The sequence below is a fragment of the Lachnospiraceae bacterium GAM79 genome (genome assembly GCA_020735665.1).
Classification (GTDB): Bacteria; Bacillota; Clostridia; order Lachnospirales; family Lachnospiraceae; genus Coprococcus.
Genome location: CP085928.1, coordinates 1,457,843 through 1,515,513 on the forward strand (window position 1 = coordinate 1,457,843; position 57,671 = coordinate 1,515,513).

Below are 57,671 nucleotides of genomic sequence, written 5' to 3' on the forward strand. Positions count from 1 at the left end.
GGATACCACCATCAGATAGGTGACGAAGAAGCCGTTTCCACCTACCATCTTTCCAAACTTTCCGGACAGGTTCGTGAACACCGAACCAAGAATGACAACGGCAAGAAGCTGAAGGAGCAGGCGGTTATTGCTTTTTATCTCCCCTGTAAGTGTCTGCTGTATTGTTCCCAGACTGTAGTCAAGAAGCCCCTGAAGGTCTCCGTTTCGGATATAGGATACGACCTCCCGAAAAGAGAGTCCTGCCTGTTCTTCTGTCAACATGTCCATTTCGTCAAAAGCGTTTTCATCAAGTCCCAGATCCGTCTCATCAACATCCGATATATCTGTATCCACATCTGCCATTTTCATATCCGATCTTCGATATCCAGCAAACTCTCCCGGTTCGGTATTTATAAGTTCTGGGACAAACCCGGGTGGTCTTCCATTACCCGATTCCTGCATAGCAAACGTTTTCTGCTTCTTCCCGGCAAATAACACCACTGCGATTAAGATCAGTCCTGCCACAATGCCTGCTATAATCATTTTCGCTTTTTGTCCTCTCATAGTTCTACCCCATCAGACGAACAACCATATCGATCACATGGAACAGAATCGGCAAACTCATCACCACCATTGTCACCCGTCCGGCAAGCTCAATATGCGAAGCGATCGCTCCATAGCCTGCGTCCTTACAGATATTTGTCGCAAATTCACAGATATAGGAAATGCCAAGCATCTTAAGCAGGATTGATATATACTCCATATTGATATTGATGTACCCGGTGATGCGGTCGATGGAATCCAGTACATTTCCAAGTCTTCCTATGATAAAGCTGACAATAAATAAACACGCTCCAATACTTAAGAGCGTGCTGTATTCTGCATTCATTTTCTTTAGTTTTATCGCTACTAAAACGACCAGAACCGATGCCATACATACCGTAACAAGACTCATGCCTTTTCTCCCCTATCCACCGATATTTACAAGCTTCATAATGTCATTAAAGAATTCTACGATATATGGAATGATCCACGAAAGTACAAGGATAAGTCCCGCCAGATTCAGCAGGAATGCCAGCTCGTCCTTCCCCGAATGCTTTAATATCTGATTCAACAGTGCTACAAGGATTCCTACCGCACCTATCTTCAATAATAACTGTATCGTCATAAGCTCCTGCCACCCTTACCCTATCAGTATTATCAAAAAGATCCCTCCGAGTAATCCAAGTGACCTGGATACTTTATTTATCCTGTGTGCTCTGTCCTTTTGTTCTTCATACTCTGTCTGCATGTTCTGCTCCCACAGCTTCAGATTCCTGATCTGCATATCGATATCCATATAACACAGCCATTTTCCAAGCTCTTTTACCGCACCGATCTGTGCATCCGTCAGATAGCTGTATTCCATCAGACTTCCGATACTGCCTGTCCAGATCTGCTCAAAAGAAGAAGCATATTCTTCCGTCCGAAACTGCAGAGCCAGCCCGGCAAGCCAGTCTCCGATCCTTCCCCCTGCTTTATCCGATCCTTCCCGAATGATCTCGGTGATCTCCGATGCACTGTATGCCAGATGCCCATTTGCCATCCGGACAAATATCAGAAGCTCGTAGATATCTTCCACGCGCCGGTTCTGATAAACTCCTATCGTCTTTCCTATCCCATAGGAAGCTGTGACCACCAGAAGCATTCCAAGAATCTTTATATATAACATATGTACGCCTCCCTGCACTTATGACAGTTCTGCTACAGCCGCTTCATTTTCATATGCCGATGTCAGGCGTTCATCCTCTGCCATAAAGAGAACACTTCCCCGATCGTCAAATATCGTCCGGATCTCTCCTGTCCGTTTGCGATTGCTCAGCACGATATATCGTTCAAATACCCTCTCATCGACCAGCTTCCGTAGTCCCGGACGATTCCTGATATCATCAATGGAATTGCCATGTACGGTTGCGATCAGCTTACAGCCGCAGTTGATCACGCTGTAGATCGCATCGATATCATCCCGGCTGCCAATCTCATCCACCGCTATGATCTGCGGTGACATCGAACGGATCAGCATCAGCATTCCATATGATTTTGGACAACAGTCAAGAATATCCGTCCGTATGCCGATATCATTTTGTGGTACGCCTTTATAACAGGCTCCGATCTCAGATCGTTCATCTACGACACCGATAGTATTTCCTTTGAATCCTGGAAATCCATCCGACAACATCCGGATCATATCTCTAAGAAGTGTGGTTTTGCCACATCGCGGTGGGGAAATGATCAGTGTATGAAATGTCTCATTTCCATTTATTATGTACGGAAGAACCTTCTTACAGCATCCCTTAACCTGATGTGACAAACGGATATTGATAAATGATATATGTCTGACACTCTTGATCATTCCAGATTCCAGAATGACTTTTCCTGCAAGCCCTACACGATGTCCCCCTTGAATCGTTATAAATCCCTGCCGGATCTCATCCTCATATGCATAGAGTGAATAGTTACTGATATATTCCAGCGTTTCCCTTATATCGGCAGGTGCTACCATATATGCTTTCTTACATTCTGTGGTTCGCTTTCCCTTCTCCGTCACAAAATATTCCCGATTATCATAGATCACGATCAAGGGTTCATTCATCCTAAGCCTTATCTCCTGAAGCTTGTTATAATCATATATCTCACTCGAAAATATTCTCCTTAACGCTACGGATAATATCTTCAATATTTCATTCTCTCTGCTTTTTTCCAAACCGATTCACCTCATGCATATGTCATCTGTAACCATTTTCACCTGTCAGTTCCATCATCTGCCAATACTCGAAAAGCATCTGCTTTTCTGATATGATCTGATACCTAAAGTAGGATGTTACACACTTCTGATAGTTATAATGTATGCATGACAAATGAAATTTAGAACAAAAAAATACCACATTCCTTTCTGAATTTTTCAGAGTGAAATGTGGTATCAAAACCCGATGCGCAGATCTTTGACATGAAGCCCTCACAATGGATCGGCACCATGATCGTACATCCCTCGCAGCCCTGTGCAAAGCTTCGATCTGCTCGCTTCAGGCACCCTTTTTGTAATTTTCTTCTACTTCTTTTCCTGTCGTGCCAAGGTCGTTGACCCTGCCGGGTCTGCTCTCACGCACACCGGAATATTGAACGTTTGCCATGTTTGCTACCTCTCTTTAATTATTGGACATTTGTAACTATATCTATATCACAATGATTAATCACCTTTGACATTACCAACCAGGGGACGCTTCCGCTCGTTGAGTCCTGCAGCGGTACTAAGATGCTGCTTGCGCACCACCTAAGAACCGGCGGACTCAAATGCCCCTGTTTTGGTAAGTCAAGATGCTTAATCATTATCTGCTCCATGGATTTCGCAAATGTCTATCATATATTAAATAACGTATTGATCTACCATCAGGTTGTTTTGCCAATCGACGAGATCGGCTAATGTGATGCCCTCTAATACATCCTGTATTGCCTGATCGAGTTTCTCCCAGATCAGTACGCTGACACACATACTTCTGTTTTCGCAGTAGGCTGCGTTAGCGCCTACACAGTCAGCAGGTGCCAGACTTCCTTCTACCGTTTCTAATATCTGCCTCACCGTATAATTCTCCGGTGAAGCATATAACATGTATCCTCCACGCGCTCCACGGACACTTTTTACCAGTGATGCCTTATTTAATATTGCAACGATCTGCTCCAGATATTTGTCTGAAATATGCTGTCTTCTTGCAATATCCTTTATCTTAACCGGCTCACCATTATAATAGGTGGCCAGATCCAGCATCAGTTTTATCGCATATCTTCCTTTTGTTGATATCTTCATCTTGACCTCCCTGTCGTTGTTATCTGATTAAAATGATTCCATGCTTCTATACATCATCTGAATCTCATCTATTTTTTCTGCAAACATGATAAATTGTCGTTTGTATTGTAGTATACTATTTCTATAGGATTTATCAAGTACAAAATTATTTTTTATGGCGATCTATCCGGTTGTAATAAAATATTATCTTCTTTAATGCATCTTCCACTGAACAATCCACGTCAAATGCTGCATTTTCTCATTGTTATAAAGAAAAGGCAGCTGTCTTATGCAGGTAGACAACTGCCTTGCTCACTTATCGTAATCTCAATCTATCGTCTATCATGCATATGAAAAATAAACCGTATTCATCCATACAGTCTGACAACAGCAACAACACATTCCCATATCATATTTTCTGTTTATCCTACTGTTTTCATATGTCATGATCGAACCTCCTGTGTTTTAATCTCTACTTATCTCATAGGTTTAATATGTTTTAACTTTATGGGCTGATTATATATTACCAATATCTTCCTATCAATATATTTTCTCAATAATTTTTAAACTCAGCCAATTATTTTAAATAAAAAAGACTTTGTCGAAACAACTCATATCCTGAAAACTATTCTTCAGAAATTATCTTGTTCCCGGCAAAGCCTTTTCCTTTTTACTATTTAATTCATGCGTTCTTTGTTATTGATCGCTTCTTTCGAATTTTCTGCCGGTTTACTGGAAGAATCCGGCATCAGCGGACTTATTATAGATTCCATAACATCCAAGCGTAGTTGCATCAGTAGAACGAGTCTGCCACCAGGACAAGAATCCGTCAGGCAATTCTGAGACAGGTGCATCCGGAGTATAGAAATAAATCTCTGTTCCGCTGTCCATGCCGGATGGCTCTCCTTCTTTATAACGGATACCATCTTCTATTCGTTCTGCTTCTTTATCAATAACAACGCTGTCAAGCGTCATGGAATATGTATAATCATTTACTTTTTTGATATTTGCAAACTGTCCGCTGAAATTACAGAAATACACCGTTCCATTTGGATAATCATTCTCATCTCTTTCTCCCATTTCCGAATCGGAAAATGCTCCCGTAAATGATCCATCCTCAGATAACGTGAGCGTTGTACTCCACCCACCGGCTCCACTGCTAAATACCATATCCATCGGATAAGTACCCGGCAGAGATGACACATCTTCCGACTGTGCTTCCGTTGTAGAAGCTTCAGCCTCTGTTGTACCGGTATCTTCTTCAGAAGAAGCCGCCTCTGTTGTCTGTGTCTCAGTCTCGGCTTCTGTCTTCTCTGTCGTTACTTCGGTTGATACCTCCGTTGTTCCTTTCGTCTTTTCTGTCGACTTTGATCTTTCACCATTACATCCAGCCAGCAAACCGGCTGCAAGCGTTGCTGCAAGTACTGCTGTCACGATTTTTCCTGATTGCGTTATATTCTTTCTCATGTTTAAAATCCTCCTGCATTCATTTATAAATACATTTCCGGAATTCTTATTGCGACTCTCATCACAATGCCTTTCCTCGGCTGTTTTCGAATACAAAAAGTATATGCTTGTCATCCCGTTTTGTCAGCTTAATTATTCGTTATAGATGTTGCATTTCGTTTACGATTATTACGGTTCTTTAACCAATCTTTGAACTCCGGCAGGGTCTTTCTTCCGGCTTCCGTAACCGGCTTCACCCATTTGCCTGATCTGGTATAAACAAGCTCGATTGCCAGACGCACCAGCTCATCCGTATATACAAATGAGAATACCGCAAGGAAAGGCAGATGTAAGACCATGCCTGCGATCCATGTCGCCGGAACGCTGACCAGGAATAAACCGCCAATCTCCACATAGGTTCCGACTCTCGTCTCACCTGCTGCCCGATATCCCTCATTCATAATATAGTTACAGGTTCGAACGGCACCGAAAAACAGGTAAATATATAACATATACATGCCATACCGAAGTGCCTGATCACCCAGTCCAAATAAGCCAAACAGCGGTTCATGCAATAACGCACAGATCAGCACAATCCCGAAAGTAACTGCCGGACAGAATAATGCCGACCGCTTCATAAACCGGTATGCTCCCTTATGGTCACCGGCGCCGACAGACTGTCCGATCACAACACTGGTGGCATTTGACAAACCACCGAAGAATGCATAGACAAAGCCCTCGCAGACACGGAACGCCGCCATAGCCGCAATCGCGGATTCATTCTGATGTCCGATCACAATATTGATCAGCATTTGTCCTACTCCATAAAACAGTTCATTGCAAAGGATCGGAAATGCATTTGACAGATATACTTTGATAAATCCGCCATGGAATAAGAACATCTGACTCAGACGAATCCGCACCTTGCATTCTGAACGCATCAGATAGATAAACAGCAGTAATAAATTGATGATTGCAGATGCAAGTGTTCCGACTGCTGCACCGGCTGCACCCATTTTCGGTGCGCCGAATTTACCGTATATCAATACAAAGTTCAAACAGAAATTCACTACCAATCCTACGATGGAACAGATAAGCGGCGCTTTCACCCGCTCTGTTGACCGTAGCAGGAAGCTGATAAGTACAGCAAATACCTGAAGCGGATATGCCCATCCGACGATCCGCATATACGGCTTTCCGATCTGGATAAATACTTCTTTATCTGTATATACCCCCAATAAGAATTCCGGTCTGATAATACACAGAGATGCAAATGCAAATCCCACGATTGCCATACAGATGAAAGTGATACCGAATGTACGGTTAATTCCCTTTTCATCATCCGCTCCCCAGTACTGGGAAAAGAACAGGATCGACGCACTGGCGAAGCCCCAGTAGCAGCTAAAGAACAGTGAGCTGATCTGCGAACAGATACCAACTGCTGCCACACACGACTCTCCCAGTCTTCCGATCATGATCGTATCTACCATACTGGCTGTTGTAGTTAATAAATTCTGTAATGCGATAGGAAATGCAATCGTTAGCATCACATACAGAAAGGATTTTTTGTTTTTCATATTTCATTTATCACGTTTATGAAACCTTGATCGTTACCTTTTTCGTTTTGCTCCTATATACAGAGGTGCCCTTTGCTTTAACCGTAACGGTATAGGTTCCTCGTGGTGTTCCCTTCTTTACTGTTACGCGTCCCTTTTTTGTAACAGTAATATATTTTTTTGCTTTTTTAGCAACGGAATACGTTACCTTTCCCTTAGCTTTCTTAACACCAACTGTAAAGGTATGCTTACTTCCCAGTTTTCCGGTTGCTTTTTTCACCTTATATTTTTTAGAGGTGACATTTAATTTCATTGTGTTTGATTTCTTGATCACAAGTTTTGCGACATTGGATCTGGCCGTGTTGCTGTTTTTCGTTGCCTTTGCAACTGCCACTACATAATAAGTTCCAACTTTATATGGATATGATGCCAGTTTCTTTTTACACTTAGCATCTGAATAATACCGATATGCGATTGCTCCTGCTTTTCCTTTTACAACAGCAGCATCTATCTTCTTTTTCTTTCCCGTATAGGTGACAGTTTTATTTTTCAGTTTCAGGACAGGTGTGGTTTTCGCAGACTGATCCGATTTTTTATTTTCTTTTACAGTTAAAGTAATCGACGCCTGATAATATCCTGTCTTACCTGTAATCTTTACCTTACCACTTCCTACAAATGAAATTTTTCCATTTGAGTCTATGGTGGCAACACTCTTTTTGTCCGATGTCCATGTTATATTGCTGCTTGTAAATGGACAATAGATCTCAAATCCCGGGTTTATCAGCATCATTTTCGCATTCATGTGCTTCCCAACTACATAGGAATCTGCGTCTGTCTGTATTTTAAATTTATATAAATAAGTCTCAGCATCTCCCCACATTATGCCTGCAGTGGTAACCGCCTCTGTAAATTCGCCTTTGGGGATATTGACACTCTGTATTACCATCCGGTCTTCCTGTTTAACTGCTTCCTGTGTCACCTTTGATCCAAAGCATTGTACCCATGTATAAGTTCCATTAATATAAAAACATCCAACACCTATGGAAGTATAATCTTCATCTAAAATATTTTCTCTATGACCTGTTGAATTCATCCAACTATCCATTACAGATTCAGACGTTGTCTGATTGATTGCTATATTTTCTGCTATCATATTCTTATCTGCCGAAAAACAGGATGCTCCATCCGGTCTGGTATGAGAGAATAATACAGCCTGATCGCCCGCTCTAACCATAGCAGTTTCCAAAAGACCCGTATCCATAGTCAATGCAGGTAATCCATTTTTTGCTCTTTCTTCATTCACCTTCGTCAATACTTCAAATGCTTTTGTATAGTCACGTTTTCCGGTAATCCGTATGGTCTCCACATATCGAAGTCCATTTGCGCCGAATTTGACCAGATCCTTATTCTCGCAATTTATGATAACAGTTGAAGAAAATGCATTCTCATCAACAAATTGCGTTGAAGCCGGAAGTGTTATCGACTGAAGAGACGGGCAATTTGCAAATGCTTGACGATATATAATCTTTACGTTTGGAAGGTATACATCCGTCAGTGAATAGCACTGTGCAAAATCAGCATAAGCTATTGATTCCAGTCCTAATCCACGGAATGTCTTAAGGTTACTGCAGCTGTTAAATACCGACCCTCCCCATTCCTTCATCGTCGCAGGAAGCGTTATTTCAGTCAATCCCGAACATCCTAAAAATGTCCGCATTCCAAGTGTTGTTAATCCGCCAAAATCAATAGAGCTTATATTTTCACACTCTTCAAACATAGAATAAGAACTCTCTTTTAATCCACTGCCAAATTTTACGGCTGTGAGCATATTACATTGCTCAAATGCAAAATAACCGACTTCGCTGATCTTATCTGAAATCGTCAATATTCCCGATAACTGAGAACGATAGAATGCTCCTTCCCCCAGCGTAGTTACATTTGCAAAGTCTACTGAATTTAAACCTCTTACATTATAAAATGCATATGCTCCAATCTCCTTTACATTTGCCGGTATCGCAAAGGTTCCGACTCTGCTTTGGAACGGATACATAACAAGCACTGTTCCATCCTTTGAATATACAATACCATTCTGTGCAATATAGGATGGATTTCCCACTGCAACTGTATAACTCTCTATCGTGGTATTTCCGAAAAACACTAATGGTGAAATAGATGTGATACCTGCAGGTATTTCATATGTTACAGCACTTGTTCCCTGGAACGCATAAGATTCCAGGCTTGTGGCACCCGGCGTTACAATCTTTGTTACAGCCGAACAATCACAATATGCACCACTGCCAACTGTATTCACACCAGATGGCAATACAATCTCTGTCAGTCCATAGCACTCATAAAAGGCGGCATCTCCGATCTTTGTCAATGTATCCGGATAACTTACCGATGTAATCGATGACATCTGTAAAAAATTCCGGTTTCCTATACCTGTAATACCTCTCTGGATTATAACTTTCTCAACATTGAATGTAATCCATGGTGCTTTATTTGATGAATCAGCATCCGGCATATCGCCACTTCCTGATATCGTAAGCGTGGTACCGGAAAGGCTCCATGATATATTCCCCCATGTTCCGCTCTGTGTTGTACTGTCAGTGCTATACATAGCTATATCATAATCAGAATACAACTCCGGTCCCGAACTATTTTCTTCTATTTTTACATATCCTGCTGCCGGCTCCTGATCCGCCTCTGTCTCAGCTATAATATTCGATGTCTGTTGCTCTGCATGAACAAGCTTAACCGGAGTCCAAAGCATTCCGCATATGGCTCCGATTCCTAATGCTATTGTAAATTTAAATCTGTAATTTCTCATTTTTCTCCTCCCATATTCATATATTATTCATAACTATACTGTATCTTTAAAATGTCGTTTTGTCTATAGAAATAATCCCATTTTTCTCCATTTATCCATATGCTCTGTTTTTTCATATGATCACTGGCGTAAAAATTCTCGTTCTACCCGTGTTATTTTTAAAAACAATTTATATAGCATTCTGTTCGTGTTTTTTGTTTTTACTATTGTCTTATTTAAAATAGAATGATAATGTAATATACAGAAAGCACGGTATATCTTTCATTAATCCGATTATATCGGGTCATTTTCTTTTGTTACTATAAATAACATTTTGTCAAGGAGTACATTATGAAGAAATTATCTACTGCGCAGCTTGCAGATACTATTATAAGACTACGCAAACAACAGCATATGACTCAGGCACAGCTTGCTGCCGAAACCGGAATCAACCGTTCCTTAGTTTCACGTATGGAGAAGCAGGATTTTATGCCATCGATCGGACAATTAGAAGCTCTGGGCGATGTGTTGCACTTCGATATCACAGAATTATTCATCAGCGACCTACCTGTGAAATATCCTTCTCCATCACCATTAAAGATCGCAATCGCCGGAACCGGCTATGTCGGATTGTCCATTGCCACGCTGCTTGCACAGCACAATCATGTGACCGCTGTTGACATTATCCCTGAAAAAGTAGACATGATAAACAGACACCAATCCCCGATCCAGGACGAATATATCGAAAAATATCTGGCTGAAAAAGACTTGGATCTGACTGCCACAACCGATGGAGCTATGGCGTATAAAGATGCAGACTTCGTTGTAATCGCAGCTCCGACCAACTATGACAGCACAAGAAATTATTTTGATACATCTGCTGTAGAATCAGTGATCGAGCTCGTTCTGGACGTCAATCCCGATGCCATCATGGTTATCAAATCCACGATCCCGGTAGGCTACACAGAATCTGTCCGAAAAAAATACCACACCAGAAATATCCTGTTCAGCCCGGAATTTCTCAGGGAATCAAAGGCTTTATATGACAATCTGTACCCAAGCCGTATCATTGTATCTACGGATAAGAATGACATCCGTCTGATCGAGGCTGCCCATACATTTGCCGCCCTCTTACAGGAAGGCGCCATAAAAGAAAATATCGAAACGCTATTCATGGGATTTACCGAAGCAGAAGCCGTAAAATTATTTGCAAACACCTATCTGGCTCTCCGCGTATCCTACTTCAACGAACTTGATACCTATGCAGAGACCAAAGGACTGAACACCAGAGACATCATAAATGGTGTCTGTCTCGATCCCCGAATCGGCAGTCATTACAACAATCCATCCTTTGGCTACGGTGGTTACTGTCTGCCAAAAGATACAAAACAGCTTCTTGCAAATTACAATGATGTTCCACAGAATATGATGAGTGCGATCGTAGAAAGCAACCGCACCAGAAAAGATTTTATTGCAGACCGCGTTCTGAATCTTGCCGGATATTATGACTATAACTATAATGGAAATTATTCCGCAAACCGCGAAAAAGAATGTATTATCGGCGTATACCGACTGACAATGAAAAGCAACTCTGATAATTTCCGTCAGAGCAGCATACAGGGTGTCATGAAACGAATCAAAGCCAAAGGAGCAACCGTCATCGTCTACGAACCGACACTGGAGAACGGAACAACCTTTTTCGGAAGCAAGGTAGTAAATGACTTAAATGCTTTTAAATCCATGTCGCAGGCGATCATCGCCAATCGGTATAATTCTGATCTTGACGATGTCCGGGCAAAGGTCTACACCAGAGATTTATTCGAACGGGATTGATGGAGGTGAAGTGCACTTAATATGTCCACATAGACATCTCCTGCTCCGGTGATCACCACCAGCTGTGTATCGCACATATCTAAAAACATATCCAGCGAATCACACATGCGAAGCATCGTCCACACCTGTTGCAGACTGCGAAACATTGAATCGAAAAATACATCTCTGGTTGTATATTTCTCTCCGGCAAACAGTCTGGCAGTCACCATCTGGATATTGGCTACCCGCTTGTTCAACTTATTCAGTACTTTTTCACGAGACGGATCAATTGCATGATATGTAACACGTAATGTACTTTCTAAAAATGTCTCAGTCATCATGCGATCCGTCAGGAAATCGTACTCCGGCATACAGATGCTCATCGCAATTATCTTTTTCTTTCCCGGTGTATAATCCTGTAAATAGTTTCTCTCTTTATCATATAAAACAAGAGCACCTTTCTCTTTTAAACGAAGTTTATGCCATAAGATCTGTTCCTGTGCATACAACATACCTTCCCCAAGCGTCTTAAGAACATCGACATCGTCAGCCTGTTCATAGCTGCCGGGAAGCGGACATTTCTTTATCTCGACAAACATCACCCGCTCGCTTCCCTCTAAGATCATATCGCAATTACGTTCCGGCAGATCTCCATCCGGCAAATATTGTCCTGTGATATATGGGAAATGCTTCTCCCGGAACATCTGATACACCATTTCCTCCAGCCGTTCGCCCTGATATTTGCTGAATACTGTTCCATATCTTGCAAATATGATCTGAAACATCGCCTCATAAAATGCATATCCCTCCATCCTACCATCCAGACAGAAATATGTGTCCGCATCCAGTCTGACAAGCGGCTTGCGCCAGCTATTTGTCGCATCGAGATAATAAGAAAAATCAACATTTATGGAATCTGCATCATACGCAATATCCTGTAAGATCTGATCTAATTTGTATGAACTGATACCTAACCGATCGGCAAATTCCTCTCTTTTAAATATCCTCGGTCCCCTTGCCTCCTGCATCACATACACGGCAAGTTCCTGATAATTATGAAACGAATATGCTCTCATCTTTTCTTTTCCGGTGCCATAATACGGTTCCAGCATATTCTGTAAAAGGAGCTTTACATACTCCGGATGATATTGCCTTGGAATACACATTTTCTCAAAACAAAGATTCTTTGCCAGCTTATATGGGAAATCCTCTATCTCTGTAAAGACATCCTCCCAAGTGCGATATCCCTGTATCTGTAGCACTTCCAGATAATCCTGTGCAAGCCGGATCAATTCCTGATATCTGCGTTCTTTATATGAATCCGTAAAAATCGATTCTGTTTTAAGGTATTTCAAAGATAACTGCAACAGATACTGATATGGAATTCTTACTTTTATATTTCTTCTTTCCCCAAGTGAGATCTTATTCCGATAGATCAGATACCTGCCCAGTTTCTCGTTATACTTTCCGGATATCTCCCATGCAAACATCTGTCTGATCACATACATTCCACCAAGTTCTTTTACCCGGCTCTCTAAATCATCAATCAAACGCTGTTCAGAATCTGCATCAAATTCAGGTTCACCAATCACAATCTGAAAGGAATATCCTGCCTTTATCAGATTCTTCGTTGATTCAATCAATACTTTTGTATCCTCAGACAGCACCGGCGCATATAGTTTATTTGCTTTCTTTGATGCCCGATAAAGTTGTCCGGCTGCTTCCATAATCTGTGGCAGATTGCTTACTTCGTAATAAGTACCATTTGAAAGATATGCCATCGTATGTCCAAGTATTTCTTCCTCAAGTTGAAAACTCCTGCCATTAATTGCTTCTTCAAGCTGCAAATGTACAATGAGTCGACGGAAATAAGTGCTTTGAAACCATGTTCCTTCGTACGTTTTTTCTCTGGCTTCATCCCGCTTATCTTCTTCATTTCCTTTCCCATTGTCAATGAAAACTGCCAGGCTTTTCAGCTCCGCCTCACATTCCTTTACTGACCGGTCGTTGTCCAGCCATGTATGTGTGCGGAATTTGTCTGCTAATTCTAATGTGGCATGATATATGTTGTTGAATGTTTTAGGGTTTGGTTGCATGGGTATCCTTTGTTTTTCTATTTTTTATAAATCTTCTGCCTTATATAAGATATAACCTTCATAATAATAACAATGGTCTATAATTCTATTATTCAACTATTTTTACACAATCGAGGTTGAGGATAATTAATCATTCTACCATTTCCTGCACGATCTAAAATATCAATATTAAATGTTTGCACATATTTTCTACCAGACGCATCTTCGAACTTAATTGAAATTGACATTCTAAAAAAATTTTTTTCACTTTTATCATAGGCCATCAGTATAACAAATTTTTCTCCTACCATAGCAATCGGATCGCGAACAGCATCATAACGATGTATTGCAAATTCCGTCATATTTAATCTTTTCGCAGTACAATTCAAATCAGGAATTATATTATATGCTGATCCTCTTCCTTTATTTATAAATGTCATCTGTAAAACAGTCTGTTCTATATTAGACTCAGTACTAATTTTTGAATTACGAAATACGAAATATGGTTCTTCGTTAATACGAATTTTTTCTTCTGTATCATATTTATCTTCATTTCTCTGCTCTTGTAATCTAGATATTTCTTTTTCATACTGTTTCTGCTGTTCATAATATCTATAATCAGATACTTTTCTATCCTTTTTAGCCCTAATTACCGAGACCAGAAATGTAAAAATACTAAACACAAAAGCTCCCGTCGCTACCATTGCACTATATAATGATGCATAGTCCTTATTTTCTTTTATCCATTCTAGCATTAATGAATTGTCCTTTCTAACTTAATATATTAACTTTTTTATTAATCCTACATTTTATCTATTATTAAACAAACGCTTCATCCATGAACTCTTTGTTATCTTACTTTTATACATAGCATTTTCTTCTTCATTTGCCTTTGAATTTCCGTATTGATTATCAAATATACACATTGCTTTTTTAGGAACGCCTTAATATATTAAATCAAGAATACTATATATACTTATATAAATTAGTTATACTAATATAATAAAGAATTTAGGGTATTTATAAATTTATTCAAATCTTCATAATCAAATATATCGTCACATAGATACAAAATAAAGTGATCTTCATCAATTCCCACTTTGTAAAGATTGGCCGTCAATACTTTATATAAATTTTTCCCATCATTGTCACCTTTAATTTTCGTTCTTGGATCATTTTTATAATCAAGTAGAATACTCTGTAGTGATCTCTGGGTAAAATATTTGTCACCAATTAATTTTATGAAAATCGGGTCAGGTATATCAACAAGTTTTGTTTTTAAATATTTCTCTATACTTGGAATTGGTAAAAAGCACTTATGAAGATTTTTATACTCCTTTTTCTTGGATATTTCTTTTTTAACATCCCCATCATAAATGCTAATAATCCTTTTTCCAACACCAAGCGTGTTGTAAGTAATCATGTCATGATGAAGTTGTAGCATTTGATTACATCCACCTGCAGGTAATACACAAATAAGCTTACTATTTCCAAATCTATTATTTCTTATAACTTTTTCCACTAATGCTTTAGCCAACATATCTTCTACTAATAGCAAAAAATCAAAACCATTAGGGACATACAAATTTCTTATGGCATAATTAGGGTAACATGGGTTTGTACAAACAACATTTCCTCCATTATTTTCAAGTAAAAATATATTTTTGCTTGGAATACGATGTAATAATTCAGCTGAATGTGTTGAAAAATAAACAATTAATTCAGTGGATGATTTTTTTACAAGTCCATCAAGAATTTCAACAAGACGATCTATTGCACTCGGATGCAATGCAAGCTCAACTTCATCAATTAAAAAAAGCAGTTTGTCAGTTCCTGTATTCCTTACAACAAGATTATTTATAAAATCAATTAATGAAATCAACATACTTTCACCACTGCTCATTCTATACTGACTAATGTATTTATCTCCAATTTTCCTAAAATATGGCATTCCCCTAAAATTGTACTTTCTCGCCAATGAACGATTTTTCACCTTTAACAACGAATTGTAATACGATTTATCGTTATGTAAAATATATCCTAATGTCTCCTTTACAAAATCATCTGCTTCTATTAATTCATCTTCAAAATTATCAACTTTCATAAAATCATCAACTAATCCATAATCATAAAATCTAGTACCAAAAAATATGCTTCCCTCGTAAAAGCCCTGTATTTTGATATTTGTTCCTAATACTGGATGTCCCCTATATAATTCAGTTACATCTGTAACTAAACGATTATCTTTAAATCTCCAATTATCAGCAAGTTCATCCATCTCTAAACAAATTAAACTTTCTTGTGATAAATCATTCTCTGACAATAATTTATTTGATGATTTTTTTATCATCAACGACAAAGCTAGCATAATAGTGCTTTTCCCGCATCCATTTTCGCCTACTAATGCATACATTCCTTTTTGAGATGGAAGAAATAAATCTGCATACTGAATGTTTTTAATATTTTTTATTTCTAAATGAATACTCATATAAAACTCTCTATTCTTTTTAGTGCAAGTTTAACAAAAAGCCTTGATTTTACGGCATTTGCTAAATCGTTAATAGGTTACATATATTTACAAAACAGAGTTTTCTGGATATGAAGCGACTTCTAAGAGTCCATTTCTGATGATTTTAGGTACAATAAATAAAACGTCGTTTGTTTTTCCCTATGAAGGCTTTCTTGTTCTCCCAAATTCCTCCACAGTAACTAACCTCTCATATCTACCAGGATCACCTGCCTCTGCCGGGTCCTACATTCCTTCGTTCTGCTTATCCATAGTTGGGTGCTGCTTATGCTCCTACAGCAGGGTCTTTGCCCTATAAAAAATGTCAACGCAGCTACTAGCTCTACTTTGTTTTATATACTTTTACATTCCTGTTTCACAGCACCATTGACGGCGGACGCTTTCCTGTTTACAGTACTTCTTTCTTATGCGGCTATAACTCCTCTTTCATGATGAATATCTGACATCATTTTAAACCGGTCATAGTCCACACCTTTTGTTAATACCGCATAGAATATGCGAATTAACTTACAACTGACAGCAATCATTGCCTGTCTTCGTTTTAATGGATTTTTTACACGAGTCACATAATAATCATAGATTGTTCGAAACTCTTTGTTCCTTGCCAACAATGGTATCATTACCTGATACAAGATCTTTCTGAGTTTTCTTCTTCCTCGCTTGCTGATTCTCGATCTTCCCTTATGCTTTCCGGAACTGTTTTCTACTAATTCCAAACCGGCATACTTTTGGATCTGTTTCGGCGACTTAAAACGTCTTATATCACCTACTTCAGCAATAAATCCTGCTATTGTAACACTTCCTACTCCTTTAATGGCGAGTAACTTCTCCACATGCTGTACTTTCCGAATAGTCTCTTCCAGTACCTTATTCACAGCTTCCAGTTGTGAAGTCCATAATTGATGTTCCTCAAGCAGCATACATAACTCACTTCTTGTTCCAATTCCTCCATACAGACCAACACTATTGTGTGCAGCTTCTACCAGGTTCTTTGCCCTATCTTCTGTAACGCCTCTGCCACGCATCTTCTTATCGTGCCAGATCTTTCGGATTCCTTCTACTCCAAGTGCAATTACATCCTTCGGCAATGGTGCTTTTTCAAGCACCGCCAAACCACTTGCGGCATCAAATCTTGTATATAATCCCAGATACTCCGGGAAGTGTATTGCAAGCCATCTCTGGATTCTGTTTGCAGATATGTTATGCTGCTTCATAATAATCCTGTCACGGCTGTATACCAAATCTCTTATCTCGGCATAAATGTCCTCTGGCATGTATGGAATCGAATATCTTCCATCCACTACCAGCTTTGCGATTGTTTTTGGATCCTTTAAATCTATTTTCTTTGGACTATTATCATCAAGTTCCTTGATCTTCTTAACAGAGAATGGATTGACCATTACCAATGTTTTCTGATGATCCTGTACATACTTTGCAAACGCAAACCAGTAATGACCAGTCGGCTCACAGCCAATCAGAACTGCAGTCTTTTTATTCTCATTTTCAGCTTTTCTGTCCAAAGCTGAAAGGAATTAAATCCTTCGATATCATTCTGAAATGAAAAAACTCGTTTTGTAAGCTCGCGCCCTCTGTTATCAAAAGCTCTTGCATAATGCGTCTGGCTTCCAATATCAACTCCAACAACCAATGTTGTATCTGTTGCTTGCTCAATTTTTTCATTCTGTGTATAATTCATGTTGAACCTCCGGTGTTTTGATTGTTTTGTTTACATCCGCCAAGATGCAACTCAATCATACCTTGAGGTTCTTTTTTATTCAATTGGCGCTTTTAATGAATTACAGGAATGCTCCATAATGTACATTTCCTTTATATAAATTCGATATATCAAAAATGTATAATATTGATTTCTACAACACCTTGATATTATTGTTAATTGAAATTAATTCTGCCACCTCATCAAGCTCAATAAATGTTATTTTTTTCCCAGAAAGTCTTGCCAAATGTCTTAATGTCCCTTTTAATGAAGCATCTATATATTGTGGAATTATTACAGCAATCATTTGGCAACGTGTATCTATCATTCCTTGTTCAACAAACTGGCGGATAATTTCTTGTCCTTCTCTAGAAGTTGATAATAATGGTTTCATAATTTTCCTATCATCAGAAGTCTTTTGTGAACGGTTTTCACTGTTCTTTTTTATAATACCTTTTAATTCATATGATTTATTTCCTACCTTAACTTCTCCTGACATATCTCCACATTCCATTCCCTTGTGCGGTTGAAGTTTAAATTTAGGCAAAACTGAATAAAATATTTTAGGCAAACACATCATCTTTTCATTTTGCATACATCCTCCTTCAATTTTCTTATAAGAACATCCTCCAGATTCACATTTTTCCTTCATATTAACCGCATATGATTTTAAACGCGTTGTAATTTCTATTGGATTATGTTTGCAACGGTGTACAAAGGGAACATAATAAAAAACTTAATAATGGACTGCCAATCTTACACAAAGTACCGCCCAAACGAGACTACGGGCGGTATTTTTGTATCATGGCGGAGAAAGGAGGAACTTCCCACGGGGGCTTGACTGAAAAGTTGAGCCTCTTTTTTCATGCCAAAAAACAGGAGGTAAATGCTTATGGCAGATGATAAAACCACAAAAACGCCGGAACAGCCGGTAACGGATAGCGGGCCGGGCAAGGAAACGCCTCCCGCTCCCCCAAAAGAGCCGGAGAAGGTTTCCGTTTCTCCGGAGCCGGAAAAAAAGACGGAACCGGAGGTAAAGAACCCGCAGGTTTCCGTCTATAACTTCGCTGAAATTATGAAGGAAAAGAAGGTCGAGGAACGGGCGGCAGCTCCCAGCGGGGAAAAGCCTGCCCCGGCAAAAACGGAAAAACCGGAAAAGCAGCCGGAGGCTCCGAAAAAAGCGGAGGAAAAACCCAAAGAGCCGGAACAGCCGAAGCGCCGGGGCCGTCCCCCGAAAACAGATAAGGACAAGGCCGCAGCCCCGAAGTCCAAAGCCCCCGCACAGAAACCGGAAAAGGCGGTCAAAAAGGAACCGGAGAAAAAAACGGCTCCAACGATACAGGCCGCTCCCGCTCCGAAAGGACCCGAAAAGCCAAAGGATGCTCCACGCCGGGGCAAGGAGCAGATCATCTATATCAAGCTGAACGAACTCCACGCCTTCAAGAACCATCCCTTTGAAGTCCGGGATGATGAAGAAATGCGGGCTATGGTGTCCAGCGTCAAGGACAAGGGCGTGACCCAGCCCGCTATCGTCCGTCCCCGTGAGGATGGCGGCTATGAGATCGTGTCCGGCCACCGCCGCCAGAAAGCCAGTGAGCTTGCCGGATATGCGGATATGCCCTGTATCGTCCGAAATCTGACAGATGATGAAGCCATCACACAGATGGTGGAGGACAATCTGAACCAGCGTGAAGAAATCCTCCCCAGTGAGCGGGCCAAAGCCTTAAAAATGCAGCTTGAAGCCATCAAGCACCAGGGCTCCCGCACTTCGGGCCAGATTGACCCGAAGGACGCAGGTAAACGCTCCAACGAGATCGTGGCCGAGCGCAATAAGATGGCGGTCAAGCAGGTGCAGCGGTATATCCGTCTCAATGAGCTGGTTCCAGACCTGATGAAGCTGATGGATGAAAAAAAGCTGGGTTTTACTACGGCGGTGGAGCTTTCCTATATCGGCAAGAAGAACCAGAACTATATCGCCGTCGCCATTGACAGCCAGCAGTCCTCGCCTTCACAGGCGCAGGCAAAGCGTATGCGTGAGTTGGACGAAAAGAAGCTGCTCAACGGGGATGTGATCGACGGCATTATGATGGAGGACAAAAAGGAGGTAGACAAAGTGATTTTGACAGGTGCGGAACTGAGCAAGTATTTCGGCAAGGAAACTACGCCGAGGGAAATGAAGGACCAGATCATCAAGCTGCTGGACGACTGGAAGGGTCAGCAGAAGGAACACGAAAAGCCGGAGAAGAAAACCGAACAGGAAAAGTAAGCTAAAACTTCGGGTCAGCATGGCCCGAGGATTGCGGGGCTCTGCCCCGCGCCCCGAAGCTCTGGAGATATAAATTATTCCCCGTCGCCAGTTATTCCGTAGCATAGCCGGGAAAATCAGTCAAGGGCAGCGCCGCCGCAGGCGGTGCCAGAGGCACCCTTGACGGATTTCTCCCGGTTATGCTTTTTCCCGGTCAAGCGACGGGGATATAAATTCTCCAGAGCCGTTCCCCTTCCCGGGGGAAGGGGCGGAGGGGTTGGGCGAACTCTTGCTTTTCCCTAAACCAAAACAGAAATGGAGGCTCAACCAATGAAACGACCTTTAGCGTACCTGACCGCCGCATGGAGCGGCGAGCCGGATGTTGATATGGAGCTGGCGGCCCACTACTGCCGTCTTGCTTATGAGGCGGGCTTTTCCCCGATCTGCCCGCTCTTGTATCTGCCGCTGTTTTTGAATGACAGCGTTCCCGAGGAACACAAGGCCGGGATTGATATGCGCCGGGATATGCTGCGGCGCTCCCACACCCTGATCGTCTGCGGCAGCGCTGTGGATGAGGATGTAAAAAACGATATTGCGGTTGCCGGGCGGCTGGGCATTGCGGCGACCACACTGGAAGGGGTGCTTGCCGTGAAGGGACACGGCACCCCGGGCCATGCCGGACATTAAGCTGGGAAGCCTTTTCGACGGGATCGGCGTGTTCCCTCTGGCTGCTTCCCGGTGCGGTATCCGTCCGGTATGGGCCAGCGAGATTGAAAAAGCGCCCATCTCCATAACCAAAAGGCACTTTCCCGACATGGTGCATTTGGGGGATATTACGAAGGTGGACGGCGGGAAAATCCCACCTGTCCATATAATTACCTTCGGTTCCCCCTGTCAGAACCTTTCTCTGATTGGCAACCGCTCCGGCCTTGCCGGGGCAAAATCAAGCCTGTTCTATCAGGCGTTTCGTATCATACAGGAAATGAGGGATGCTACTGATAACCTATATCCAGCTATCGCTGTTTGGGAAAACGTCATGGGAGCGTTTTCTACAAATGACCGGATGGACTTTAGAGCCGTCCTATCCGCCTTCTCGGACACCGAAGTTCCAATGCCTCCTTCGGGAAGATGGGGAAACGCCGGAATGGTGCGAGGGGGAACGCCTGATGTGTGCTGGCGGCTCATGGACGCCCAGTATTGGGCAGGCTCCCGAAGGCTGGCACGAAGGCAGCGGATTTTCGTCGTGGCGGATTTTGGAGGCAGACGTGCCGCAGACATACTATTTAAGCCCCGTCCAATGCTCCCACTTCCTCCGCCTTGCGGAGAGGGCGGGCGGGCCGCCGCCGAAGGAGATAGAACAGCTTCTTTTGAAACAGGGTGGCAGATACCAGTCATCCACCCCTTTCAGTGCTTCCGTATGCGGGGAGCGGCAAAAAGGCAGGAAGAAACGGCCTTCCGAAACAGCTTCGGATTACCAACTGACCCTTTTCCCACTCTTTTAGCCAGTGATGTAACGCCCTTTGCCTTCTGGTATGAGGGCGACCCGGAGGGCGGCTGTATCCGTTTTCTGACGGAAACGGAAAGCGAACGGCTGATGGGGCTGCCGGAGGGCTGGACAAAGTACGGGGCGGACGGCGTGGAGATCCGGCCTCTGCAACGTTACAAGGCGCTGGGAAATGCGATTGCCCTCCCTTGCGCCGATTACATTATGGCCGGGATTTATGAGGTGCTGGCTGACCGGGCCGGAAAGGAGGAATAAGCCCATGTTTGAAGCCTATATAACCAACACCGCCCTGTACCCCTTGATGGGGATCGAGGTAGGGACAACGGTACATTTCCCCATGACGACACAGGAGTTGCAGGCCGCCCTTGCCAAAATCGGGATAGACGGAAAACGGTACAGCGAAGTGTTCTTTACCAGCTTTGACAGTGATGTGCTGGGGCTCTACGATCATCTCTACGAATGTGAGAACATCGACGAGCTGAACGAGCTGGGCCACGCCCTGCTGGAAGTACGGGATAAGGGCGGACTGGAAACCTTTGAAGCCGCTCTTGTCTTGGGAAACCACACACGGAGCGTGAAGGATTTGATAAACCTGACCCAGAACCTTGACCTGTACCGCTTTTACCCGGATATTTCTGATGATGAAGGGCTGGGCCGTCTTTACGCCGACGAGCTTGGGACCATCGACATACCGGAGCACATTCAGAACTACTTCGATTATGAGGCATACGGGCGGGATGTGCGTATCAACGAGGGCGGCGTATTCGCTCCCGGTGGGTACGTGTCGGCAGTCCCGGAGGGCTTCAAGGAGTATTACCACGGGCCGCAGGACATTCCGCCGGAACACCGGATATTTGCCTATCCTGAAAAGGCCGAGCCTGTCCACTCCATTCTCGCTGCACTCAAACGGTTTCAAGAAGCCCCGCCCGCTCCGAAAAAGGACAAGGCGGGGCCTTCCCATGAAGAACGGTAAGACTTCGGGCCAGCATGGCCCGAAGCATGAAGGAGGTGCATACCATCAACTATTACCCTATCAATGAAGGGGCCGCCCGTCGGGCAAAGGAAATGAACAGCTTTTCCGACTACAAGGAAGGGAGCGCAACGGCGGAATACCGGGCAATGGTGGACAAGGCCGCCGCCATAGCGGAACAGCAGAAATCCCGGGTGGACCCCATGTACCATGAGAAGATCGACCATCTGTTAGACACCTACGCTCGCAAGCTGGCCGAAAACATGAACCAGGGATTTGTCATTGACGCAAGGGTTCCCTCTGTGATGATCGCCGGACCTGCCAATTTCCCGGTGGGAAAAAAGGAAAAGCAAAACCGGGCTCGGGACAGCAACATGGAGGAATGGCGGTATATTCAAGGGCTTCTGGATAAGATACGCAGTACCGGCATGGGCGGGATCAGCGCCGATGACCCGGCAGCGATTGAAAAGCTCCAGAAGAAGCTGGACGGGCTGGAACGCTCCCAGCTCATTATGAAGGAGGTCAACGCCTATTACCGCAAGCATGGCAAACTGGATGGCTGTGCGCTGCTATCGCCGGACCAGATCGAAAAGCTGAAAGCAAGCATGGCGTCAAGCTGGCGGAGCGACCCGAGGCCCTTTGAAAGCTACCAGCTTACCAACAACAATGCGGAGATCCGCCGGGTAAAGGCCCGTATCGAACAGCTTTCCAAACAGGCACAGCGGGAGTTTTCCGGCTGGGAATTCGACGGGGGCCGTGTGGAGATGAACCGGGAGGACAACCGCTTGCAGGTATTCTTTGATGGAAAGCCTGACGCAGACACCCGGGCCGAGCTGAAAAGCAGCGGCTTTCGCTGGGCTCCCAGCGTAGGCGCATGGCAGAGGCAGCTCACGGACAACGCCATCCGGGCGGCTGACCGTCTGGAATGTATCAAGCCGCTGTCCGGCGAAAAGCCCTCCCAGCTTCAAAAGAAGCCCTCTATCTTGCAGACCATGCGGGAACAGGGCGAAAAAGTCCAGACGGAGCCGGAAAAGAAAGCTCCGTCCGGCAGGGATGCCGAGCGGTAAGCCTCGGGCCACATTGGCCCGAGGTTTTCTGTTCCCCGATATTGTACGGGGGCCTCCCGGATAGCGGGGACCCCGACGGAAAGGAGGTTTTATGCAGGAAGAAGTAAACCAAAAAACGGTTGCCCTTTCGATCAGGACAACGAAGCTCACAGGAAAAGTGCTGGCTGCCGCTCTTGGCAAGGTGGTTCGGGCGCTGCAAAAGCACCACCAGAAGGCGCTGACCCCGCAGGGACGCCAGAGCGTGAAAAAGCTGATGAACCACTATGGCGGCAAAAGTGCCATGCCCTATGTGGGAGCTCCAAAGGAGTTTGACCGGATCGCGAAGGAGTTCCATGTGGACTACGCTTTCCATAAAGTGAGCCCCGGTCATTACCTGCTGTTTTTCAAAGCCAATCAGGCGGACGCTATCACGGCGGCCTTCCAGAAGTACAGCGCAAAGGTGCTGAACAAAGAGCAGGACAAGGCTTCCATCCTCGGTCAGCTTCGGAAATTCACGGAGCAAATCAGGACGCAGGCAAAGGAAAAGCAGCGGACCAGAGAGGCGGTGAAGGACGGACGTTGAGTGACAAGATCAGAAAATATGTGCTCCCAAACCTGCCGTACCTCTTTGTGTTCTGGTTTTTCTCCAAAATCGGGACGGCCTACCGGATCGCCCCCGACACAGACTTCGGGACAAAGCTCATGGGGATGCTTGATACCTTCCCCAAAGCCTTTGAAACCTACTGGCCGGGGCTGGGAGGTATTGACCTGCTGGTGGGCCTTGCCGGTGCGGCTGGGATGTATCTGCTGATACAGTCAAAGATCAGGCAGGCGAAAAAATTCCGGCGGGATGCGGAGTACGGCACCGCCCGCTTTGGAACAAAGGAAGATATAAAGCCATTTGTTGACCCTAAATTTCAGAACAATGTCATTCTGACCGGGACGGAGTTCCTTACCATGAACACCCGTCCGAAGATACCCGCCAATGCCCGGAACCTAAACGCCTGTGTCATCGGATCGTCCGGCTCGGGAAAGACAAGGTTCTGGTTGACCCCGCAGCTCCTTCAAGCCCATTCCTCGTATGTGGTGGTAGACCCGAAGGGCGGCACTCTCGACCAGTGCGGGCGGTTTCTGCAACGGGAGAAATACAGGGTGCGGGTGTTCAACAGTATCGACTTTTCAAAATCCATGCACTACAATCCGCTGGCCTATATCAAGACAGAAAGCGATGTTTTGAAATTTGTTACCGCCCTGATTGCCAACACCAAAGGCGACGGCAAGGAGGGCGACGAGTTCTGGACAAAAGCAGAAACCCTCTTGTACTGCGCCCTTGTGTCCTACATCGTCTTTGAGGGGCCGGAGGAAGAACGCAACATGAATACGCTGGTGGAAATGATAAACAGCATGGAAGTCCGGGAGGATGACGAAACCTTCAAAAACGCGGTGGACTATATGTTTGACGGGCTGGAACGCCGCAGCCCCCAGCACTTCGCCGTGAGGCAGTATAAGAAATACAAGCTCGCCAGCGGCAAGACAGCCAAAAGCATTTTGATTTCCTGCGGTGCAAGACTGGCTCCCTTTGATATTCCCCAACTTCGGGAGATCATGTCTTATGACGAACTGGAGCTGGATAAGCTGGGGGATGAAAAATCAGCGCTGTTCTTTCTTATCAGCGACACGGACACCACCTACAACTTTTTGGTTGCCCTCGCTTTTTCGCAGATGTTCAACCTTCTGTGTGAACGGGCTGACAACACCTATGGCGGGCGTCTGCCCTATCATGTGCGGGTGCTGTGGGACGAGGCTGCCAACACCGGGCAGGTGCCGGGGCTGGAAAAGATTGTGGCCGTCATCCGCTCCCGTGAGATCAGCCTGACGCTTTTTTATCAGGCAATGAGCCAGTGCAAGGCATTGTACAAAGACCATTCCGAAACCATCATGGGCAACATGGACAGTATCGTATTCCTCGGAGGCCGGGAGGCTTCCACCCTAAAGGATATTTCGGAAAACTGGCTGGGCAAGGCCACCATCTCCATGCAGACCGAGGGCCGAAGCCGGGGACAGTCTGAAAGTTACAGCCAGAATATGCAGCGGCTTGGCCGGGAACTGATGACCACCAGCGAGATCACCACCATGCCCGGGGATAAATGTATCTTGCAGCTTCGGGGGCTCCCGCCCTTCCTGTCCCCGAAGTATGACTTGAAAAAGCACCCGAATTACAAGTACACAGCCGAATTTGATAAAAAGAAAAACGCCTTCCGCTTGGAAAGCCTGTTCCGCCACCGGCCATTGAGACTAAAGCCGGAGGACGAATACACGGTGTACGAAGTGGACGGCTCCGACACGGACGAAGAAGCTGACCTGTTGAATTTCGATGATCTGGACAGCGACGAGTTTGTGTAACTTCGGGCCATGATGACCCGAAGCGCCGCCGATGTGGGCGGCTTTTTTTGTACCCAAAACCATCAAACAAAATGGAGGAACGTATATGGAATTTTTCAATCAGGCAATCGACATTCTTAAAATTCTGGTCATGGCTCTTGGCGCTGGTCTGGCGGTATGGGGCGTCATCAACCTTCTGGAAGGTTACGGGTCGGACAACCCTGCGGCAAAAAGCCAGGGCATTAAGCAGCTCATGGCGGGCGGCGGTGTCGTTCTGATCGGCCTTCAGCTTATCCCTCTGCTGTCCGGGCTGTTCAGCTAAATGTCACCCGTTGTCCCTTTTTCCAGAAAAGGAGCTGATGTATGGACTTTATCATCGACGCAATCGTTGAATGGCTGAAAGGTCTGCTCGTCGATGGTATCATGGGAAATCTGGACGGCCTTTTCGATAACGTCAATCAGAGCGTTGGCGAAATCGCCACACAGGTAGGCACGACCCCGGCGGACTGGAACGCCGGGGTCTTTTCCATGATACGACAGATCTCCGAAACTGCCATTCTGCCAATCGCCGGGGTCATCCTCACTTTTGTTATGACCTATGAACTGATACAGATGCTCATAGAACGCAACAACCTACATGAAGTTGACACATGGATGTTTTTTAAGTGGGTGTTCAAAACCTTTGTGGCTGTGATGATCCTGACGAATACCTTCAATATCGTGCTGGCGGTCTTTGATGTGAGCCAGCATGTGATCCAGCAATCAGCGGGCATTATCCAGAACGGGACAGAAATCACGCCGGATGTGCTGGACAGTCTGCGGACAGAGCTTGAGGCGATGGAGTTAGGCCCTCTGTTCGGACTCTGGCTCCAGTCCTTCCTGATCCAGCTTACCATGATTGCCTTAAACATCGTGATTTTCGTCATCGTATATGGCCGTATGATTGAAATTTATTTACTCACAAGTTTAGCGCCTATCCCGTTTGCCACAGTCCCCAACAGGGAAACCGGACACATGGGGCAGAACTATTTCCGCTCCCTCTTTGCGGTGGGCTTTCAAGGTCTATTGATCTTAGTCTGTGTCGCCATCTATGCGGTGCTGATCCAGAGTATCGCCACCGACGGCGACCCCATCGGGGCGATCTGGGGATGCGTGGGATATACGGTGTTGCTGTGTTTTACCTTATTCAAAACAGGCAGTCTTGCAAAATCCATCTTCGGCTGCCATTAAGAGACTTCGGGCCATGCTGACCCGAAGCGGAAAGGAGAAATCCATGCAGGAAAAAACTGCGGGCGGAACACCAGCCGCCCCTATAAAGCTGGATGTAAGCGTGCGGGTCATCGAACCTGTGAAAAATCTCATGGGCTTTGCCAGCGTGAAATTCAATGACTGTTTTGTGGTGGAAAATCTGAAAATCGTCCAGGGCAGCAAGGGCCTCTTTCTTGGGATGCCCAGCCAGCCGGACGGCAAAGGCGGCTATCGGGATATGGCCTACCCTGTCACAAAGGAGTTCCGGGAACAGCTCAATACTGCTGTTCTGCAAGCCTATGAGGCAAAGCTGGAACAGATGGCGGAGCGCGGCTCTGTGGGGCGTGCGTCCATTAGCGACCAACTCAAAGCCGGAAAAGCGGCTGCCGAACAGGCAAAGGCAGGGCGGCCTCCGAAGGAAAAGCCCAGCCGCAGTGCAGAGCGTTGACCTCGGGCCATGCTGGCACGAAGCAGAAAGGAGGCGGGAACCACGCCACGCAAACGGACGGGCTATGACGCGGCCTGCTATTACGACGGAAAACTGCTGGGTCGCTGTACCAAAGCGGACAGCGACGCCTATACCCTGTTGATGAACGCCTGCGGCGGGGAGGCCGCCCGTGTCCTTCGGGAATATGCCTATTTTTCCCCGGAACTGAAAGCCATCTTAGAAAAGGCAGCACTCATGCAGGCAGACCGGAGACGGACGGGCGGAATGTTCCATGCGCCGAAAAGCTCCCCGTGGGGCGAGGTGCAGAATTGTGAAACCCTCTGTCCGGGGGTGTTTTTGGTATCTACCGCCAGCCACGGCGGAACGATGGTGGCAAACGAGGTAGCCGCCGTTCTCTCCCCAGCAGCCAAAAAATGCGGCTTCAAGGACAAGGGCTATATTTGCTATGAGGAGGACGCACAGGAAAGCGTAGTGCTCCGGGAGCTGCTGGACAAAAAGCTGTGGAAAATCCCTGACCGCATTAAGGACAAAGGACAGTTTGAAGAAAAACTCAATCAGTCCATCCGGCAGTATCACCCCGAATACTGGCGGGCAAGGCAGAGCGGACGAGAGGCCGCCGAAGCTGCCCGCAGCACAGCCCCGGCCAAAGAGGCCGCAAGATAACCTCGGGCCATGCTGGCCCGAAGCAATAAAGGAGGTGTACCAAAATGGCCTATGTGCCAGTACCAAAAGACCTTTCCAAAATCAAGACAAAGCTGGCCTTCAACCTAACGAAGCGCCAGCTTGTTTGTTTTTCCAGCGCGGCGGCGGTGGGCCTCCCGGCTTACCTGTTTTCCCGTGGCAGTATCGGGAACAGTGCCGCCATGTTCCTGATGATCGGCCTCATGCTCCCGTTCTTCTTTCTGGCTATGTATGAACGAGACGGTCTGCCGCTGGAAAAAGTGCTGAAAAACATCATCCGCACACGGTTCCTCTATCCCCGTGTGCGGCCTTACAAAACCGAAAACTTCTATGCGCTGCTTAGCGCCAGAAAGGAGGCGCAGCCGATTGCGAAACAGCAGAAGGGCCGGAAAGCCCGCAGGCAGAAAGCCTGAAAAGCAGGGCCTTACCGGCCTGTTCACGAAAGGAAAGAACATTCCCACCACCGCCCAGCAGACCCTCCCTTACCGGGAAATGTACCGGGACGGGGTGTGCCGGGTAGCGGACCGCTATTACACCAAAACCATTGAATACGAGGACATCAACTACCAGCTCGCACAGTCCGAAGATCAGGCAGCCATCTTTGACGGGTGGAGCGCCTGCCTCAACTACTTTGACAGCAGCCTTCCGTTCCAGCTTTCCTTCCTCAACCACCGGAGCCGCCCGGGCAGCCGGTACAGCGTGAACATCCCCATGCAGGACGATGATTACAACAGCGTCCGGTGTGAGTATGTGGAAATGCTGGAAAACCAGATCGCCAAAAGCAACAACGGCATTGTCCGCACAAAGCTCCTGACCTTCGGCGTGAATGTGGACGACCTTCCCACCGCCAGGGCAAGGCTGGAACGTGTAGAGGCGGACATTTGCGGGAACTTCAAAAAGCTGGGCGTCAAGTGCCGCTCCCTTTCGGGGCTGGAACGGCTGGAGCTTCTTCACGGGCAGCTCCACCCCGGCAGCGGCTCCCCCTTCCGGTTTTCATGGGATATGATCCCCAAAACCGGGCTTTCCACCAAAGACTTTATCGCCCCGGACAGCTTCGACTTCCGTTTCAGCCGTCTGTTCCGGGTGGGGACGACTTGGGGTGCCGCCTCCTACTTGCAGATTTTGGCCTCGGAGCTCTCGGACAAGCTGCTGGCGGAGCTTTTGGAAATGGATGCGGAAATGACCATCACTCTCCATATCCAAACCGTCGATCAGGCCGCCGCCGTAAAATCCATCAAGGCCAAAGTCTCCGACATTGACAAGATGAAGGTGGAGGAACAAAAGAAGGCAGCCCGGTCAGGGTACGACATGGACATACTTCCACCCGACCTTGTAACGTACAGCAACGACGCAAAGACCCTCTTGGAAGATTTACAGAGCCGGAATGAGCGAATGTTCCTTCTGACCTTCCTTGTGGTAAACATGGCCCCGACCCGCCGGGAGCTGGACAATGACCTGTTCACGGTGTCGGGTATCGTCCAGAAATACAACTGCACCTTGAAGCGGCTGGACTTCCAGCAGGAGGATGGTTTTCTTTCCAGCCTTCCGCTGGGCCATAACGGCATTGAGATCAAGCGCGGCATGACGACCAGCTCCACGGCCATTTTCGTTCCCTTTATGACGCAGGAGCTCCGCATGGATGGCGAAGCCGTCTATTACGGGCTCAACGCACTTTCCCATAACGTCATCATGGCAAACCGGAAAAAGCTCAAAAACCCCAACGGCCTGTTCCTCGGCGTGCCGGGCTCCGGCAAATCCTTTGCCGCAAAGCGGGAGCTTGTGAACGTGTTCCTTGCCACCCGTGACCGGATCATTGTGGTAGACCCGATGGGCGAATACTCGCCCCTTATCAAGCGGCTGGGCGGACAGGTCATCGAGATCGCCCCGGACAGCCCCCACCACATCAATCCGATGGACATTGACCTAAGCTTTGACGAGGAAAACCCGATGGCGCTGAAAGCCGACTTTATCCTGTCGCTGATGGAGCTGATCGTTGGCGGCAAGGATGGCTTGCAGCCGGTGGAGCGGACCGTCATTGACCGCTGTGTACGCCAGATGTACCGGGAACATTTGCAGGACCCGGAAACAAGCAAAATGCCGACCCTCCAAACCCTGTATGACCTGCTCTGTTCCCAGCCGGAGGGCGAGGCGGTACGGCTGGCAACTGCCCTTGAAATCTATGTGTCGGGTTCCCTTAACGTGTTCAACCATGAAACCAATGTGGACTTAAACCGCCGTCTGGTATGCCTTGACTTAAAAAAGCTGGGGGCCGGGCTTCGGACGATTGCCATGCTCATTATGCAGGACTTGGTAAACTCGCAGGTGTCCATGAATTTCCTCCGCGGTATCGCTACATGGTGCTACTTCGACGAGTTCCATGTGCTGCTCCGTGACCGGCTGACGGCAAGCTACTGTGTGGCGATCTGGAAAATGCTGCGAAAAAAAGGGTGCGTTCCCAGTGCTTTAACGCAGAACGTGAAGGATTTTCTGGCAAGCCCGGAGATCGAGAACATCTTTGAAAACTCGGACTTCCTTGTGCTGCTCTCGCAGGCACAGGGGGACCGGCAGATTTTAGCCAAACAGCTTGGGATCAGCCCCCACCAGCTTTCCTATGTGACCCATACCAATTCCGGCGAAGGGCTGCTGTTCTTCGGGAATACCACCATCCCGTTTGTTGACCGCTTCCCGCAGAATACCGAGCTGTACGCCATTATGACCACCCGCCCGGAGGACAAAAAACAGGAAATGAACCGGGCATAACGCACTTCGGGCCATGATGGCCCGAGGTTTGGAAAGGAGGGATACATCATCGGAAAGAAACCGGATAAACGGAATTTTCAAAGGCCGGGGCCGACGGAGGATACCGGGAGCAATCGCCCCGGACCGGCTGAACGGGAAGGGCCTTCCCCCGCACCATCCCGACGCCTGCGGTTTAAGGACGAGGATACCGGGCAGGACAGTCCTTCGGGCCATGATGGCCCGAAGTCCAAAAGCGGCAAGTTTCAAGAGGACAGACGGAAAAGCCGTCCCTCTGACCGCATGAGGCAGGAAGATGAAGCGGACGGGCCGCAGGATACCGGCAAGGCACAGGAGCCGGAGGGCTCCGCCGAGAAGGCCGGGAGCAAAAAGGACAAGTACCAGAAAGCACAGGCAAAAGCGGAACACGCCGGGGAAAAGCTGGGAAAGGCCCGGGAGAAACTGGACAAGACCGAGGCAAAACGGGCAGCGAAGAAGCCGCCGGGGCTTGCGAAGAAAGCTGTCCGGGGAGCCCGCACCGAAGCATGGTTTTATCTCCACAACAAAATCCACGAAGTTGAGCATGAAAATGTGGGTGTGGAAGGAGCCCATAAGTCGGAACTTGTGGCCGAGGCCGGAGCCCGGAAACTGACCCGGTATGCCAAACGGAGATACCGGGAACACCCGGCCCGGAAGGTGGCAAAGTGGGAACGGAAGGACATAAAAGCCCGGGCCAATGTGGATTTTCAAAAGATGGCCTCCGATCACCCGGAGCTTGCCAGCAATCCGCTTTCCCGTGTGCAGCAGAAATGGAAACTGAAACGCCGGTATTCCAAAGAAGCAAAGGCGGCTGCAAAACAGGGCGCAAAGGCCGCAAAGAAAACCGCTGCCGCTTCGGGAACTGCGACCCGTCGGGCGGCGCAGTTTGTGACCCGTCATCCCGTGGCGGTGCTGGTCCTGCTCCTGCTGTTGCTGCTCTGTTTTCTTGTGTCGGCGGTAAGTTCCATCTTCCCCACGCTTGGCAGCGGCCTCGCCAATGCGTTATCCGGCACCTCCTACGCCTCGGAGGATACGGACCTGCTGGGGGTGGACGAGGACTACACAGCGCTGGAAAACGAGCTGGCGCAGACGGTAGCGAACATCGAAAGCACCCATCCCGGCTATGACGAGTACCGCTATTCCGTGGACGAGATCGGCCATAACCCCTATGAGCTGGCGTCCTATCTCTCGGCAAAGTACCATGTGTATTTCCGTGAACAGGTGCAGGACGAGCTGCGGGAGATTTTCGAGGCACAGTATGAACTGACCTTGACGGAGGAAGTCGAGATACGCTACCGCACCGAAACCAGCACCGACCCGGAGACCGGGGAAACCACCACCGAGGAAGTTCCCTATGAGTATTACATTCTCAATGTGACCCTCACAAACAAGACGCTGCCTGCCGTGATCCTGCCGAGGCTTAACGAACAGCAGCGGGAAATCTACACCGTTATGCAGCAGCTCAAAGGCAACAAACCCTATCTGTGGGAAGGGATTTACAACGGTGGCGAAGATACCGGCCCCAGCTATGAGATACCCGGCGAGGCGCTGGATGACCCGGCTTTTGCGGCGCTCATGGAAGAAGCCACAAAGTACATCGGCTGGCCCTATGTGTGGGGCGGCTCCAGCCCGTCCACCTCCTTTGACTGTTCGGGCTTTGTCTGCTGGGTGTACACGGCCAGCGGCGTCCACAACCTGCCCCGTACCACGGCGCAGGGCATTTACAACCAGTGTGCTATCATTTCTCCCTCCGAGGCAAAGCCCGGCGACATTATCTTTTTCACGGGAACCTATGACAGCCCCGGCCCTGTATCCCATGTGGGGATTTATGTGGGCGACGGGATGATGCTCCATTGTGGTTCGCCCATCCAATACGCAAACATCAATTCAAGCTACTGGCAGACACATTTCTATGCCTTCGGGCGTTTGTGAGCCAGAGGAAAGGAGTCCTTGCATGAACAAAATCGACAAGCTCGATAAGGAACTGGAAAAAGCCCGGGAGAAGGCCGCCGAATGGCAGGCCAAAATCCGGGAGCTGGAAAAGCAGAAACAGGAGGAAGAAAACAGCCAGATCGTGCAGGCGGTGCGCTCCCTCAAACTGACGCCCGCCCAGCTTATGGCTTTTCTGAATGACCCCAAAAACAGCCTTACCGCTTCGGGCCATACTGACCCGAAGCCGGAGGCACCCGAAAAGGAGGACACGGCCCATGAAGAAAACTAAATTTCGCAGGCTGGCGGCGATGGCTGCCAGCCTTTTGTGTTGCCTGATCTTTACAGTCCCGGCTTATGCACAGAGCAGCGAGCCGCAGCCGGAGACAGCTCCCTCCCCGGCAGAAACCGAAGCAGAGCCGGAAACCCAGAACCCCTTTACCCCGGACGGGACGGGAACCGTGGTGGACAACGCCACCGACGAGGATGGAAAGGAGTTCTACACCATCACCACAGCAGACGAGAGCGTGTTTTATCTGGTGATCGACAAACAGAAAACCAGCGAGAACGTCTATTTCCTCAATACCGTTACCACAGACGACCTTCTGCCTCTTGCTGAACAGGGTAAGGAACCGCCCAAAGAAGTGACCCCTGAGCCAGAGCCAAAGCCCACCGAACCGGTGGAGGAAGTACCGGAACCCAAGCCGGAGAAAAAGGACAGCCCCCTTCTCTCTCTGCTCTTGATCGGTGCGGTGGTGCTGGCCGGCGGTGGAATTGGTTACTATTTCAAGATTTACAAGCCGAAGCATGAAGCCCCGGATTTGGAAGATGATTACTGCGAATATGAGGACGGGGAGCTGGAGGAGATCGCAGAGGAACCCGAGGACGAAGATACCCCGCCATGGGAGGAAGATACGGAGGAATGAGAATGAATTTTACAAGCAGCCCTTTTGAACGAATGATGAAGGAAGTACCGCACCCCGGCTGGGACAATGACGACCCTTGTAAGGGATGCCGTTATTACAAGGAGTGCAAAGGAAAGAAAAAACAGTGCCGGAAGAAGTTCCGGGCGCTGATCGTGGAGCCCCGCCCTTCGGGCCATCGTGGCCCGAAGTCATAAATGGACGCCCGGGAGCTGACCCGTGACGAGAAGAAGAAAATCCGCACTCTGGTCACGGGGATGTGCGCCAACTATGACCGGGAAAGCGGCCTGTGCCTTCCTCTTGACTGTGCCTGCTATATGCTGCACAAGTGCTGGACAGGGGCGTACTGCCGTTACTTCCGTGAGGCTGTCCTGCCCCTTAACCCGGAGCTTCAAGCGGCGCTGACAACGGAAGGCATCTCCCCGGAGTTGCGGGCCTGTGCGGTCTGCGGAAAGGCATTTTTGCCCGAGGGGCGTCAAGCCTACTGCTCCGACGCCTGCAAGGCCGAAGGGAACCGACGGAAAAGCCGGGAACGCATGAGGAAACTGCGGGAGAAAAGGCCGGGCGGCTGTTACGATTTGCCGCCTCCAAAGGCTTGACATTCCGGGCTTTTTTGAGGGTGTTTCCGGGGTGGGAATATCTTATTACATTCCTCCCCGGTCTGCCCTCTTATTTCGTAACATCCAGCACTTCGGGTCATGTTGGCCCGAGGCACAGAAAGGAGGAATCTCTTGGAGACAGTACAAGGATATGTGATTTTGAAAGCTGCCACCTTTGAAACCGGACACGGCTTTGCGCTGGGGCATAATCCGGGAGCGCCGAGCCCCTTTGTGACCTGGCAGTTTACCGAGGGGGAAAACGGCCATCGGGATTACTACTGGGGCCGCTATGGAACCAGTCAGGCGTGGGCGCAGAGGGACTTTGACCGCCGGGTGGACGACTATCAGCAGTTTTACCATGCGGCGGTCAAGCATACCGAGCTGGGACCGGAGGGCGTTTACCGCTATTATTCCACCCAGCGGCCCGTGGACATAGGAACTTACCCGAAGCCGCCGGATAACCAGCCTCTTTCCATCGTCAACTACGATGATGACAGGCGGCGTCCTGTGGCAGACGGCAGGCTGATGGCATGGGGCGAACTGACCTACGCAAAGCCGCTGACCGAAAAGCAGATGGAGGATTATGAGCTGAAACCAGCACCGGGCAATCCTGACCGGGTGCGCCCATCCATTACTGCCCGGCTCAAAGATGAAACCAGAGGGCAGGAACCCCCGAAGGAACCCGGCCAGAAGCGAAACCATAAAAACCATGAGGAACGATAAAGGAGGATCGCCATGCACGAAAAAGACAACTATCTGAAAACCGCCGAGCTCTCCACAGAGCAGAACTGCAACATGATCGACGGCGTACCCAACAACACGCCCATCCCGCCCACGCCCCCGGAGTTGGACACAAAACCGCTGGATAAGGTAAAGGAGCCCAAAGAACGCCGGAAAGGCCGGGAGCTGGAACGCTGATGGAGAACCGCAAGCGGAATGTCCATCTGCACGTCATGGTAACACCGGACGAGCTGGCGGCCATCCATGAGCGGATGGCCGAGGCGGGCATTTCCAACGCCGGGGCTTATGTACGGAAAATGGCTCTGAACGGGTATATCCTGCACATCGACCTTACGCCCGTAAAAGAGCTGATCTCTCTGCAACGGCGCTGTTCCAACAATCTCAATCAGGTCGCCGTACACGCACACACCTATGGCGTGTACCCGGAGGAAATCGACGGATTGAAGCGGGACTATGAAAAGCTGTGGGGCGAGGTGTCAAAGGTGCTGCGGGAGCTTTCCGAGCTGGTGGCAAAGTAAGACGAGGGCGGCAGGCTTCCGTTGCGGAGCTTGCCGCCCTGCTCTTTTTTTACCACTTCGGGCCAGTATGACCCAAAAGTTTGGGACAGGATTTACTAATCTTTCGCAACATTTATGTCCCCGGGCAAGCATGATAAAATAGAGGTAGGAAGGATAGATAAAGGAGGTTTTGAAGATGAAGATACTGCTGAAAATATTGGTTGCTCCCTTTGCTTTAGCGTTGTCCCTTCTGGCGGCTCTGCTGGTGTTCCTATTTGATATTTGTGCCGTCCTGCTGACGATTGCCTCTGTGATCCTGACGGTGCTGGGTGTCGCTCTCTTTTTCACGCCGACGCCCATAGGCGGGATTGTATTTCTGTTTCTTGCCTTCCTTCTTTCGCCGTATGGACTGCAAGCGGCGGCGGGCTCCCTTCTTTGGGCGCTGGACGGAGGCAAATCCGCTCTGTACCGGTTTCTGGCAAGTTAAGCAGCCTCGGGCCATACTGGCCCGAAGTCGGGGCGGTCTGAATGGGCCGCCCCTTTCTCATGGAAAGGAGGAATGATTTTTGGCTACCACAACTTTGTTACAGCGCCATGCGGGCGAAGGCGAAACGATTGCTGAGGCTATCCGGGATTGTCTGGACTATGGCAAGGACCCGGAGAAAACAGAAAGCGGAAAGTATATCTCCGCTTATGAATGTGATCCGGCCACCGTGGCGGACGAGTTCCTTTTGGCAAAGGCCAGCTATGCCGCTATGACGGGCCGGGAACAGAAGAAAGAAAATAATGTGCTGTGCTATCAGATACGACAATCCTTCTATCCGGGCGAGATCACCCCGAAGGAGGCGAACCGTATCGGCTATGAGCTGGCTATGCGCTGGACAAAGGGGCGGCACGCTTTTATCGTTACCACGCATACCGATAAGCAGCACATCCATTGTCACATTTATTACAACTCCACCACCCTTGACTGCACCCGGAAATTCCGAAATTTTTGGGGCTCCAGCTTCGCCCTTCGGCGGCTCTCTGACAGGCTGTGCCTTGAAAACGGGCTATCCATCGTGGAGAACCCGAAGCCCCGGAGCAAGGGCAAGTATCGGAACTATGGAGAGTGGCAGAAAGACCGGAAAGGGCCGCTTTCCTATCAGGACAGGCTGCGCCTTGCCATTGATACTGCGTTGGCGGAACGCCCCGCTGATTTGGACGAATTTCTCAATTTGATGAAGCGGGCCGGGTATGAGGTCAAGACGGTTCGGGGCGGCGGTATCAGCTTCCGGCTGACCGGGCAGGGACAGGAACGCTTCACCCGTCTGCGTGCCTCCACGCTGGGGGACGGCTACGACTTGCAAGATGTTCTGTCCGCCATTGAGGGCAAAGAAAAACGCCCCGGGCGCTCGGAGCGGAAAATCAGTCTGGCGGTGGATATTCAAGCAAAGCTGGCTGCCGGTAAGGGGCCGGGATATGAACGCTGGGCGAAGGTATTTAACATTAAGCAGATGGCCGCCGCTCTTGCCTATATACAGGACAATAACCTGACCGATTATGAGCAGTTGGCGAAGAAAGCCACCGAGGCGGCAGACCGTTTCCATGTTATTTCCGAACAGGTCAAGCAGACGGAGCAGGCCATGAAAACCAATGCCGGGCTAAAGGCCGCAACGGTTCAGTATGCCAAAACCCGCCCAGTCTTTGAGCAGTATAAGGCGACGAAGTACAGCCGGAAATTCCTTGCGGAGCATGAGGCCGACCTTGAACTGTACCGGGCTGCACAAGCGGAAATGCGCTCTCTGCTGGGCGGGGCGAAGCTCCCCAAAATGGATGTGCTGAAGGAAGAAGGCCGTAAGCTCACAGCAAAGAAAAAACAGCTCTATGGAGAATATCAAAAGGCACGACGGGATATGCAGGAGATCGTCACGATCAAAGCGAACATTGACACTCTGATGGGCTACACCGAACCGGGAAGAAAGCAGGAAAAGGAGCGTTAAGGTTATGAAAACAAGGAGCAAAGCGACGCTGACACTTCGGGCCATGTTGGCCCGAAGATACGGGTTTGGGGCGAGCCCCAACAAGCCGCCTTTGTGCCACTTGTGGCCACAGAGGCATTGCTTGCCACTTAGCGGCACCCCCGAAAATGGCGCAAAAAAACAGAGGCCCTTATTCTGGAACCTCCGTTTCTCTGGCTTTCTTGAGCCCTTCGGCTGTGGCCTCCATGACAACAAGCTCTTTCTCGTTCATGGAATTTAGGAGCACATCAATATGCTTTCTGCAAGAGCTTGACCTTGCCCCTCCGTCCGCATGAATAAACTGGTCAACTGAAACGTCAAACATAGTAATGAGTTTAACAAAAAGGTCGAAGCTGGGATACTGACCTTTGTTCTCAATATTCATAATGGTACGGGAGTCACGGTCTACCAATTCCGCAACATAGGCTTGCGTCCAGCCCTTTTCTTCTCTGGCCCGTTTGAGAGCCGCCCCGAGGCCGTGAAAGTCAAACCTTCTTTCATTTTGGTTCATTCTCATATCACCCTATATCATTGTACATTTCGGGTTGGATTATGAGAATGTAATGAAATTTTACATAAAGTAGTATTTCATTTCATCAATGTGCAGCCTCCAACTTGTACTATTCGAGGTAAAGAACTATAATGTATTCTGTGGAGGCGCGAAATGGACTATATGACATTGAAAGGGGCCGCCGAAAAGTGGGGCGTGACACCTCGTAGGGCAAATTATTATTGTGCTGGTGGACGTATCCCCGGTGCTGTGAAAATGGCTGGTGTTTGGCTGATCCCTAAAGCTGCGGAAAAGCCGATTGATGGCCGGACAAAACAAGGGAGGTTGCTGAAACATGAATAGTGTTTTGATTATAGACGATGACAAGAAACTTTGTGCCTTGATGAAAAAATGTGTGGAACAAGAAAATTTATCTGCGGTAGTAGCACATGGCGGCTTAGAGGGTCTGAGGCTACTGGAAAAAAACAAGGATACCTGTTCACTAATTATTCTGGATGTGATGATGCCAGATATGAACGGGTTTCAAGTATTGCAGAAAATCCGAGAGAAAAACAATGTGCCGGTGCTGATGCTGACCGCCAAAAGCGACGAAGAAGATAAGGTTTCTGGTCTGCGGCTGGGAGCGGACGATTATCTGACAAAGCCGTTTGGAATTAACGAACTAATGGCTCGTGTCAATTCTCTAATCCGGCGCTATACCACCTTAAACCCTGTGACCGGAAACGAAGCCGCCACCATGCTTCTGAAAGATATGGTAATTGATAAAATCAACCGAACCGTAACGGTTCAAAATCTCCCGGTAGACTTGACCGGCAAAGAGTTTGATTTGCTTCTATTTTTGGCGTCCAACAAGGGTCGGGTCTTTACTAAAAAACAACTTTATACGCAGGTGTGGACAGAAGAATATGATTTTGACGACAATAACCTCATGGCATTTATCAGTAAACTGCGAAAAAAAATCGAGCCAAATCCAGAACAACCTTTTTATATTCAGACTGTCCGCGGTGTAGGGTATCGCTTTAACAAGGAGGCATGAGCATGGAAATTAACCTTTATCTATTGTTGTCCTTATTGATTGCTTTGCTGGTAATCAGCTATCTTTTGGGAAAACTTCACCGCGTCCGTGGTCAGCTTTTTCTTATTAGGGATGCCCTAAACGATATAAAAGCCGGGAATTTGAACCGCCGTGTATTGGTGCGGGAAAGCGACCTGACAAAACAAATCTGTTATGATATTAACGAGATTGCCATGAGCAGCCAATCTCGGCTTATACAGCAAAAGCAATCCGAACAGGCTTATAAACGGCTTATGACAAGCCTTTCCCATGATGTAAAAACCCCTCTTGCTTCTCTGGTTGGATATTTGGAGGCTGTGGAAAGCAAGATGGTAACAGGAGCTGAGAAGGAAGAATACATTCGGGTGGCTATGGAAAAAGCCCACCACCTGAAAGATTTTGTGACCGCCCTGTTTGAATGGGTGAAGCTGGATGCCGGGGAACAGATTTTTCATTTTGAGGTCTGCGACCTGAATGAGCTTTCCCGTGACATCATGGCTGATTGGGTGCCGCTGCTGGAAAACCACGATCTTAGCTATGAAATTGAGATACCCGAAACAGAATACATGACACGGGTTGACTCTACCGCCTACACTCGTATTCTCAATAATTTACTGCAAAATATTCTGACGCACAGTGATGCAAGCAAAGTTTTCCTGACCGTGACTGAAACTGAGCAGCAGGCAAAAATCGTTGTTGCTGATAACGGCAACGGGATTGCCGCCTCTGATCTCCCGCATATCTTTGAACGGATGTATCAATGCGATCACTCCCGTTCTGCCAAAGGGAACGGGCTGGGCCTTTCGATTGCCAAAGAGTTAGTCAGTATTCATAAAGGAACGATTACAGCCGCTAGTGTTCCCGGAAACGGAACAACCTTTATCATCATACTTCCGAAAGCTCTGTGATCCCACGGAGCTTTTTTTGAAAAAATTTTATCTCGGCAAGGTTATGGCAAGGTTTGCGTTTTATAATTGGAACCATGAAAGGAGGAAACCGTATGACGATTATTACAACTGAAATCCAGAAATGGAAACGGAATAAAATTGTCTGGTGCATTTTGGCTCTAACACTTCTGCTTGGAGCGTTTGCGATTGAAAGGGCTTGCAGCATTTCAAGGAGCAGTCCCTTTATGGATAGTTTTGGCGACCTTTACACACTGGCCTTTAAGAATCTGTCCAGCCTGTTTCTGCCGATTGTGCTGGGAATGTTTGCAACGACACTGTTTTTCGATGAACACAAAAATGACACGATGAAAGAACTGCTTATCATCCCTATTACAAAAGCACAGCTATACTTTTCAAAAGTCGCTGTGGTTATTCTGATGTCCGTAGGACTGTGCCTGATTACTTTTCTTTTGTGTGTTGTCGGTGGGCTGATTGCCGGAGGCTTTCCCGATCTGAACGCCCAAACACTGATGGACGCTGGTCTTTTGTATCTGGCAGGTGGTATTCTGATTCCCATAGCCATGCTTCCGATTGTGTTTCTTTCCACGCTGTCAAAGGGATATATCCTGCCCATTGGCGCAACGCTGCTTTATCTGATTCCCGTAGTCATTGCCCCGGCTTATCTTACGGGAATACACCCGCTGGCAAGCGTGATGGGGATTTATCCCCATATTTCCGAAGCGGCCGCAGCTATGGTAGAAAGCCTGATGCAAGGCGTTTTATTCAATACTTCGCCGCTTGTTTGTGTCGGTTCGCTGCTCTTGATCGGTGCTACATTTGCCGCCGCATCCGTAGTGGCTCTAAAAAAGCAATCTTACTGAAAGGAAAGACCTATGAAACGATTGAGTTGTTTATTACTCGGTATTCTGCTTGTTTTTTCTCTTTGTGCCTGCCAGCAGGCCGCTCCATCTTCCGGCGAGGCTCCCGACCAACAGGCCATTACGGAAGAAGCAACCGAATACTTTAACCAAATGATGGATGGAGATTTTGAAACTTTCTTCAATGCGTTGCCGCCGGGCGTACAGGACAATATTTCTGCGGAGACGATACAGGAAACATGGGAAGAAGAAGTCGATAAGCTGGGCGGGCTGCCGGAGAACACTTCCCCGGATGTGTCCTGCTATGTGCCGGAACACTCTGACCAAATCCGTGTTGAATTTGTCATTCCTTGTGACAAAGGCAATTTCAAAGTATTCATCAACTATTTCCCGGATGGCAGCCTTTACAACTATGTTATCTGGAAGAACGAAACAAAATGAGAAAGCGAGGCATTTTTATGAGTGATCTTGTGATTGAAACCAAAAAGCTGACAAAGATTTACGGGGAACAAACTGCCGTTAATTCTGTGAATCTTCATGTAAAACCGGGCCGGATTTATGGACTTTTAGGACGCAACGGAGCCGGTAAAACCACAATTATGAAAATGATTTTGGGCCTTACACCAATCACTTCCGGCGAAGTAGATGTGTTCGGACAGAACATCAAAGGCCATGAGAAACGCATTTATCCCCGTATTGGAGCCATCATCGAAACTCCCGGTTTTTATCCGAATCTGACCGGCACAGAAAACCTTGAAATTTTTGCGAAGTTACGAGGGACACCCCAGCCCAATGCCGTCAAGAACGTGCTGGAAGTTGTGGGATTGCCCTACAAGGACAAAAAGCTGTTCAGTAAGTATTCCCTCGGCATGAAGCAGCGCCTCGGTATTGCCAACGCTATTCTGCATGACCCGGAGCTTTTGATTTTGGACGAGCCGACCAATGGACTTGACCCTATCGGTATAGCCGAAGTGAGGAACTTTATTAAGAATTTAAGTGTGGAGCGTGGCAAAACCATCCTAATTTCCAGCCATATACTTTCCGAAATTTCACTGTTGGCAGATGACATAGGCATTATCGACCACGGGGTTCTGCTGGAAGAAAGCAGCATGGAAGAATTAGAAAAGAAAAATCGGAAATACATCCAGCTTCAAGTGTCGGATATTCCAAAAGCCTCTTTAATTTTGGAAAGGCAATTCCATGTGACCGATTATGCGGTGCAGGACGAACACAACCTGCGGCTTTATGACACCGCACTGGATATGGCGGCAATCAACAAGGCCCTTGTGGTGCAGGATGTAGCTGTTATCAGCTCCCAAATCTGCAATGATACCCTTGAGGATTATTTCAAACAGATCACAGGGGGAGAGGGAATTGCTTAAACTGATACAAGTTGAATTTCTAAAACTGCGCCGGAGAAAGTTTATCTGGCTCATGCTGCTGGCGGCGCTCTTTATGCCACTGGCTGCCGTATTTTACTTTTCAAGTGTCAAAGGAACCGGTGTGGACCCCATTATGTTTTACAAATGGACAGCGTTCAGCTATACCCCGTGGATCATCCTACCGGTAGTGCTGGGGATGTTGTGTACCATGCTGATGTATAACGAAAACCAGTATGATATGCTCAAACAGCTTTGGATTGTACCGGTCAATAAAATGGCATACTTTTTCAGCAAGTTTGCTGTGGTGCTGGTGTATTCCATTTGCTTTATGCTAGTTACCGCAACGGCGTCCATTCTGACCGGCATACTATCCGGTTATATTCCCTTTGACAGTGAAAGTGTCCTTTATCTTTTGCGGAAGTGTATGGAAATTTCTCTGTTGACCGCCTTTGCGATGTTACCAGTACTGGCGGTTGCCGCAGCGCAAAAGGGCTATATTCTCCCTGTTTGCCTGACGCTGATTTATACATTCCTCGGCTTTATCCTCTTGATGGTGAATATGTACCTACATCCGCTGTCCAGTATGACCGCTATTGTTATGTATGATATTCCGGGTGTTGTATTCGATCAGCCATTAAATATTCCAGCCGCATTTCTGTGTATTGGTGTATGGGCTGCTGCTTCGGCTGTATTGGCGAATGTGGCATTGGTTCGGAGAAAGTGAGGTGCAAAAAATGATGAAAGATTTGCTTTGGGCGGAGAGTCAGAAACTCCACCGTTCCAAAATACTCTGGATTGCTGGGTTTGCAACAGTCATGGTAGGGTTGATCGTCTTTGCACAGGGACAGTTTACATTCTATGACCGCCGATATATTGACGGGGCTGGATGGTTTATGACAGCGGCCCAATCCCTTGCTACCTTTTATGTTCTGCCTGCTGTAATTGCCCTATTGGGAAGTTATATGATTTGCCGGGAGGAACAGGAGGATACCTTAAAATCTCTGCGGCTCATTCCCGTAGATGAAGTGAAACTGACACTTGCCAAAATGATACTTGCCTTTGTGTTCAGCGTTCTGATTTACCTTTTACTTTTTGCAATTACCTTTCTTGTCGAGGCAGTTTTGCATTTAGAAGCACTTTCCGTTGGCCTTGTGTTAGAAAATCTGAAAATATATTTTCTGGATGGGGTAGGCGTATTCTTTGCAATTTCTCCTATTATCGCTCTGGTAGCGCGGATGAAAAAGGGGTATTGGCTGGCTCTGGTATTTGCAGAAATTTATTCGTTTGCTGGATTATTTGCGAGTATGTCCCAGCAGTTAAAGACGGTATATCCCATGACAGCCGTTTTCAATATCTCTGGTTATTATAATGCAAATATGTTTCAGGTTTTAATCGGCGTTGTAATTCTGATGGTTTGTGTGATTTTGTCATTGTTAATTTTGAAAGGATTGAACCGCAAGACTAAATAAATGCAATATATCTAATGATCTGCCGGACGACGGCAAAAGAAAAAAAGCCGTCGTAAAGCAGACACATTTTCACGCGCCTATGAAGCGGCGGCTTTGATTTTCAGAGCCGCCGTTTCTTTTCGTCTATCCTAAACCAACGACGACCTAACACCGTGTAAATCCACGGCGGCATATAGGAGGATTGCCGCCGTGTCTATTTTTGTCTTTTTTCACAGTACCCATGATCTGCACCAGCTAAAAAAAGCGTAGCTCCCCCTCCGGGTTATTCCGGCTATGTATGCGAAATTTGTTGGAACCTTAACTATCATGTCATTTCATGCGTCCGTGTGGCTTCATGCCGCCCGGGCGCTTTTGTGTTCTTATGGGGCTGCTTCGGGTCATGTTGGCCCGAAGTCATTCCCCGGTGCCGCTCCCCGCCGCCTTCGTTTCGGTCACTCGTCAACCAACAACCGAAACGGAGGTCAATATGGCTATTATCAATTTGCGGGACTATTACCCATTCTATACATCGGATTGCTTCATGGAAGTATCGGAAGAAGTTGCAGAAATGTTCAAAGAGTTTGATCGTAAAGAGGCTGCTTATCGGCTGCGTACATACCGCCACAAAGCCTACTATTCCCTTGATCGGGATGACGGGCTGGAGCATGAGGCTGTCTTTGTCGCTTTATCTCCCCATGAACTGTATGAGCGGAAAGTGACCATGCAGGAACTTCACGCAGCGATTACCAGTCTGCCAGACAAACAGGCAAAACGGATTTATGCCCATTTCATTCTCGGCATGACCAAACAGGACATTGCCCGGGCAGAGGGCGTCCATGAAAAAGTAGTTCGTGTCGCAATCGAGCGAGGTCTGCGTCGCTTAGAAAAAATTTTGAAAAATTCTTTGTAAGGCGTACCGATTTAGGCCGGAAAATGAAATGGCTTATGAGAGGTAAAACACTTCGGCTCACAATGGCCCGAGGTTCAGACAAGCCTCATGCAGATTGAAAATTGAATAAAAAGACACCCGGATACGAAGGGGAACGCGCTGTGTGACAGACCCGCCATGACCTCGGATTTCAGAGAATACAGTCTTTGTAAAACTGAGCGAGCGAACAGGTCCATGCCATAGGTGGGGCAAGGCTGGCTCCACCGGAACAGGCGCAGAACCCGGATACTTGCGTTTAGTCACAGTCCGAGCGTTGAAGCGGCCTTGCAAGCCGTGAGCCGTCGCAGGCAATGAGAACGCCTTGCCATCAGAATGGGGAGAGTTGAAATACTATGGGGCATGAAGCCTATGTCCGTCCGATGTGTCTGAAATGAAGTGAAAACCTATGGGGAGCCCCCGGCAATGCTGTCTGATGATAGGCCAACCGATCCGGCGTGGCTCCCCATCTTTTCAAAAGAGGAGCACTTTATGGGAAATGCGTTTGGAATGATCCCCGGCTTGGAACCGGACGAATGGAGCAATGACGCCTGCCGTGGTTATGTCATTATGGCAATGGAGAACTGCGGATTTTCAAAGAAGGATATACGGCGTGTTGTGGGGCAGCTTTATGAAGTATTTGACCTCAACAGCGTGGAGGACGCCAAAGAAAAGTACCATTCCAGTCCTTACTGACCTCGGGCCACATCGACCCGAAGTGGAGAAAGCTCAAAGGGCGGCACCTGCGGGGTGCCGTCTTTTGACATTTCCCCACGGGACAAGTGGGAAAGGCTGGCATATACACGCACTTTCGCAAAGGAGGTTTTCAATGACGCAAGCTGTCACTTATGAACGAGAAACAAAGGCTGTCGCATTTCAAGGGAAGATCATTGTGCTGGAAAGCCTCACGCCGGTACTTCCCCCGAAGGAGAAAGCACAGCGCAAAAAAGAAATTGAGCGTTGTCTTTATGAGGTGTTCAGCAAATATGGGGACAGATTTCCCTAATCATTCGCAACATTGTTGTCCGGGGCTGCTGATGGTATAATATAGTTGTAAGGTTGGTAGCTCCATTCCAACAAGGAAAGGAGCCCAATATGGAATTTATCAGAGAAGATTGTATTTACGCAAGACAGTCAGTAGACCGCAAGGACAGTATCAGCATTGAAAGTCAGATTGACTTTTGCAAGTATGAATTGAAAGGTGGGAACTGCCGGGTATTCAAGGACAAAGGCTATTCCGGTAAAAATACGGATAGGCCGGAGTTTCAAAAGCTGTTGGGCGAGATTCGCAAGGGAAAGGTCAGGCGGGTCATCGTGTATAAACTGGACCGTATAAGCCGCTCTATTCTGGACTTTGCAACGATGATGGAGCTGTTTCAAGAGTACGATGTGGAGTTTGTATCCTCCACGGAAAAGTTTGATACTTCGACCCCGATGGGCCGGGCCATGCTAAATATCTGCATTGTATTCGCCCAGCTTGAACGTGAGACAATTCAGAAGCGTGTCACAGACGCCTACTATTCCCGGTGCCTGAAAGGCTTTCACATGAGCGGACAGGCACCATACGGTTATCAGTTAGAGCCTACTGTGGTAGAAGGTATCCGCACAAAGAAAATGGTTGCCGCCCCCGTAGCCGCCGACCATGTTCGGCTGATGTTTGAAATGTACGCTGAACCGGAAACCTCCTTCGGAGATATTACCCGATACTTCGAGGAACATGACATAAAAATTTATGGCAAATCCATGTTCCGTACATTTCTTTCCCAGCTTTTAAGAAACCCCGTTTACGCACAGGCCGATTTGGAGCTGTACGAATTTTTCAAGAGTCAGGGCGCAGCGATTGTCAATGACGCTTCTGACTTTGCCGGAACAAACGGCTGCTATCTCTATCAGGGACGGGATGTGAAGGAGGACAAGGACAGGTGCTTAAAAGACCAGATACTTGTTATCGCTCCTCATGAAGCACTCATTTCCTCTGACACATGGCTGAAATGTCGGAAAAAACTTATGGCAAATACCACCTTCCAGCAGGGACGAAAACCGAAGAACACTTGGATGGCTGGAAAAATCAAGTGCGGTCATTGTGGGTATGCTCTGAAAGCCACCCATGTACCAAACAGCACCGGGTATTTCCGCTGTACCAAACGGACGGAAAATAAAGGCTGTCCGGGCTGCGGGAAAATCCGCAAAGAAGAATTTGAGCAATTCATTTTCTCGGCCATGCAGGAAAAGTTCAAAGATTTTCAGATACTCCACGGCAGGGAGGAAAAAGTCAATCCGAAACTGACAGCCTATCAAGTGGAACTGGCACAGGTGGAGGCAGAAATTGAAAAGCTGCTGGATACGCTGACCGGAGCCAATGCGACCTTGCTTGCCTACGCTAACAAAAAAATTGAAGAACTGGACACCCGACGCCAGACCATTTCAAAGGCAATCGCTGAATTGAGCGTTGAAACCATATCTCCCCAGCAGATAAAGAAGTTATCCTATTATCTCGACAACTGGGACAGCATAGATTTTGACGACAAAAGAAAAGCCGCCGATGGTTTGATCTCTACGATCAAGGCCACCAGCGACCGTGTTCAGATAGAGTGGAAAATCTGACATTTCCGCTCTATCGCCCCTCATTTCTATTTTATCTTGTTTGTACCCCTTGTACACCGATGTTTAAAACATTCAATTTCCACAAACGGAATTTCTACCCTCTCTTGTGTATTTTCCGAAAGATTTGCTATATGTATCCAATCACCTGCAATACAAATACTATAATTTAACGTATCATCCTTATATATTTTTCGTATATTTTTATCTATCATTCGAATTAACATTGGTTTTGGAACATACCAATTTACAATTTCACATGTTTCATGGCCTTCTGCACATTTCATCTTCAACGGAGCTCCACATCCGCATTCACGTAAAATACCTTTGCTTATTCTTAATTCTTCTCCGCATTCTGAACAATACGGAACCTCATAAGAATCACATGTCTTACAAAATATTCTTGAAATTTTAGTAAACCATTTATCATTATCCAGTAAAGATAATTTATCGTTAGGTATTTGTAATGCATAATCATCATCTCTATTAAGGGCTGCAATAACTTGCGTTAAATACCAATTTAACTGAGTTATTTCTGATGTACTTACTCCAGTCCATTTAATTTCCTGTCCAACTTCCTTAAATATTTCTTCTGCTGGTTGACCTTTCAGATTTTCTATTTCTTCTAAAATAATACCTATTGCGTTTTCCGACCACTTAAATAACACTTGTGCTGGTAAATGTTTATATATTCCAATACTTCCATTTCGAACATTATATTTAATTGTTGCCTCTATGTCACTTGTAATTGACGAAATAAAACTTCCCGATGTATCCATACGATCATTTCTAATTCTATCTATTTCTTCCTCTTGCTCAATAGTAATTCCTCCCGCTCTTGAAACAATTGTTTTTTCTCCATCTTTTCCCTGTAATACAATCCTACTTATTGCCTTAAAATTTGTACATTTATCAATAGCTGACTTAGGCGGTTTTATTTGTACTATAGAATTTTTTAATACGTCCGCAATATATTTCGTAATGTATATTGTCATTTTTTCATGCTTACTAATACATGCTAAATATGTTTCTGTCCTTCCTATCCATAAGCATCCTCTATGTTGTTCCCAAATATTTGCATTTTTACCATTTTCATCTATATACATATATTCTCTGCTATAAACATATAAAATCTCTATACGATCCAAATATTCTTTAACAGATAATATTTTTAATTTTCTATATCCTGATAAATCTATATACTCCTCCTTATTTTCTAATTTTTTTATTATTTCATAATCGGATGCTTCCAATTTGCTGCCAAATGTCCACAATGTAAATGTAACTCGATCCCCATAAATATAATCATTTACATATTGCTCAATTTCCTCATCCGAAAGCCCTCCATAAGATAAAATTTTGCTGATTATTACACTTTTTCCTTTCCATTTATTTCCTTTTCGTCTATACACATTTTTTTAGCAATTTCATGTAATGCATACCACGGCAATGTTTGTAATTTTTGTTTTCTCTCTAATGTATCCATTCACAATCCTCCACATATAATATAATAAAGTAAAGAAATTTATTTCTTCATTACTTATTTAGTTTCCGTTTTTACATATCAATATTACAATTCTCGATCCCCTTAAATAAAGGGAATCAACACAATACTATTATTTTCACTTATACTTATTCAATTATTCCGATTCATGGATTTTAATTAGATCTGCCCCAAAAGGCATAAAAGAAATCCCCCCTCTATTCGATTATTTATATTTTACATATTACCCCTATTTATACGCAAAGTCAACATTCTTCGACATCAAAACGCTACTTTGTTTATCAATCAAAAAAGCCAGCCCAGCCTCCCCTTTTCCATCCAAGGTTCCGCCGTTCCAGCTCAATCTCATTTATCTCTATTAACCACCAATCTATACATTTCCCTGCATATGCTCACAACCACGATAGCGCCCACATATCCCAGTGCATCCAACACCAGATCAAAGGAATCAAAATGTCTCCCGACAATGAATATCCGAACGGACTGATCACACAACGATATACACATACAAGTTAATACTGCCAACACCAACATAGTCCAAATATTCTTCGCTGCAAATGCATAAAAAATACTAACACAGATGCCGATGATCAGGAATTCAAATACATGTGCCCATTGACGTACTGACCAATCCACAAATGCACTGACCCAGTTAAGGAAATTTTCCACAAGAGGCAGATGCCCCACTCTTTCCGAAAGGGCAACCGTATCATCCGGTGTCTGGAATGTCAAGTAGAATAATATACATAAAGTAATCAGGACAAATACAAGTGAAATGATCAATGGTTTTCTGGCTTTATTACCAATCAATTTCTTCAGCATAAACATCCCCCTTTTCCCAACAAAATCTAAAATTTTATACTCATAATGCAAAAACTTCATCCTAATCTGAAATCAAGAAAAAAGTCCCTCACCTCACAGCGAAGGACTATACTTTCAACTCAACCATTTATATACCGCGTATCGATCAGCGGTAAACTCTCACCCCCGACCATTTATATACCACATATCGGTCAGTGGTGAACTTTCTACTCTACCGTCACACTCTTTGCAAGGTTTCTTGGCTTATCAACATCCAATCCTCTGGCAACAGATACATAATAACCAAGCAACTGTAATGGCACAACTGCAAGACTAGCAGCGAAATGCTCATCCGTCTTCGGAACATATACAGTGAATTCCGCTGTGTCCTCGATGGAATAATTGCCTACGGTTGTAAGTGCCATAAGGGATGCACCGCGGCTCTTGCATTCTACCATATTACTAATCGTTTTCTCATAGAGTTCCGGCTGAGTCAGCACGCCGATTACAAGAATGCCGTCCTCAATCAGGCTGATCGTTCCGTGCTTCAACTCACCGGCAGCATATGCTTCAGAATGAATATAGCTGATCTCTTTTAACTTAAGGCTGCCTTCCAGACAAATCGCATAATCAATACCACGACCTACAAAGAAAATATCCTGTGCATTCGCCTGTTTGGCTGCAAACCACTGAATCCGCTCCTTATCTTCAAGAATTCTGCCGATCTTATCCGGAATCGTCTGAAGCTCTGTTATATATCCTGTATACTGTTCTTCTGTGATCTCACCACGAACTCTTGCAAATTCTATCGACAGCATATATCCCGCAATCAACTGTGCACTGTATGCCTTGGTTGTAGCAACCGCAATCTCCGGTCCGGCAAGAGTATAGAAAACATTATCTGCTTCACGGGCAATCGATGAACCTACAACATTCACGATACCAAGAGTCTTCACTTCCTGCTCTTTTGCAAGACGAAGTCCTGCAAGTGTATCTGCCGTCTCACCCGACTGGCTAACCACGATAACCAGATCATTTTTATTCAAAATAGGTCTTCTATAACGGAATTCCGATGCAAGCTCCACGCGAACAGGAATTCTTGCAAGATCTTCCATCACATACTGAGTAACAACACCTGTATGATATGCAGAACCACACGCTACGATAAATACCTGTGAAATGTTCTTAATATCTTCCTCACTCAAGCCCATATCGCTCAGGTCAATTCTGCCATCTTTGATCTTAGAATTCATCGTATCCAAGATAGCCTTTGGCTGCTCATGAATCTCCTTCATCATGAAATGCTCATAGCCACCCTTTTCGGCAGCTTCTGCATCCCATTTGATCTCAACCAGATCTTTTGGGATCTCATCGCCATCCAGATTGTAAAATGTTGCCTTACCGTCAGCCAGACGACCAAGCTCCATATTTCCAATGTAATAAACATTTCTTGTATATTTCAAAATAGCAGGAACATCCGATGCGATATAGCAATTCCCATCAGCAATACCAATAATCATCGGGCTGTCTTTTCTTGCAACATAGATTTCATTTGGATACTCTTCAAACATCATTGCAAGTGCATAAGAACCACGAATACGAACCATCGCATGATTAATCGCATCTACCGGTGTATGTTCATATTTCTTGTAATAGTAATCCACAAGCTTCACAGCAACTTCTGTATCGGTTGAAGAATAAAAAGAATAACCATTCTTAACAAGCTTCGCCTTCAGCTCCTGATAATTCTCGATAATTCCATTATGTACACCTACAACATTTCCATCATCACTTGTATGAGGATGTGCATTTGTCTCTGATGGTTCACCGTGCGTTGCCCATCTGGTATGTCCGATACCACAAGTGCCAAATACAGCATGTCCTGCATCTGTCTTCTCAATCAGACCTTTCAAACGTCCTTTTGCCTTAACGATCTTTATCGCTGAGGCATTATCTCTGACAGCAATACCTGCTGAATCATAACCCCTATACTCTAACTTTGACAGACCATCCAAAAGAATCGGTGCTGCCTGTTCCTTACCTACATAACCAACAATTCCACACATTTGTTTATTCTCCCTTGCTCATTATTTTTATCATCTGTATCAATACCTGAATGTATTATTATTGTCAGATTTATCTGCGATTGTATCACTCTTTGAAATGATATTCAATCTCTTCAATTTGAATTCGATATTTTCACGTGCTAGTAAAAAATTGTCAAAACCATGCTAATAGGCTTAACTGCATTCAATAATGTCAGCTTCTATTGTTTTTCTAATACAATATTTATAAATCTATCTGATCCAATACGTGTCTGACTGCTAATACTCTCTTGTCAGTCATCTGCCTTATTTTAGTTTTCTCTTGCCTAACATCTAACATTTAAAATGTGCACATGCAGCAAAATCCGTATTTCATCGTATTCTATATGTACACTCCGATTGCTTTATTTGGACGTCCGTTCCAATTTCATTTTCTACAAGCAATTTTCTAACATCTGCTTCAGATAATTCACAGTTATGACCGATGCACACAGACTTTAATGCTTTTGACGATTCTTTTATCCATGGAATTTCATAATGCTTCTTTATATGTGTTTTTAAGTCACTAACACTAACACCTTTCTGCGCAAATTCAATTTCTTCAATTGGATAATAAACAATTCGAATTTCTGCTTCAGACTCAAAAGTAGGGTTTTTCACAAACCCTGAATAATGTTTAAATGTAGGACGAATGCACATTATCCATGCCGATGTTCCCTGTTCTTTCAATGCCCTATAGCAAACATCTGTCATTTGTGCTTCAAATTCTTCTGAATGATATATAACAGTATCACACCCTATGGCATTTGATTGAACAGTGCTCGGATGCGGTTTCTGTTGCCTAATGCCGTCATTATGAATAAACCAATTTATATCAAATCCTAGTGACAACCCTCTTGTGTGATCTCCATACTCAGTCCATTGAGAGGATATATCTTCTTTCTGGCAAAAACACACTCCATACGGTGGTCCAGTTTGGATTTCTGTCTTGTACTGTTGATCAATCAGCTGAATAGCATTATCCAAAACATCCTTTGGAATGTCGGTTTGCTTTAATCTTTTCTTGACGCCTTCCCAAAGAACAACAAAAGTTCTAATTACTTCCTGCTCATCATTAGAATCTGTTAAATCACACAGCCAAAGCACTTTACTCTTTAAAATACTCTTAAACGTTTCAACTGTACAATAATGATAAACCAGATATGTTTCGCTCATTCACAATCACCTCAGTATTTTCAATATTGCAAGACACATCTACTCCTACCGCTACATCAAGCCGCCGAACATTCCCCCACTGCGTTATAGAAGATGTCTGATAGCTGTAACCCATCATGATCGTGCTGCTTTTATCGGACATACCTTAATGCATTGATAGCACCGCACACACTTGCTTTCATCAATCTGCGGATACTCAAATTTCTCTTCATCCTCTACCATTGAAATAGCTTCTTTCGGACAAATAGCATAACAGGCTGTACATCCACAGCATTCTTCTTTTCTTTTATATAGTACCGGTATTTCTCTTTCCATATCCAATCACTCCAAGATTGTATTTTTTATTATAGTAATCAACCAGCTTAACAACTACTTCTGTATCAGTCTGGCTATAAAAAGTGTAACCATGCTTCAGCAGTTTTTCTTTCAGTTTTGTGTAATTTTCGACGATACTGTTATGTACACCGACTACCTCGGACTCCACTGCACCAGATCCAGAACGAGTACAGTTACCAGAAACATGCGGATACGCATTAATCTGGCTTGGCTCCCCGTGTGTTGCCCAGCGAGTGTGTCTAATACCACAGGTTCCTTTCAATGCCTTACCGCCAGCTGTTTTCTCAATCAGATTAGACAGACAACCTTTTGCTTTCATGACCTGTGCCAGACTCACGCACCAGAATACGGCCAGTATCGCTCAGTGCTTCAGCAACCTTGGGCACCGCTTCCTGTGCAGCAGGAGCATTCTGTGCGGCTTTCTTATCGGTCACAAGAACATTCTCCAACACCTGCGGATAGATTTTCAATGGTACCGCCAGTTCACTCATCGTTTTCTTCTTCGCCAACATCACTTCCATCATCTTCAGACTGGTCAGGATACCATCGTCAGTGGTTACATACTTAGAGAAGATGATATGACCGCTCTGCTCACCACCAATGCGGCAGCCGTTTTTAACCATGTATTCATAGACATATTTGTCGCTCACAGCGGTCTTAGCGTAACCGATACCCTACTCATCAAATGCTTTGTACAGACCAAAGTTGGACATGACCGTAGTAACAACTGTATTATTCAGCAGTTTGCCGCGTTCTTTCATATAGCAGCCATAGATGTACAGGATATCCGTTCCAAAGTATTTAGACATTTTTTATTCTCCTTACAATCAAACACGAAACACAAAGAGTAAGCCGTATTCTAAATTACTCTCTGCCCCCCCGATCACTCGAAGCATACTTTTCATTATTTTCTTTACCTTCCTTTTAACTCTTGTTTTTAAAGAATATTTAATCGGAGCTGCATATTTTTCTTCCAATTCTTCAAAACTCATTGTGTACATATCGTCAAAAAAAGTATCTCTTTGTGATGGCCTTATACACGACTTATATTCAGCTGGATTTCCTTTTACACCAGCTTCATATGTCACTTCTTTTAATTTCATTTCGCAACTGATATAGTTAAATATTTCTTGTCCCTTTTTTGTTCGAATTAATACGAGAGATGTTCCTAACCCGTCATTCATTTCAGGAGCAACATCTTTGATTCCCCAAAAATCTGCAATTGTTAAATCAGACTTTCTTTCTTCCTTGGCCGCACACTCATAGCAGGATGGCCGCAGGCAGTAATCTCTCAGAAACATCTGCATATAAGGATCTTTATCTCTAGATATATACAGTTTCTTTTCTTCACTCTGAGGTATATTTTTAAGCATCTCTTTCATGCCAAAATCAACCCAACCGTCATCCTTACAACGAAAATTAATATCCCTTAGCTTGCCACCATTTTTCTTTTCCTGGTATTCTGCGTATTTCTTCCATAGAGCTGGTGATGGTGCACCATGGCAAATTACATCTACACATATAAGATTGTCATAATCTCTTTCAAGAAAATTCTTTAATCCATTTACTTGACAGCCTGTTCCGGTAAATAGTACATGTCTTCCAGCTATTAAATTCCTTTTAACACTCTTAAACGTATTTCCTATCTTTGCCTGAAGATATTTTGATCCACGTAGCCTTGCCATTCCCACTTCATCTGTAACTGCAATAAACTCTGCTGAATAGCAATCCTCAGACATTGCGACACCATACACAACGCCTTGTTTATTAAGCACATACTCTGCCAGAGAGGAAAAAACTGCCCCAGAAGAACTGTTCAATCTCAAATCTTTATTTATATTGTAACAAGCATATACTTTTTCTGGCTTCATTCGCATTCCTCTTCTATAATCATTTCCTAAAAATTTTCCTAATTGGTCCCACAACTAGCTGTTTCTCTTCCGCATTCACCCCTAAGAAAAACATCGAAAGTGCATACACGATCATATATATAATTGCAAACACTCCCAATTTAACGAGTCCCGTAATACTGGCAAATTTCATAATGAAAAATCCGACTACACAAGGTGCAATCAATGCAGGGATAAACTTTGCAATTTCTTTCCAAAAATAAATCATATTCATTCCAATACGGGCATGATAATACCAATTCATGAAGATAGCATTACCCGCAATAAGAGAAATAGCTGTTCCAAGCGCAGCACCAGCTGGTCCCATAAGTTTAATCAGCGGAATGCTGATAAATATGTTGGCAATTGCAATTGCCAAATAGACAACTGCCCTTGCCTTATGCATATTCTTGGCTCTTTGAATCTCAATTCCAAGATTTTGTATTAAGGGAACTGTAACAGGAATAATAAGCAACAGTGCCACAGCATACGAAGCACCGTATTCCGTCCCTGCCCAAATTTTTACAAAGGGAACTCCAAAAAATATAAATCCAGACAAAATCAGTCCTAAAACCATAAACTGAATTCGTCCAACCTTTGTAAAAAGTTTTGTTAATTGATCATTATCATTTGTCTCGGCAACAATACGATTAACTTTTGGAACAAAAACATTTGACACGGACGAAGAAAACTGAAGATATAATGTATTAATCTGTCCGCCTACTCCGTATACGGCAACTGCTGTCGTACCAGCAAATCTACCTAACAAAAATTTATCTACGCTCCAATTAATTTGATCGATAATCTGATTCAGGAAGATGAAAAATGTAAACACCCACATTTCCTTAAGCAAACTAAGTTGAAGTCCTCTAAACGCGAATCTGATATGTAATTTTCTAAAACAATAGAACATATTAGATATCAATAACACAAATGTAAGAAATGTTGTTACGGATACCATGCCTATTGATCCGTACCCCATAATAAGTAATGGCAACGTCAAAAAAGGACTAAATAAATTCTGAAGAAGTATCAGCAGTTTTTGAAACAGAAACTTTTCGTGCGCCGTAATTGAGCAGTTAAATACACAATTCGGAAACGTCATTGCAAGGTTTATAATGAGCAGTCCCATCAAAACCTTAGCGGTAGCATATTCGCTTTCTGTAAGACCCGTACCAAAAATGCCACGAATTTTTCCTATCATTACAAGTCCACATAAAACACAGATAACAGAAATGGAACAGAAAATAAGCATAAACATTCCGTTCAACCTTGCAACGCCATCTTCATCTTTCTGTGCTTTATACCTTGAATAAAACCGTAAGTAGGAACTTCCAAATCCCAAACTTAAAAGACTCAAGTAAGAAACCACCGAATACACTAACTGATACAATCCGTATTCGCTTTGTCCCAAAAGGCGCAACATAATAGGGGTGTAAATTAAACTAACTAATATTTTTACTAATTCACCAGCATATGATAGTATAACACCGGCTTTTCGCTGATTAATCATATTTTTCATTTTTCAAAATTTTCTATTCTAAACCTTTCATTTATTAGACTCATTTACTACACAAACCTCATCCTGTTTGAACCCCAATATAATTTTAGCGACATACAATCAATTCTTCAATGCGCTACTCAAAAACTCTCTGGAAGATTTTTGCATAGTAAGAACATTTTTATCGACAATCGAGTAATCGATTGGATTAACTGTTTGGGTCACTAAATTTTCATTAATAGAAATGACACGATCCGGCGTTCCGTACAGTTTCACTAAATCATATATTCTAACGTTCATCAAATCTTCAGGATTATTTGTTGGTCTCTCTAACAAATAAAACTCCTTATGAAAAACATAGGAAAATACACCTGCATGGAATGAATCTGTTACAACAATTTCTGCGTGCTGGATAAGACTAAGAAATTCTGGAATTCCAATATCATATAACTGTTCATCACCAAAATGCCAATCCTGTGTCTTAAACTGAAAAACACTGCTATTAACAATGTGTGGAAGCGTGACAAGCTTTAATCCTTTTTTCTTAGCAAATTCTTTTATTTGTTTTCTTTGATTTCGGTCATCACCAAGCATATAACAAAAAATATACTTTCCATTGATGCACTGCTTTCCTGCTAACTCATGCCAACTTTCTCTGTCTACTAAAAGTGTCGGATCTAATACATGTTTTGTGTTATCAAAAATGCACCTTTTAAACTGCTCCACCGTTGCCTCTTCTCTTAACGAAACAGCAGAATATTTAGCTAATGCCTTTTTCATATATTGAATATACACATCCGGCAGGTTGCTTACCGATACGCTTGATGCATATGAAAAAACAATTTTATGATCTCTAGCATTTAAAAAATTGAATACATATCCATCATCAACCACACCTGGTTTCCAGATCTGATCGCTTCCACTTATAAAAATATCATATTCCTTTTTACACTCAGAAATTGTTTCTT

The 57,671-nt window shown here is 45.5% G+C and carries 57 protein-coding genes and 3 pseudogenes (2 of these 60 running past the window's edge); 35 read left to right on the plus strand and 25 right to left on the minus strand.

Going from position 1 to position 57,671, the window contains the following annotated elements:
• From LK416_06510 to LK416_06550, 9 genes are all read right to left on the minus strand, one after another.
• Positions 1-543, minus strand: the 5' portion of a protein-coding gene (locus LK416_06510) for a stage III sporulation protein AE (GenBank protein ID UEA75825.1). The gene continues 726 nt to the left of window position 1, outside the view; 543 of the gene's 1,269 nt are visible here — the first part of the coding sequence; it begins with the start codon at positions 541-543; the stop codon falls past the left edge of the window.
• Between the two features lie 4 nt (positions 544-547).
• Positions 548-934, minus strand: a complete 387-nt coding sequence (locus LK416_06515) for a stage III sporulation protein AD (protein UEA75826.1) — start codon at positions 932-934, stop codon at positions 548-550.
• 12 nt (positions 935-946) lie between these two features.
• Positions 947-1,147: a stage III sporulation protein AC gene (gene spoIIIAC / locus LK416_06520; protein UEA75827.1), complete on the minus strand. Its 201-nt coding sequence runs from the start codon at positions 1,145-1,147 to the stop codon at positions 947-949.
• Positions 1,148-1,162: 15 nt separating this feature from the next.
• Entirely contained in the window at positions 1,163-1,690 is a 528-nt protein-coding gene (locus LK416_06525) for a stage III sporulation protein AB (GenBank protein ID UEA75828.1), read from the minus strand.
• 18 nt (positions 1,691-1,708) lie between these two features.
• Positions 1,709-2,722 carry a stage III sporulation protein AA gene (gene spoIIIAA, locus LK416_06530; GenBank protein UEA75829.1) on the minus strand — a complete coding sequence of 338 codons (1,014 nt, stop codon included), beginning with the start codon at positions 2,720-2,722 and terminating at the stop codon, positions 1,709-1,711.
• A gap of 660 nt (positions 2,723-3,382) precedes the next feature.
• Entirely contained in the window at positions 3,383-3,820 is a 438-nt protein-coding gene (locus LK416_06535; protein ID UEA75830.1) for an Rrf2 family transcriptional regulator, read from the minus strand.
• Between the two features lie 708 nt (positions 3,821-4,528).
• Positions 4,529-5,266 (minus strand): hypothetical protein, encoded by a 738-nt coding sequence (locus LK416_06540; GenBank protein ID UEA75831.1) that lies wholly within the window; start codon positions 5,264-5,266, stop codon positions 4,529-4,531.
• 128 nt (positions 5,267-5,394) lie between these two features.
• Positions 5,395-6,822 carry an MATE family efflux transporter gene (locus tag LK416_06545; GenBank protein UEA75832.1) on the minus strand — a complete coding sequence of 476 codons (1,428 nt, stop codon included), beginning with the start codon at positions 6,820-6,822 and terminating at the stop codon, positions 5,395-5,397.
• Positions 6,823-6,838: 16 nt separating this feature from the next.
• Positions 6,839-9,631 carry a leucine-rich repeat protein gene (locus LK416_06550; protein UEA75833.1) on the minus strand — a complete coding sequence of 931 codons (2,793 nt, stop codon included), beginning with the start codon at positions 9,629-9,631 and terminating at the stop codon, positions 6,839-6,841.
• Positions 9,632-9,961: 330 nt separating this feature from the next.
• Here LK416_06550 and LK416_06555 point away from each other — a divergent pair, with 330 nt between their 5' ends.
• Complete coding sequence (locus LK416_06555; GenBank protein ID UEA75834.1) at positions 9,962-11,443, plus strand: nucleotide sugar dehydrogenase; 1,482 nt, start codon at positions 9,962-9,964, stop codon at positions 11,441-11,443.
• Here LK416_06555 and LK416_06560 read toward each other — a convergent pair.
• The 5 genes and pseudogenes from LK416_06560 to LK416_06580 form a co-directional block, all read right to left on the minus strand.
• Positions 11,413-13,518, minus strand: coding sequence for a hypothetical protein (locus tag LK416_06560; GenBank protein UEA75835.1), 2,106 nt, complete (start codon positions 13,516-13,518; stop codon positions 11,413-11,415). The two genes, LK416_06555 and LK416_06560, sit on opposite strands and share 31 nt — an antisense overlap.
• A gap of 92 nt (positions 13,519-13,610) precedes the next feature.
• The gene (locus LK416_06565) at positions 13,611-14,252 is read right to left on the minus strand and encodes a hypothetical protein (protein ID UEA75836.1); all 642 of its coding nucleotides are present in this window, start codon (positions 14,250-14,252) and stop codon (positions 13,611-13,613) included.
• Between the two features lie 239 nt (positions 14,253-14,491).
• Entirely contained in the window at positions 14,492-15,985 is a 1,494-nt protein-coding gene (locus tag LK416_06570) for an AAA family ATPase (GenBank protein UEA75837.1), read from the minus strand.
• Positions 15,986-16,428: 443 nt separating this feature from the next.
• A pseudogene (locus LK416_06575) lies at positions 16,429-17,720 on the minus strand (IS110 family transposase).
• Between the two features lie 172 nt (positions 17,721-17,892).
• Positions 17,893-18,333 (minus strand): hypothetical protein, encoded by a 441-nt coding sequence (locus LK416_06580; protein UEA75838.1) that lies wholly within the window; start codon positions 18,331-18,333, stop codon positions 17,893-17,895.
• A 291-nt stretch (positions 18,334-18,624) separates the two neighbouring features.
• Between LK416_06580 and LK416_06585 the strand changes: the two genes are divergently transcribed.
• From LK416_06585 to LK416_06690, 22 genes are all read left to right on the plus strand, one after another.
• A complete protein-coding gene (locus LK416_06585; GenBank protein ID UEA75839.1) occupies positions 18,625-20,004 on the plus strand; it encodes a ParB/RepB/Spo0J family partition protein in 1,380 nt (459 codons plus the stop codon).
• Positions 20,005-20,313: 309 nt separating this feature from the next.
• Positions 20,314-20,670, plus strand: coding sequence for a hypothetical protein (locus LK416_06590; GenBank protein ID UEA75840.1), 357 nt, complete (start codon positions 20,314-20,316; stop codon positions 20,668-20,670).
• A complete protein-coding gene (locus LK416_06595; protein ID UEA75841.1) occupies positions 20,657-21,742 on the plus strand; it encodes a DNA cytosine methyltransferase in 1,086 nt (361 codons plus the stop codon). Before LK416_06590 ends, LK416_06595 begins: the two co-directional genes overlap by 14 nt.
• A 4-nt stretch (positions 21,743-21,746) precedes the next feature.
• Positions 21,747-22,460 (plus strand): antirestriction protein ArdA, encoded by a 714-nt coding sequence (locus LK416_06600; protein ID UEA75842.1) that lies wholly within the window; start codon positions 21,747-21,749, stop codon positions 22,458-22,460.
• 26 nt (positions 22,461-22,486) lie between these two features.
• Positions 22,487-23,524: a hypothetical protein gene (locus tag LK416_06605; protein UEA75843.1), complete on the plus strand. Its 1,038-nt coding sequence runs from the start codon at positions 22,487-22,489 to the stop codon at positions 23,522-23,524.
• Positions 23,525-23,615: 91 nt separating this feature from the next.
• Positions 23,616-24,086, plus strand: a complete 471-nt coding sequence (locus tag LK416_06610) for a PcfB family protein (GenBank protein UEA73393.1) — start codon at positions 23,616-23,618, stop codon at positions 24,084-24,086.
• Positions 24,083-25,906, plus strand: coding sequence for a type IV secretory system conjugative DNA transfer family protein (locus LK416_06615; protein UEA73394.1), 1,824 nt, complete (start codon positions 24,083-24,085; stop codon positions 25,904-25,906). The genes LK416_06610 and LK416_06615 overlap by 4 nt, the downstream gene beginning before the upstream one ends.
• A gap of 85 nt (positions 25,907-25,991) precedes the next feature.
• Positions 25,992-26,207, plus strand: coding sequence for a Maff2 family protein (locus LK416_06620; protein ID UEA73395.1), 216 nt, complete (start codon positions 25,992-25,994; stop codon positions 26,205-26,207).
• 41 nt (positions 26,208-26,248) lie between these two features.
• Positions 26,249-27,115, plus strand: a complete 867-nt coding sequence (locus tag LK416_06625) for a hypothetical protein (protein ID UEA73396.1) — start codon at positions 26,249-26,251, stop codon at positions 27,113-27,115.
• Between the two features lie 13 nt (positions 27,116-27,128).
• The gene (locus LK416_06630) at positions 27,129-27,581 is read left to right on the plus strand and encodes a SpoVG family protein (protein ID UEA73397.1); all 453 of its coding nucleotides are present in this window, start codon (positions 27,129-27,131) and stop codon (positions 27,579-27,581) included.
• Between the two features lie 9 nt (positions 27,582-27,590).
• Positions 27,591-28,244 carry a hypothetical protein gene (locus tag LK416_06635; protein UEA73398.1) on the plus strand — a complete coding sequence of 218 codons (654 nt, stop codon included), beginning with the start codon at positions 27,591-27,593 and terminating at the stop codon, positions 28,242-28,244.
• A gap of 44 nt (positions 28,245-28,288) precedes the next feature.
• On the plus strand, positions 28,289-28,675 hold the full coding sequence (locus LK416_06640) for a PrgI family protein (GenBank protein ID UEA73399.1): 387 nt from the start codon (positions 28,289-28,291) through the stop codon (positions 28,673-28,675).
• Between the two features lie 79 nt (positions 28,676-28,754).
• Complete coding sequence (locus LK416_06645; GenBank protein ID UEA75876.1) at positions 28,755-31,022, plus strand: DUF87 domain-containing protein; 2,268 nt, start codon at positions 28,755-28,757, stop codon at positions 31,020-31,022.
• Positions 31,023-31,301: 279 nt separating this feature from the next.
• Positions 31,302-32,969 carry an NlpC/P60 family protein gene (locus tag LK416_06650; protein ID UEA73400.1) on the plus strand — a complete coding sequence of 556 codons (1,668 nt, stop codon included), beginning with the start codon at positions 31,302-31,304 and terminating at the stop codon, positions 32,967-32,969.
• 22 nt (positions 32,970-32,991) lie between these two features.
• Positions 32,992-33,258, plus strand: a complete 267-nt coding sequence (locus LK416_06655) for a DUF4315 family protein (GenBank protein ID UEA73401.1) — start codon at positions 32,992-32,994, stop codon at positions 33,256-33,258.
• Positions 33,245-33,892 carry a DUF4366 domain-containing protein gene (locus LK416_06660; GenBank protein ID UEA73402.1) on the plus strand — a complete coding sequence of 216 codons (648 nt, stop codon included), beginning with the start codon at positions 33,245-33,247 and terminating at the stop codon, positions 33,890-33,892. The genes LK416_06655 and LK416_06660 overlap by 14 nt, the downstream gene beginning before the upstream one ends.
• Before the next feature lie 194 nt (positions 33,893-34,086).
• Positions 34,087-34,488 carry a cysteine-rich VLP protein gene (locus LK416_06665; GenBank protein ID UEA73403.1) on the plus strand — a complete coding sequence of 134 codons (402 nt, stop codon included), beginning with the start codon at positions 34,087-34,089 and terminating at the stop codon, positions 34,486-34,488.
• A 132-nt stretch (positions 34,489-34,620) separates the two neighbouring features.
• Entirely contained in the window at positions 34,621-35,211 is a 591-nt protein-coding gene (locus tag LK416_06670) for a hypothetical protein (GenBank protein ID UEA73404.1), read from the plus strand.
• Positions 35,212-35,223: 12 nt separating this feature from the next.
• Positions 35,224-35,406, plus strand: coding sequence for a DUF4316 domain-containing protein (locus tag LK416_06675; GenBank protein UEA73405.1), 183 nt, complete (start codon positions 35,224-35,226; stop codon positions 35,404-35,406).
• Positions 35,406-35,747 (plus strand): plasmid mobilization relaxosome protein MobC, encoded by a 342-nt coding sequence (mobC, locus tag LK416_06680; GenBank protein ID UEA73406.1) that lies wholly within the window; start codon positions 35,406-35,408, stop codon positions 35,745-35,747. Before LK416_06675 ends, mobC begins: the two co-directional genes overlap by 1 nt.
• 175 nt (positions 35,748-35,922) lie before the next feature.
• Positions 35,923-36,213 carry a CD1845 family protein gene (locus LK416_06685; GenBank protein UEA73407.1) on the plus strand — a complete coding sequence of 97 codons (291 nt, stop codon included), beginning with the start codon at positions 35,923-35,925 and terminating at the stop codon, positions 36,211-36,213.
• Between the two features lie 79 nt (positions 36,214-36,292).
• Positions 36,293-37,708: a relaxase/mobilization nuclease domain-containing protein gene (locus LK416_06690; GenBank protein UEA73408.1), complete on the plus strand. Its 1,416-nt coding sequence runs from the start codon at positions 36,293-36,295 to the stop codon at positions 37,706-37,708.
• 169 nt (positions 37,709-37,877) lie between these two features.
• On the opposite strand, the gene LK416_06695 is transcribed toward LK416_06690, so the two are convergent.
• Positions 37,878-38,243, minus strand: coding sequence for a helix-turn-helix transcriptional regulator (locus LK416_06695; protein ID UEA73409.1), 366 nt, complete (start codon positions 38,241-38,243; stop codon positions 37,878-37,880).
• A gap of 147 nt (positions 38,244-38,390) precedes the next feature.
• Here LK416_06695 and LK416_06700 point away from each other — a divergent pair, with 147 nt between their 5' ends.
• The 12 genes from LK416_06700 (at position 38,391) to LK416_06755 (ending at position 47,415) form a co-directional block, all read left to right on the plus strand.
• Positions 38,391-38,579 carry a DNA-binding protein gene (locus tag LK416_06700; GenBank protein UEA73410.1) on the plus strand — a complete coding sequence of 63 codons (189 nt, stop codon included), beginning with the start codon at positions 38,391-38,393 and terminating at the stop codon, positions 38,577-38,579.
• Positions 38,572-39,273 carry a response regulator transcription factor gene (locus tag LK416_06705; GenBank protein UEA73411.1) on the plus strand — a complete coding sequence of 234 codons (702 nt, stop codon included), beginning with the start codon at positions 38,572-38,574 and terminating at the stop codon, positions 39,271-39,273. The genes LK416_06700 and LK416_06705 overlap by 8 nt, the downstream gene beginning before the upstream one ends.
• Before the next feature lie 2 nt (positions 39,274-39,275).
• Positions 39,276-40,199, plus strand: coding sequence for a HAMP domain-containing histidine kinase (locus LK416_06710; GenBank protein UEA73412.1), 924 nt, complete (start codon positions 39,276-39,278; stop codon positions 40,197-40,199).
• A gap of 92 nt (positions 40,200-40,291) precedes the next feature.
• Entirely contained in the window at positions 40,292-41,059 is a 768-nt protein-coding gene (locus tag LK416_06715) for an ABC transporter permease (GenBank protein ID UEA73413.1), read from the plus strand.
• A gap of 12 nt (positions 41,060-41,071) precedes the next feature.
• Positions 41,072-41,497: a DUF3887 domain-containing protein gene (locus tag LK416_06720; GenBank protein ID UEA73414.1), complete on the plus strand. Its 426-nt coding sequence runs from the start codon at positions 41,072-41,074 to the stop codon at positions 41,495-41,497.
• 17 nt (positions 41,498-41,514) lie between these two features.
• Positions 41,515-42,438 (plus strand): ABC transporter ATP-binding protein, encoded by a 924-nt coding sequence (locus LK416_06725; GenBank protein UEA73415.1) that lies wholly within the window; start codon positions 41,515-41,517, stop codon positions 42,436-42,438.
• Complete coding sequence (locus tag LK416_06730; GenBank protein UEA73416.1) at positions 42,431-43,162, plus strand: ABC transporter permease; 732 nt, start codon at positions 42,431-42,433, stop codon at positions 43,160-43,162. Before LK416_06725 ends, LK416_06730 begins: the two co-directional genes overlap by 8 nt.
• Positions 43,163-43,175: 13 nt before the next feature.
• On the plus strand, positions 43,176-43,907 hold the full coding sequence (locus LK416_06735) for an ABC transporter permease (GenBank protein ID UEA75877.1): 732 nt from the start codon (positions 43,176-43,178) through the stop codon (positions 43,905-43,907).
• A 466-nt stretch (positions 43,908-44,373) separates the two neighbouring features.
• Positions 44,374-44,796 (plus strand): sigma-70 family RNA polymerase sigma factor, encoded by a 423-nt coding sequence (locus LK416_06740; protein UEA73417.1) that lies wholly within the window; start codon positions 44,374-44,376, stop codon positions 44,794-44,796.
• A 507-nt stretch (positions 44,797-45,303) separates the two neighbouring features.
• A complete protein-coding gene (locus tag LK416_06745; protein UEA73418.1) occupies positions 45,304-45,507 on the plus strand; it encodes a hypothetical protein in 204 nt (67 codons plus the stop codon).
• Between the two features lie 133 nt (positions 45,508-45,640).
• Positions 45,641-45,817: a hypothetical protein gene (locus LK416_06750; GenBank protein UEA73419.1), complete on the plus strand. Its 177-nt coding sequence runs from the start codon at positions 45,641-45,643 to the stop codon at positions 45,815-45,817.
• Between the two features lie 89 nt (positions 45,818-45,906).
• Entirely contained in the window at positions 45,907-47,415 is a 1,509-nt protein-coding gene (locus tag LK416_06755; GenBank protein ID UEA73420.1) for a recombinase family protein, read from the plus strand.
• A 26-nt stretch (positions 47,416-47,441) separates the two neighbouring features.
• On the opposite strand, the gene LK416_06760 is transcribed toward LK416_06755, so the two are convergent.
• From LK416_06760 to LK416_06805, 10 genes and pseudogenes are all read right to left on the minus strand, one after another.
• Complete coding sequence (locus LK416_06760; protein UEA73421.1) at positions 47,442-48,824, minus strand: hypothetical protein; 1,383 nt, start codon at positions 48,822-48,824, stop codon at positions 47,442-47,444.
• A gap of 437 nt (positions 48,825-49,261) precedes the next feature.
• Complete coding sequence (locus tag LK416_06765) at positions 49,262-49,738, minus strand: VanZ family protein (protein UEA73422.1); 477 nt, start codon at positions 49,736-49,738, stop codon at positions 49,262-49,264.
• A 206-nt stretch (positions 49,739-49,944) separates the two neighbouring features.
• Positions 49,945-51,783 (minus strand): glutamine--fructose-6-phosphate transaminase (isomerizing), encoded by a 1,839-nt coding sequence (gene glmS / locus LK416_06770; GenBank protein ID UEA73423.1) that lies wholly within the window; start codon positions 51,781-51,783, stop codon positions 49,945-49,947.
• A 351-nt stretch (positions 51,784-52,134) separates the two neighbouring features.
• Positions 52,135-52,977, minus strand: a complete 843-nt coding sequence (locus LK416_06775) for a DUF2971 domain-containing protein (GenBank protein UEA73424.1) — start codon at positions 52,975-52,977, stop codon at positions 52,135-52,137.
• Between the two features lie 114 nt (positions 52,978-53,091).
• On the minus strand, positions 53,092-53,292 hold the full coding sequence (locus tag LK416_06780; GenBank protein ID UEA73425.1) for a 4Fe-4S binding protein: 201 nt from the start codon (positions 53,290-53,292) through the stop codon (positions 53,092-53,094).
• Between the two features lie 19 nt (positions 53,293-53,311).
• Positions 53,312-53,638: pseudogene (locus tag LK416_06785) on the minus strand (glutamine--fructose-6-phosphate aminotransferase).
• A pseudogene (locus LK416_06790) lies at positions 53,637-54,098 on the minus strand (phosphoglucosamine mutase). Before LK416_06790 ends, LK416_06785 begins: the two co-directional pseudogenes overlap by 2 nt.
• A 42-nt stretch (positions 54,099-54,140) precedes the next feature.
• Positions 54,141-55,184, minus strand: coding sequence for a Coenzyme F420 hydrogenase/dehydrogenase, beta subunit C-terminal domain (locus tag LK416_06795; protein UEA73426.1), 1,044 nt, complete (start codon positions 55,182-55,184; stop codon positions 54,141-54,143).
• Between the two features lie 19 nt (positions 55,185-55,203).
• Positions 55,204-56,724 (minus strand): oligosaccharide flippase family protein, encoded by a 1,521-nt coding sequence (locus LK416_06800; GenBank protein ID UEA73427.1) that lies wholly within the window; start codon positions 56,722-56,724, stop codon positions 55,204-55,206.
• A gap of 99 nt (positions 56,725-56,823) precedes the next feature.
• Positions 56,824-57,671 carry the 3' portion of a polysaccharide pyruvyl transferase family protein gene (locus tag LK416_06805; protein ID UEA73428.1) on the minus strand. The gene runs 337 nt beyond the window's last position, so only the last 848 of its 1,185 coding nucleotides appear in the window; its start codon lies off the right edge, out of view; its stop codon occupies positions 56,824-56,826.

Bases quoted from the DNA above. Each gene is read 5' to 3' on its own strand.
- LK416_06525 (UEA75828.1), bottom strand. From the start codon at position 1,690: ATGTTATATATAAAGATTCTTGGAATGCTTCTGGTGGTCACAGCTTCC.
- LK416_06715 (UEA73413.1), top strand. From the start codon at position 40,292: ATGACGATTATTACAACTGAAATCCAGAAATGGAAACGGAATAAAATT.
- LK416_06660 (UEA73402.1), top strand. From the start codon at position 33,245: ATGAAGAAAACTAAATTTCGCAGGCTGGCGGCGATGGCTGCCAGCCTT.
- LK416_06560 (UEA75835.1), bottom strand. From the start codon at position 13,518: ATGCAACCAAACCCTAAAACATTCAACAACATATATCATGCCACATTA.
- LK416_06640 (UEA73399.1), top strand. From the start codon at position 28,289: ATGGCCTATGTGCCAGTACCAAAAGACCTTTCCAAAATCAAGACAAAG.
- LK416_06700 (UEA73410.1), top strand. From the start codon at position 38,391: ATGGACTATATGACATTGAAAGGGGCCGCCGAAAAGTGGGGCGTGACA.
- LK416_06585 (UEA75839.1), top strand. From the start codon at position 18,625: ATGCTTATGGCAGATGATAAAACCACAAAAACGCCGGAACAGCCGGTA.
- LK416_06580 (UEA75838.1), bottom strand. From the start codon at position 18,333: ATGCAAAATGAAAAGATGATGTGTTTGCCTAAAATATTTTATTCAGTT.
- LK416_06780 (UEA73425.1), bottom strand. From the start codon at position 53,292: ATGGAAAGAGAAATACCGGTACTATATAAAAGAAAAGAAGAATGCTGT.
- LK416_06735 (UEA75877.1), top strand. From the start codon at position 43,176: ATGAAAGATTTGCTTTGGGCGGAGAGTCAGAAACTCCACCGTTCCAAA.
- LK416_06600 (UEA75842.1), top strand. From the start codon at position 21,747: ATGTTTGAAGCCTATATAACCAACACCGCCCTGTACCCCTTGATGGGG.
- LK416_06695 (UEA73409.1), bottom strand. From the start codon at position 38,243: ATGAGAATGAACCAAAATGAAAGAAGGTTTGACTTTCACGGCCTCGGG.
- LK416_06535 (UEA75830.1), bottom strand. From the start codon at position 3,820: ATGAAGATATCAACAAAAGGAAGATATGCGATAAAACTGATGCTGGAT.
- mobC (UEA73406.1), top strand. From the start codon at position 35,406: ATGGAGAACCGCAAGCGGAATGTCCATCTGCACGTCATGGTAACACCG.
- LK416_06555 (UEA75834.1), top strand. From the start codon at position 9,962: ATGAAGAAATTATCTACTGCGCAGCTTGCAGATACTATTATAAGACTA.
- LK416_06675 (UEA73405.1), top strand. From the start codon at position 35,224: ATGCACGAAAAAGACAACTATCTGAAAACCGCCGAGCTCTCCACAGAG.
- LK416_06590 (UEA75840.1), top strand. From the start codon at position 20,314: ATGAAACGACCTTTAGCGTACCTGACCGCCGCATGGAGCGGCGAGCCG.
- LK416_06775 (UEA73424.1), bottom strand. From the start codon at position 52,977: ATGAGCGAAACATATCTGGTTTATCATTATTGTACAGTTGAAACGTTT.
- LK416_06570 (UEA75837.1), bottom strand. From the start codon at position 15,985: ATGAGTATTCATTTAGAAATAAAAAATATTAAAAACATTCAGTATGCA.
- LK416_06710 (UEA73412.1), top strand. From the start codon at position 39,276: ATGGAAATTAACCTTTATCTATTGTTGTCCTTATTGATTGCTTTGCTG.
- LK416_06755 (UEA73420.1), top strand. From the start codon at position 45,907: ATGGAATTTATCAGAGAAGATTGTATTTACGCAAGACAGTCAGTAGAC.
- LK416_06795 (UEA73426.1), bottom strand. From the start codon at position 55,184: ATGAAGCCAGAAAAAGTATATGCTTGTTACAATATAAATAAAGATTTG.
- LK416_06745 (UEA73418.1), top strand. From the start codon at position 45,304: ATGGGAAATGCGTTTGGAATGATCCCCGGCTTGGAACCGGACGAATGG.
- LK416_06645 (UEA75876.1), top strand. From the start codon at position 28,755: ATGTACCGGGACGGGGTGTGCCGGGTAGCGGACCGCTATTACACCAAA.
- LK416_06565 (UEA75836.1), bottom strand. From the start codon at position 14,252: ATGCTAGAATGGATAAAAGAAAATAAGGACTATGCATCATTATATAGT.
- LK416_06685 (UEA73407.1), top strand. From the start codon at position 35,923: ATGAAGATACTGCTGAAAATATTGGTTGCTCCCTTTGCTTTAGCGTTG.
- LK416_06740 (UEA73417.1), top strand. From the start codon at position 44,374: ATGGCTATTATCAATTTGCGGGACTATTACCCATTCTATACATCGGAT.
- LK416_06800 (UEA73427.1), bottom strand. From the start codon at position 56,724: ATGAAAAATATGATTAATCAGCGAAAAGCCGGTGTTATACTATCATAT.
- LK416_06635 (UEA73398.1), top strand. From the start codon at position 27,591: ATGCTGGCACGAAGCAGAAAGGAGGCGGGAACCACGCCACGCAAACGG.
- LK416_06550 (UEA75833.1), bottom strand. From the start codon at position 9,631: ATGAGAAATTACAGATTTAAATTTACAATAGCATTAGGAATCGGAGCC.
- LK416_06705 (UEA73411.1), top strand. From the start codon at position 38,572: ATGAATAGTGTTTTGATTATAGACGATGACAAGAAACTTTGTGCCTTG.
- LK416_06540 (UEA75831.1), bottom strand. From the start codon at position 5,266: ATGAGAAAGAATATAACGCAATCAGGAAAAATCGTGACAGCAGTACTT.
- LK416_06515 (UEA75826.1), bottom strand. From the start codon at position 934: ATGAGTCTTGTTACGGTATGTATGGCATCGGTTCTGGTCGTTTTAGTA.
- glmS (UEA73423.1), bottom strand. From the start codon at position 51,783: ATGTGTGGAATTGTTGGTTATGTAGGTAAGGAACAGGCAGCACCGATT.
- LK416_06610 (UEA73393.1), top strand. From the start codon at position 23,616: ATGCAGGAAGAAGTAAACCAAAAAACGGTTGCCCTTTCGATCAGGACA.
- LK416_06630 (UEA73397.1), top strand. From the start codon at position 27,129: ATGCTGACCCGAAGCGGAAAGGAGAAATCCATGCAGGAAAAAACTGCG.
- LK416_06605 (UEA75843.1), top strand. From the start codon at position 22,487: ATGAAGGAGGTGCATACCATCAACTATTACCCTATCAATGAAGGGGCC.
- LK416_06650 (UEA73400.1), top strand. From the start codon at position 31,302: ATGAGGCAGGAAGATGAAGCGGACGGGCCGCAGGATACCGGCAAGGCA.
- LK416_06750 (UEA73419.1), top strand. From the start codon at position 45,641: ATGACGCAAGCTGTCACTTATGAACGAGAAACAAAGGCTGTCGCATTT.
- spoIIIAC (UEA75827.1), bottom strand. From the start codon at position 1,147: ATGACGATACAGTTATTATTGAAGATAGGTGCGGTAGGAATCCTTGTA.
- LK416_06665 (UEA73403.1), top strand. From the start codon at position 34,087: ATGGACGCCCGGGAGCTGACCCGTGACGAGAAGAAGAAAATCCGCACT.
- LK416_06625 (UEA73396.1), top strand. From the start codon at position 26,249: ATGGACTTTATCATCGACGCAATCGTTGAATGGCTGAAAGGTCTGCTC.
- LK416_06655 (UEA73401.1), top strand. From the start codon at position 32,992: ATGAACAAAATCGACAAGCTCGATAAGGAACTGGAAAAAGCCCGGGAG.
- LK416_06620 (UEA73395.1), top strand. From the start codon at position 25,992: ATGGAATTTTTCAATCAGGCAATCGACATTCTTAAAATTCTGGTCATG.
- LK416_06720 (UEA73414.1), top strand. From the start codon at position 41,072: ATGAAACGATTGAGTTGTTTATTACTCGGTATTCTGCTTGTTTTTTCT.
- LK416_06595 (UEA75841.1), top strand. From the start codon at position 20,657: ATGCCGGACATTAAGCTGGGAAGCCTTTTCGACGGGATCGGCGTGTTC.
- LK416_06765 (UEA73422.1), bottom strand. From the start codon at position 49,738: ATGCTGAAGAAATTGATTGGTAATAAAGCCAGAAAACCATTGATCATT.
- LK416_06545 (UEA75832.1), bottom strand. From the start codon at position 6,822: ATGAAAAACAAAAAATCCTTTCTGTATGTGATGCTAACGATTGCATTT.
- LK416_06725 (UEA73415.1), top strand. From the start codon at position 41,515: ATGAGTGATCTTGTGATTGAAACCAAAAAGCTGACAAAGATTTACGGG.